Origin of the sequence: Gordonia sp. (in: high G+C Gram-positive bacteria), from assembly GCF_052106715.1 — a bacterium.
Classification (GTDB): Bacteria; Actinomycetota; Actinomycetes; order Mycobacteriales; family Mycobacteriaceae; genus Gordonia.
In genome coordinates this window covers 1-57002 of sequence record NZ_JBQEDL010000023.1, presented here as the reverse complement: position 1 = coordinate 57002, position 57002 = coordinate 1, and the positions used below count along the sequence as shown (strand labels likewise).

General features: G+C 66.0%; 54 protein-coding genes, 1 tRNA gene, 2 pseudogenes and 1 riboswitch. Of the genes and pseudogenes, 27 read left to right on the top strand and 30 right to left on the bottom strand.

The features are described from left to right. The first annotated feature begins 75 nt into the window (after positions 1-75). Positions 76-1140, top strand: coding sequence for a metallophosphoesterase (locus tag ACTIMF_RS12825; protein WP_442350679.1), 1065 nt, complete (start codon positions 76-78; stop codon positions 1138-1140). Here ACTIMF_RS12825 and ACTIMF_RS12820 read toward each other — a convergent pair whose 3' ends face one another. Further along, positions 1141-2091, bottom strand: a complete 951-nt coding sequence (locus ACTIMF_RS12820; RefSeq protein ID WP_442350689.1) for a LysR family transcriptional regulator ArgP — start codon at positions 2089-2091, stop codon at positions 1141-1143. It abuts the gene before it with no gap. Positions 2092-2170: 79 nt separating this feature from the next. Here ACTIMF_RS12820 and ACTIMF_RS12815 point away from each other — a divergent pair. Continuing rightward, positions 2171-2795, top strand: a pseudogene (locus ACTIMF_RS12815) (LysE/ArgO family amino acid transporter). Between the two features lie 47 nt (positions 2796-2842). Continuing rightward, positions 2843-3688, top strand: a complete 846-nt coding sequence (locus ACTIMF_RS12810) for an alpha/beta fold hydrolase (protein WP_442350678.1) — start codon at positions 2843-2845, stop codon at positions 3686-3688. Positions 3689-3697: 9 nt separating this feature from the next. On the opposite strand, the gene ACTIMF_RS12805 is transcribed toward ACTIMF_RS12810, so the two are convergent. After that, positions 3698-4870, bottom strand: a complete 1173-nt coding sequence (locus ACTIMF_RS12805; protein ID WP_442350677.1) for an ATP-grasp domain-containing protein — start codon at positions 4868-4870, stop codon at positions 3698-3700. Between the two features lie 76 nt (positions 4871-4946). On the opposite strand from ACTIMF_RS12805, the gene ACTIMF_RS12800 reads away from it, so the two are divergent. Continuing rightward, a complete protein-coding gene (locus ACTIMF_RS12800) occupies positions 4947-5915 on the top strand; it encodes an EamA/RhaT family transporter (protein ID WP_442350688.1) in 969 nt (322 codons plus the stop codon). Positions 5916-5924: 9 nt separating this feature from the next. Here the strand turns inward: ACTIMF_RS12800 and ACTIMF_RS12795 are convergent, their stop codons facing one another. From ACTIMF_RS12795 to ACTIMF_RS12785, 3 genes are all read right to left on the bottom strand, one after another. After that, positions 5925-6683 carry a thiazole synthase gene (locus tag ACTIMF_RS12795; protein WP_442350676.1) on the bottom strand — a complete coding sequence of 253 codons (759 nt, stop codon included), beginning with the start codon at positions 6681-6683 and terminating at the stop codon, positions 5925-5927. Continuing rightward, positions 6676-6873 (bottom strand): sulfur carrier protein ThiS, encoded by a 198-nt coding sequence (thiS, locus tag ACTIMF_RS12790; RefSeq protein WP_442350675.1) that lies wholly within the window; start codon positions 6871-6873, stop codon positions 6676-6678. The genes ACTIMF_RS12795 and thiS overlap by 8 nt, the downstream gene beginning before the upstream one ends. Positions 6874-6905: 32 nt before the next feature. Then, entirely contained in the window at positions 6906-7928 is a 1023-nt protein-coding gene (locus ACTIMF_RS12785; RefSeq protein ID WP_442350674.1) for an FAD-dependent oxidoreductase, read from the bottom strand. Next, positions 7921-8033: riboswitch (TPP riboswitch) on the bottom strand. It overlaps the preceding gene by 8 nt. 30 nt (positions 8034-8063) lie before the next feature. Here ACTIMF_RS12785 and thiE point away from each other — a divergent pair. After that, positions 8064-8708, top strand: coding sequence for a thiamine phosphate synthase (gene thiE / locus ACTIMF_RS12780; RefSeq protein ID WP_442350673.1), 645 nt, complete (start codon positions 8064-8066; stop codon positions 8706-8708). A 229-nt stretch (positions 8709-8937) separates the two neighbouring features. Beyond that, positions 8938-9306 (top strand): hypothetical protein, encoded by a 369-nt coding sequence (locus ACTIMF_RS12775; RefSeq protein ID WP_442350672.1) that lies wholly within the window; start codon positions 8938-8940, stop codon positions 9304-9306. Between the two features lie 5 nt (positions 9307-9311). Here ACTIMF_RS12775 and ACTIMF_RS12770 read toward each other — a convergent pair whose 3' ends face one another. Beyond that, positions 9312-9773, bottom strand: coding sequence for an NUDIX domain-containing protein (locus ACTIMF_RS12770; protein WP_442350671.1), 462 nt, complete (start codon positions 9771-9773; stop codon positions 9312-9314). Between the two features lie 142 nt (positions 9774-9915). Here ACTIMF_RS12770 and ACTIMF_RS12765 point away from each other — a divergent pair, with 142 nt between their 5' ends. Genes ACTIMF_RS12765 through ACTIMF_RS12755 form a run of 3 tightly spaced genes read left to right on the top strand, consistent with a single transcriptional unit; the run spans position 9916 to position 14758 of the window. Continuing rightward, a complete protein-coding gene (locus ACTIMF_RS12765; protein WP_442350670.1) occupies positions 9916-11367 on the top strand; it encodes a hypothetical protein in 1452 nt (483 codons plus the stop codon). Further along, positions 11364-12371: a glutamate ABC transporter substrate-binding protein gene (locus ACTIMF_RS12760; protein WP_442350669.1), complete on the top strand. Its 1008-nt coding sequence runs from the start codon at positions 11364-11366 to the stop codon at positions 12369-12371. Before ACTIMF_RS12765 ends, ACTIMF_RS12760 begins: the two co-directional genes overlap by 4 nt. A gap of 5 nt (positions 12372-12376) precedes the next feature. Further along, complete coding sequence (locus ACTIMF_RS12755; protein WP_442350668.1) at positions 12377-14758, top strand: tetratricopeptide repeat protein; 2382 nt, start codon at positions 12377-12379, stop codon at positions 14756-14758. A 138-nt stretch (positions 14759-14896) separates the two neighbouring features. Here ACTIMF_RS12755 and ACTIMF_RS12750 read toward each other — a convergent pair whose 3' ends face one another. Continuing rightward, positions 14897-15982, bottom strand: a complete 1086-nt coding sequence (locus ACTIMF_RS12750; protein ID WP_442350667.1) for an HtaA domain-containing protein — start codon at positions 15980-15982, stop codon at positions 14897-14899. Positions 15983-16088: 106 nt separating this feature from the next. Here ACTIMF_RS12750 and ACTIMF_RS12745 point away from each other — a divergent pair, with 106 nt between their 5' ends. Together ACTIMF_RS12745 and ACTIMF_RS12740 are read left to right on the top strand one after the other, a co-directional pair. Beyond that, complete coding sequence (locus tag ACTIMF_RS12745) at positions 16089-16481, top strand: VOC family protein (protein ID WP_442350666.1); 393 nt, start codon at positions 16089-16091, stop codon at positions 16479-16481. Next, positions 16454-17344 (top strand): helix-turn-helix domain-containing protein, encoded by an 891-nt coding sequence (locus ACTIMF_RS12740; RefSeq protein ID WP_442350665.1) that lies wholly within the window; start codon positions 16454-16456, stop codon positions 17342-17344. The genes ACTIMF_RS12745 and ACTIMF_RS12740 overlap by 28 nt, the downstream gene beginning before the upstream one ends. Before the next feature lie 4 nt (positions 17345-17348). Here the strand turns inward: ACTIMF_RS12740 and ACTIMF_RS12735 are convergent, their stop codons facing one another. Then, a complete protein-coding gene (locus ACTIMF_RS12735; protein WP_442350664.1) occupies positions 17349-18422 on the bottom strand; it encodes a DNA polymerase domain-containing protein in 1074 nt (357 codons plus the stop codon). Continuing rightward, positions 18422-19465: an ATP-dependent DNA ligase gene (locus ACTIMF_RS12730; RefSeq protein ID WP_442350663.1), complete on the bottom strand. Its 1044-nt coding sequence runs from the start codon at positions 19463-19465 to the stop codon at positions 18422-18424. Before ACTIMF_RS12730 ends, ACTIMF_RS12735 begins: the two co-directional genes overlap by 1 nt. Positions 19466-19614: 149 nt before the next feature. Here ACTIMF_RS12730 and ACTIMF_RS12725 point away from each other — a divergent pair, with 149 nt between their 5' ends. Further along, positions 19615-21552, top strand: a complete 1938-nt coding sequence (locus ACTIMF_RS12725) for an alkaline phosphatase family protein (protein ID WP_442350662.1) — start codon at positions 19615-19617, stop codon at positions 21550-21552. A 57-nt stretch (positions 21553-21609) separates the two neighbouring features. Then, positions 21610-22533, top strand: a complete 924-nt coding sequence (gene gluQRS, locus ACTIMF_RS12720) for a tRNA glutamyl-Q(34) synthetase GluQRS (protein ID WP_442350661.1) — start codon at positions 21610-21612, stop codon at positions 22531-22533. Positions 22534-22536: 3 nt separating this feature from the next. Here the strand turns inward: gluQRS and ACTIMF_RS12715 are convergent, their stop codons facing one another. Further along, positions 22537-23619: an alanine racemase gene (locus ACTIMF_RS12715; RefSeq protein ID WP_442350660.1), complete on the bottom strand. Its 1083-nt coding sequence runs from the start codon at positions 23617-23619 to the stop codon at positions 22537-22539. Next, positions 23612-24874 (bottom strand): tRNA guanosine(34) transglycosylase Tgt, encoded by a 1263-nt coding sequence (tgt, locus tag ACTIMF_RS12710; RefSeq protein WP_442350659.1) that lies wholly within the window; start codon positions 24872-24874, stop codon positions 23612-23614. Before tgt ends, ACTIMF_RS12715 begins: the two co-directional genes overlap by 8 nt. 94 nt (positions 24875-24968) lie before the next feature. Between tgt and ACTIMF_RS12705 the strand changes: the two genes are divergently transcribed. Further along, positions 24969-25421, top strand: a complete 453-nt coding sequence (locus ACTIMF_RS12705; protein WP_442350658.1) for a hypothetical protein — start codon at positions 24969-24971, stop codon at positions 25419-25421. 16 nt (positions 25422-25437) lie between these two features. On the opposite strand, the gene ACTIMF_RS12700 is transcribed toward ACTIMF_RS12705, so the two are convergent. Beyond that, positions 25438-26754, bottom strand: coding sequence for a UDP-N-acetylmuramoyl-tripeptide--D-alanyl-D-alanine ligase (locus tag ACTIMF_RS12700; RefSeq protein ID WP_442350657.1), 1317 nt, complete (start codon positions 26752-26754; stop codon positions 25438-25440). Positions 26755-26793: 39 nt separating this feature from the next. On the opposite strand from ACTIMF_RS12700, the gene ACTIMF_RS12695 reads away from it, so the two are divergent. Beyond that, positions 26794-27864: a D-alanine--D-alanine ligase family protein gene (locus ACTIMF_RS12695; RefSeq protein ID WP_442350656.1), complete on the top strand. Its 1071-nt coding sequence runs from the start codon at positions 26794-26796 to the stop codon at positions 27862-27864. Between the two features lie 72 nt (positions 27865-27936). Continuing rightward, a complete protein-coding gene (locus ACTIMF_RS12690) occupies positions 27937-28575 on the top strand; it encodes an FMN-dependent NADH-azoreductase (protein WP_442350655.1) in 639 nt (212 codons plus the stop codon). Positions 28576-28622: 47 nt separating this feature from the next. Here ACTIMF_RS12690 and ACTIMF_RS12685 read toward each other — a convergent pair. The 4 genes from ACTIMF_RS12685 to ACTIMF_RS12670 all read right to left on the bottom strand — a co-directional run bounded on the left by ACTIMF_RS12685 (position 28623) and on the right by ACTIMF_RS12670 (position 30119). Next, positions 28623-28710: transfer RNA gene (locus ACTIMF_RS12685), tRNA-Ser, on the bottom strand. A gap of 71 nt (positions 28711-28781) precedes the next feature. Further along, positions 28782-29069 (bottom strand): hypothetical protein, encoded by a 288-nt coding sequence (locus tag ACTIMF_RS12680; protein ID WP_442350654.1) that lies wholly within the window; start codon positions 29067-29069, stop codon positions 28782-28784. Between the two features lie 41 nt (positions 29070-29110). Next, positions 29111-29590, bottom strand: coding sequence for a nucleoside deaminase (locus ACTIMF_RS12675; RefSeq protein WP_442350653.1), 480 nt, complete (start codon positions 29588-29590; stop codon positions 29111-29113). A gap of 7 nt (positions 29591-29597) precedes the next feature. Then, entirely contained in the window at positions 29598-30119 is a 522-nt protein-coding gene (locus tag ACTIMF_RS12670) for a tRNA adenosine deaminase-associated protein (protein ID WP_442350652.1), read from the bottom strand. 175 nt (positions 30120-30294) lie between these two features. Between ACTIMF_RS12670 and ACTIMF_RS12665 the strand changes: the two genes are divergently transcribed. After that, a complete protein-coding gene (locus ACTIMF_RS12665; RefSeq protein WP_442350651.1) occupies positions 30295-31245 on the top strand; it encodes a prephenate dehydrogenase in 951 nt (316 codons plus the stop codon). A gap of 6 nt (positions 31246-31251) precedes the next feature. Here the strand turns inward: ACTIMF_RS12665 and ACTIMF_RS12660 are convergent, their stop codons facing one another. The 4 genes from ACTIMF_RS12660 to ACTIMF_RS12645 all read right to left on the bottom strand — a co-directional run bounded on the left by ACTIMF_RS12660 (position 31252) and on the right by ACTIMF_RS12645 (position 36131). After that, positions 31252-31842, bottom strand: coding sequence for a putative glycolipid-binding domain-containing protein (locus ACTIMF_RS12660; RefSeq protein ID WP_442350650.1), 591 nt, complete (start codon positions 31840-31842; stop codon positions 31252-31254). A 53-nt stretch (positions 31843-31895) separates the two neighbouring features. Then, a complete protein-coding gene (locus tag ACTIMF_RS12655; RefSeq protein WP_442350649.1) occupies positions 31896-32585 on the bottom strand; it encodes a hypothetical protein in 690 nt (229 codons plus the stop codon). Between the two features lie 105 nt (positions 32586-32690). Continuing rightward, positions 32691-34889 carry a 3-hydroxyacyl-CoA dehydrogenase NAD-binding domain-containing protein gene (locus tag ACTIMF_RS12650; RefSeq protein ID WP_442350648.1) on the bottom strand — a complete coding sequence of 733 codons (2199 nt, stop codon included), beginning with the start codon at positions 34887-34889 and terminating at the stop codon, positions 32691-32693. Positions 34890-34922: 33 nt separating this feature from the next. Next, positions 34923-36131, bottom strand: coding sequence for an acetyl-CoA C-acetyltransferase (locus ACTIMF_RS12645; protein ID WP_442350647.1), 1209 nt, complete (start codon positions 36129-36131; stop codon positions 34923-34925). A gap of 127 nt (positions 36132-36258) precedes the next feature. Between ACTIMF_RS12645 and ACTIMF_RS12640 the strand changes: the two genes are divergently transcribed. Next, a complete protein-coding gene (locus ACTIMF_RS12640) occupies positions 36259-37428 on the top strand; it encodes a TetR/AcrR family transcriptional regulator (protein ID WP_442350646.1) in 1170 nt (389 codons plus the stop codon). Positions 37429-37590: 162 nt separating this feature from the next. Continuing rightward, positions 37591-38493, top strand: coding sequence for an adenylate/guanylate cyclase domain-containing protein (locus ACTIMF_RS12635; RefSeq protein WP_442350645.1), 903 nt, complete (start codon positions 37591-37593; stop codon positions 38491-38493). Positions 38494-38892: 399 nt separating this feature from the next. Here the strand turns inward: ACTIMF_RS12635 and ACTIMF_RS12630 are convergent, their stop codons facing one another. From ACTIMF_RS12630 to ACTIMF_RS12595, 8 genes and pseudogenes are all read right to left on the bottom strand, one after another. Further along, positions 38893-40014 (bottom strand): ABC transporter substrate-binding protein, encoded by a 1122-nt coding sequence (locus ACTIMF_RS12630; protein ID WP_442350644.1) that lies wholly within the window; start codon positions 40012-40014, stop codon positions 38893-38895. A 107-nt stretch (positions 40015-40121) separates the two neighbouring features. Continuing rightward, positions 40122-40841: an ABC transporter ATP-binding protein gene (locus ACTIMF_RS12625; protein WP_442350643.1), complete on the bottom strand. Its 720-nt coding sequence runs from the start codon at positions 40839-40841 to the stop codon at positions 40122-40124. Further along, positions 40838-41629 (bottom strand): ABC transporter ATP-binding protein, encoded by a 792-nt coding sequence (locus ACTIMF_RS12620; protein WP_442350642.1) that lies wholly within the window; start codon positions 41627-41629, stop codon positions 40838-40840. Before ACTIMF_RS12620 ends, ACTIMF_RS12625 begins: the two co-directional genes overlap by 4 nt. Continuing rightward, positions 41616-43556 carry an ABC transporter permease gene (locus tag ACTIMF_RS12615; RefSeq protein WP_442350641.1) on the bottom strand — a complete coding sequence of 647 codons (1941 nt, stop codon included), beginning with the start codon at positions 43554-43556 and terminating at the stop codon, positions 41616-41618. Before ACTIMF_RS12615 ends, ACTIMF_RS12620 begins: the two co-directional genes overlap by 14 nt. Continuing rightward, complete coding sequence (locus ACTIMF_RS12610; protein WP_442350687.1) at positions 43553-44443, bottom strand: acyl-CoA dehydrogenase family protein; 891 nt, start codon at positions 44441-44443, stop codon at positions 43553-43555. The genes ACTIMF_RS12615 and ACTIMF_RS12610 overlap by 4 nt, the downstream gene beginning before the upstream one ends. A gap of 36 nt (positions 44444-44479) precedes the next feature. Beyond that, positions 44480-44749: pseudogene (locus ACTIMF_RS12605) on the bottom strand (acyl-CoA dehydrogenase family protein); the annotation flags it as partial. Positions 44750-44777: 28 nt separating this feature from the next. After that, positions 44778-46166: an NtaA/DmoA family FMN-dependent monooxygenase gene (locus ACTIMF_RS12600; protein ID WP_442350640.1), complete on the bottom strand. Its 1389-nt coding sequence runs from the start codon at positions 46164-46166 to the stop codon at positions 44778-44780. Between the two features lie 194 nt (positions 46167-46360). Continuing rightward, positions 46361-47242, bottom strand: a complete 882-nt coding sequence (locus ACTIMF_RS12595) for a helix-turn-helix domain-containing protein (RefSeq protein ID WP_442350639.1) — start codon at positions 47240-47242, stop codon at positions 46361-46363. 259 nt (positions 47243-47501) lie between these two features. On the opposite strand from ACTIMF_RS12595, the gene ACTIMF_RS12590 reads away from it, so the two are divergent. The 7 genes from ACTIMF_RS12590 to ACTIMF_RS12560 all read left to right on the top strand — a co-directional run bounded on the left by ACTIMF_RS12590 (position 47502) and on the right by ACTIMF_RS12560 (position 54142). After that, entirely contained in the window at positions 47502-48068 is a 567-nt protein-coding gene (locus ACTIMF_RS12590) for an OsmC family protein (RefSeq protein ID WP_442350638.1), read from the top strand. A gap of 462 nt (positions 48069-48530) precedes the next feature. Further along, complete coding sequence (locus ACTIMF_RS12585; protein ID WP_442350637.1) at positions 48531-49301, top strand: AraC family transcriptional regulator; 771 nt, start codon at positions 48531-48533, stop codon at positions 49299-49301. Between the two features lie 171 nt (positions 49302-49472). Further along, the gene (locus ACTIMF_RS12580) at positions 49473-50492 is read left to right on the top strand and encodes an iron-siderophore ABC transporter substrate-binding protein (RefSeq protein ID WP_442350636.1); all 1020 of its coding nucleotides are present in this window, start codon (positions 49473-49475) and stop codon (positions 50490-50492) included. Further along, positions 50489-51526, top strand: a complete 1038-nt coding sequence (locus tag ACTIMF_RS12575) for a FecCD family ABC transporter permease (RefSeq protein WP_442350635.1) — start codon at positions 50489-50491, stop codon at positions 51524-51526. The genes ACTIMF_RS12580 and ACTIMF_RS12575 overlap by 4 nt, the downstream gene beginning before the upstream one ends. After that, complete coding sequence (locus tag ACTIMF_RS12570) at positions 51523-52584, top strand: FecCD family ABC transporter permease (RefSeq protein ID WP_442350634.1); 1062 nt, start codon at positions 51523-51525, stop codon at positions 52582-52584. The genes ACTIMF_RS12575 and ACTIMF_RS12570 overlap by 4 nt, the downstream gene beginning before the upstream one ends. Further along, complete coding sequence (locus tag ACTIMF_RS12565; protein ID WP_442350633.1) at positions 52581-53441, top strand: ABC transporter ATP-binding protein; 861 nt, start codon at positions 52581-52583, stop codon at positions 53439-53441. Before ACTIMF_RS12570 ends, ACTIMF_RS12565 begins: the two co-directional genes overlap by 4 nt. A gap of 62 nt (positions 53442-53503) precedes the next feature. Then, positions 53504-54142 (top strand): O-methyltransferase, encoded by a 639-nt coding sequence (locus ACTIMF_RS12560; protein ID WP_442350632.1) that lies wholly within the window; start codon positions 53504-53506, stop codon positions 54140-54142. A 74-nt stretch (positions 54143-54216) separates the two neighbouring features. Here the strand turns inward: ACTIMF_RS12560 and ACTIMF_RS12555 are convergent, their stop codons facing one another. Next, the gene (locus ACTIMF_RS12555) at positions 54217-55662 is read right to left on the bottom strand and encodes an MFS transporter (protein WP_442350631.1); all 1446 of its coding nucleotides are present in this window, start codon (positions 55660-55662) and stop codon (positions 54217-54219) included. Positions 55663-55883: 221 nt separating this feature from the next. On the opposite strand from ACTIMF_RS12555, the gene ACTIMF_RS12550 reads away from it, so the two are divergent. After that, complete coding sequence (locus ACTIMF_RS12550; RefSeq protein ID WP_442350630.1) at positions 55884-56462, top strand: TetR/AcrR family transcriptional regulator; 579 nt, start codon at positions 55884-55886, stop codon at positions 56460-56462. Positions 56463-56471: 9 nt separating this feature from the next. Here the strand turns inward: ACTIMF_RS12550 and ACTIMF_RS12545 are convergent. Then, positions 56472-57002: ROK family protein (locus ACTIMF_RS12545; protein ID WP_442350629.1), on the bottom strand; the 531-nt coding region annotated here is incomplete at its 5' end.

The following is a 57002-nucleotide window of genomic DNA, read 5'->3' as shown; positions in this document are numbered from 1 at the left end:
AAGGCGAATGCGCGGGGCGAACCCGTCAACCTCGCCGCCACCTTCGATTCACACATTGCTGCCACGATCGATCACATGATCGAGAACAGCCCTGAATCGACGATGCCGAGCCGCCGCACATTCCTCGCAGGCACCGCCGTCGCCGGTGCCGCAGCCGCCGTCGGAGCGTCCGGCGCGTTGGCGCCCGACGCGGCGGCCGCTGAGCGTTTCCCGCTCGCGTTCCAGGCCGAGCACCTTCGCGTCTTGGTCACCGGCGACGCGGGCACCGGCGAGAAGCCGCAGTACGCGGTCACTGCCGCCGCACGTCGGCTGCACGCCGCCGACCCGTTCGACGTCGCAGTCGGCCTCGGCGACAACATCTACGAAGCGGGGCCGAACGGTCCTGACGACGCCCAGTTCCGAACCAAGTTCGAGAAGCCGAACGCCGGCCTCGACTTCCCGTGGTTGATGACGCTCGGCAACCACGACACCACCGCGATCTTCCCCGGCGACGGCGGGTGGCTCCTCCGCGGCAACGACGAAGTCCGGTACCACTCGCGATCACGGCGCTGGTACATGCCATCTCGCTACTACTCGGTGGAACTCGGCGTGGCCGACTTCTTCGTCTTGGACCTCAATCCGCTGGCCGCGTACATCCCGCCGTTCCTGTCGCCGGAGTGGGAGCCGGGCGGACACTACATGACCCGTCAGGCACAGTGGCTCGACAAGGCGCTCGCCGCGTCGAACGCGCCGTGGAAGTTCGTGTGCACTCACCACCCTTACGCGAACAACGGTCCGCACGGCCCGGCAGGTGATTACGACGGTCTGCCCGCACCGTTGAGCGGCGACGCCGCGAAGGCGTTCTTCGAACGGCATGTCGCGGGGCGCGCACAGTTCCTGCTGTCCGGCCACGACCACAGCCAGCAGGTCCTCGAGAACGTCGCAGGCCTGCGCGGTACCCGTCAGATCGTGTCCGGCGCTGCAGCGAAGACCGTGAACAAGCCCTCGACGAAACGCTTCCGGGCACGCTACGAGAATCTGCGCGACCGCGGTTTCATGGCTCTCGACATCACGTCGTCGACGGTCGGCCTCACCGTATACGAGGTGTCACCGGATCGCCCGCACGCACACAACGCGTTCGAGACGACCTACCGGCGATGATCACCGACTGCCCGACGGCACCGGCGGCGTGCTCCGACGCGGCGGCACAAGTTCGGCCCGCGCGTGCTCGACGACGATCTCGGTCAGCGCTGTGACCAACGGCGATCTGAGTCGCCAGTACTGCCAGTACAACGGGACGTCGATGGGCCTGCGCGACAGTGGAACGAGGTCGACCCCGGTGCGGGAGCCGTCCATATCCACTTCTGGCACCGCGCCCCACCCGATGCCGGCCTGGATCGCTCGACGATATTCGGCGGCCGCCGGAATGTAGGTGACCGGCGGCGAGATCGGTTCGGGCACCAGATGATTGAGCGCTTTCAATTGCAGGTGGTCGTTGTGGTCGAACATCACCATCGGCGCGTACCGCATGTCGCGTGCGCGCACACCGTGGGGCAGCCAGCGCTGAATGAACGACGACGTCGCGACCGGGAAATACCGAAGTGCCCCCAGCTGAACCGTCTCGCACCCACGGACGACCAGTGGTTCGGAGGTCACGGCTCCGACGACGTCGCCCGCGCGTAGCAGCGCGGTCGTGACGCTCTCATCGTCCCGGTGGAGATCGAGATTGACCGGGTGCGCACCGTGGAACTCGGCGATCACCGGCAGAAACCAGGTGGCGAGCGAGTCCGCGTTGCACGCGACGCGAAGACTCACGCGCGGCAGCCTTCGAGAGTCGGGGTCGGCCTCATGCACGATGCCGGTCAGTTCGCCTTGCGCTTCGGCGACGAGCAGCGACCACTGTTCGCCGAGCCGAGCGAGGATCTCTCCGTCCGGGGTCGCCGTCACCGGTTTGACTCGTCGAACCAGGATCCGCCCGACCGAATGCTCCAATGCTTTGATGCGTTGACTCACCGCGGACGGTGTGACGTGCAACGATGCGGCCGCCGCTTCGAAGGTGCCTTCGCGCAGCACTGCGGTCAGGGTCATCAGGCTCTCGGCGGACGCGTCCATGTCGGGATTCACAATTAGCAATTCTAATCTTTATACAGAATCGCTACCTGGATTAATCAATGGCGCGTTCGTAGCGTCGATTGACGTGACGACGACCCTCCTGCTCGCCGCGATCGCCGGCCTCCTGACCGGCACCGGCCTCATCATCGCCATCGGCCCCAGAACGTGTTCGTGCTCCGCCAAGGACTCAGCGGGCCCACGTGATACCGGTAGTCGCCGTCTGCGTCCTATCCGACATCGTCCTGATCAGTGCGGGCACCGTCGGCCTGGGCGCGGCGATCACCGCGCATCCGACGATCATTACCGCCGCCAGAGCCGTCGGCGGCGCCTACCTCGTAGCGCTGGGTGTCGCCGCGGCTCGACGCGCATGGCGGCCGCGGGCAGCGTCGGCGACCGACGACGGTGGGCGTAATCGCGGCATCTGGGCGGCACTCGGCACCGCGCTCGCCCTCACCTGGTTGAATCCGCACACCTATATCGACACCGTGCTCACGTTGGGCTCTATCGCGAACAGTCACGCAGATGCCAAGTGGGCGTTCACTGTCGGAGCATGTGTGGCGAGTCTCGTGTGGTTCCTCGCCCTCGGACTCGGTGCACACAAGGTGGCACCGGTGTTCTCGTCCGTCCGCGCGTGGCGAATCCTCGACGCAGTGATCGCGGTCGTCATGACTGCACTCGGCATCGGCCTCGTCGCCATGAGCTGATCGGGAAACGAAACACATTCGGGTTATGCTCCGGACATGGTGATCCGATGACCGGGGAGATGATCGACGTCGGCGACGACGTACAGATCTGGGCGTCGAGCCGAGGCAATGGGCCGACGGTCCTGTTGTCGGCGGGCCTCGGCATGCCCGCCCAGACGTGGACGTTCACCGGGCTCCCCGACGCCCTGGTCGACGCCGGATTCCGGGTGATCGAGTATTCGGCGCGCGGCGTAGTCCCGTCGTCGGCTCCACCTGCCCCGTACTCGGTGCACGATATCGCCGCGGACGCCGCCGAAGTCCTCGACCGCTACGGCGTCGACGATGCGATCATCGTCGGGTACTCGATGGGCTGCTATATCTCGCAGGCACTGCTGGACGTGTGGGGCGGCACGGTTCGCGGACTGGCGATGGTCGCCGGGCTCCGATCGTCGACCATCGGTGTGGTCGTCAACGAGATGGAACTCGAACTGATCGAACGGCTCGGCCACATTCCCGGCTCCGTGTCCCTGTTCGAGCAGTTGATGACGACCCCATCGGCTGCGGTCTTGCGCGACGACACCCAGGTCGCGAACTGGCGCGCGATGCTCGATGGGGCAAGCGGCGGCGACGTGTGGACGTCGATCGACGGACAGCTCGGCTGCACTCGAGCGTCGTACGACTGGATGCGATCTGGCGAGCCGACCGTCGAACGCCTGGAAGCCATCGGGTGCCCGACGTTGGTCGTCAGCTTCGGCGACGACATGTTCTTCCCCGCGCCGGGTTCACAGGAGGCCGCCTCGCACATCCCGAACGCGCAGTGGATGCTCGTGGACGGCGTCGGCCACGGCGGCCTCATCTTCGACCCCGAACACCGCGCCACCGCTGCCGTCACCGCTTTCTGTCGGAGTCTGTGACGCCGGTTGTTAGATCGGCCGACCGTCCCACTCGTGGTCGTGCATGAAGCCACCGTCGAGCCCGACGTGGTAGCGCCGGGCGTCGCGCAGGATGCCTGCGTACGCAACGGGCATCATGAACCCCGGCTTCGGGTCGGCCTTGGAGGCGATGACGTCGTCGGCCTTACGCATCTCGGCGAGGAACCGCCGGAACGTGTTGTTCGGGTAGGAACTCTTCTTCCATCCGTAGATCGCCATGCCGGCACCGATCATCGTGGTGCTGCCCGTCTGCGGCGTGATCAGTTCGGTGTTCTCGCCGAAGAACGCGCGGTCCACCCGGTCCTCGTCCTTGAACATCATGATCCCGCTGGTCGCACGCGGATTGCACTCGATCGTGACCAGCCCGCGGTCGGGGTGGTCGATGAAGTCGAGTCCCATTTGGCCGGTGAATCCGACTTCTTTGACCAGTCGGCGAGTCCATTCGACGATGGCCGGGTGGTCGACCTGCTCGAAGGTCAGGCACGACTGTCCGCCGATCGCATACCCGACTGGATAGGTGGCGTGGGCGTACACCTCGCCGTCCCGACAGACCGAATACGTGCAGTAGCGATCGCCCTCGAGCCACTCCTGCGCGATCCACGGGTTAGTGGGGTCGTACGTGAGATAATTGAGGTCATCGCCCGGGTACGCCTTATATACCTTCTGCGATCCGCGTGAGTACGCCTGCTTGATCGCGAACGGCGTCGTGAAGTCCTCCGATGCGGCGACCGCGTCTTCCGGCGAGGAGATCTCCCTGAACTTGAGCGCCTCGATCCCGCGGTCGACGAGCGCCTGCTGGTACGACAGCTTGTTGTGGAGCATGTCCTCGATCTCGAATGCGGAGAGAAACAGCTCGCATGTGTCGGGGAAGAGCCCGGCCATCATCGCGAGAATGTCGGTCTCCTCGTGGATCGGGATGACGATGTCGACCTTCTCGCGTTCGACGATGGCCGCCAGCTCGCGGCAGTACTCCTGCGGCTTGTACTTGGGCGGGCTGACCCGATGAAATCCGGAGACCGCGTTCGAGTACCTGCTGACGCCGACCGCCATACTGTCGACGACCGTAACTCGGTGCCCGGCAGCAGCCATCCGACGCGCCAGGTTGAGGGTCAGGAACGACCGCGCGAAAGTGATCAGGACATGTTTACGCTCACCGGATACCACGCATACAGAGTAGACATAGACCGGTAGCTGCCGTGTAGCCTGTTGCACCGAGTGACTTTTCTCTAGCTGAATAGGAATCGCTTTGTTCGCAATCGGCGTCATCGCTGCTGCCATGGCGGCTGTGGCGTACGGCGTTTCGACCGTGCTGCGCGCTCTCGGTGCTCGACGGGTCGCCGTCGAGATGCGAGAGAAGGCGGACCAACCAGGCGGCTCCGGTTCGGATGCGCTCGACCCTGCCGCTCCGTCCGTCACCTCGACGATGTCGACGATCGCCGACCCGGCGTTCATTCTCGGCACGCTCATGGTGATCGTCGGTTTCGGTGGCGGCGCGCTCGCCGCACGTTTCCTCCCGCTGTTCCTCGCGCAGTCGATCGTCGCGGCGAACCTCGTGGTCACCGCGCTTCTGGGCACGCTGCTACTCAACATCACCTTGCACACCCGCGACTGGGTGGCGATCTGGCTGGTGGTGTTGTCGCTGTTCCTGCTGGGCGTCTCGTCGTCGCAGCACGCGCAGGACTCGGTCGAGCGGCCGTTCCATTGGGGCCTGCTCGGTGCGACCATCCTGGTCTGCGCCATCGCGCTGATCGGCGTCTACACACTCGGCAAGTACGCGGCGATCGTAGGCGGCGCCGCGGCGGGTCTGTTGTTCGGCATCATCGCGATCGCCGTCCGAGTCCTGGACGGCATGTCGCCGTTCGATCTGGTCACGATCTTGTCTGATCCCGCAGCCTGGTCGATCGCAGTGGCAGGCGCCGTCGGTTTCTACGTCCAGACGGTGGCACTGCAGGTCGGAGCAGTGAACGGCGTGACCGCCCTGCTGGTGGTCTGCGAGACGGCCGGTCCGAGCCTCATCGGTGTCCTCTTCCTCGACGACGCCGCCCGCCCCGGACTCGCCTGGCTGGCCTTCGTCGGATTCATCGGCGCAGTGGTCGGCGCCGTCCTCGTCGCGTGGTACAGCACGGGCGACCCCGACCACTTCGGCGAAGCTCCCCCGGAGAAGGGTGGCTGGCGCCGCGGGCGCGAAGAGGTCAGCGAGGGCGATTAGGTCTGGGCGTCACTCGCGCGCCGGACTCGACGCCTGCGCCCAGAACCGCTTGGGAATCCGTCCCGCTCCGGCCGCGAGCCGGCCACCGATCACGGCGTGCCGCATGGCCGAGGCCATCGCCTCCGGATCGTTGGCCCGGGTCACCGCGCTAGCGAGAAGTACTGCGTCGCAACCGAGTTCCATGGCTAGCGCGGCATCGCTCGCGGTGCCGACACCGGCGTCGAGGACGACGGGTACGCCAGCGCGCGCAACGATCATCTCGATGTTATGCGGGTTGCAGATGCCCAGGCCGGTGCCGATCGGCGAACCGAGCGGCATCACTGCGGCGACACCGACGTCTTCCAGGCGGCGCGCGAGGACGGGATCGTCGTTCGTGTACGCCATGACGTCGAATCCGTCCGCGACCAGGGACTCGGCTGCGTCGACGAGTTCGAGGGGGTCGGGCAGCAGCGTGTGATCATCGGCGATCACTTCGAGCTTCACCAGGTTCGTCTCGACGGCTTCGCGTCCGAGTTGCGCACACAAGACGGCTTCGTCCTTCGTATGGCACCCCGCAGTGTTGGGCAGCACTGCGATGTCGAGACGGCGCAACAGCTCCAAGACTCCAGTCCCCGACGTCGCGTCGACGCGCCGCATCGCCACCGTCGTCAGTTCGGTACCGGATGCGAGGAGCGCACGCTCGAGGACCGCGAGGTTCGACGCGCCTCCCGTCCCCGTGATCAGGCGGGACGCGTACTCGCGGCCTGCGACGACGAACGGGTCAGCCACCCTGCACCGCCGTCAGGACGTCGATCTCGGCGTACTCGCCGATCTCCTCACTCCAGCGCGATTTCGGGCGCACCACTCCGTCGACGGCAATGGCGACGCCTTCGTCCGGGAAACCCATGTGCGCAAGGAGTCGTCGAACGTCGACTGGGCCGTCGATCTGCACGGCGTCGCCGTTGACCGTCAATTCCATGATCGTCTCTTCTCTCTCGGATGTGTCGATGCTCAGGCCAGCAGTCCCATGGCACGCGATGCGGTCCACGGCGCCAAGGCGATGCCGTTACGTCCGTGGCCGGTCGCGACGAGGACGCGATCGTCGATCCGCTGCACGACGGGCAGTCCGTCGGCCGAGCACGGCCGGATCCCGGCTGCGACTTCCACGAGCTCGTAGGAGCTGAGCCCCGGCATGACGGCGATCGCGTCGGTCAACAGGTCGGCGACGCCGACGGCTTGAGGTGCCCGGTCGTCGGGCCCTTGCGCCTCGTACTGAGTCGCCCCGACAACGACCCCGTCGGCGCGCGGCACAAGATATACGGGGCGGCCGTGACGGCGGCCGCGGATGACGTGACTCGGGGGCGGCACCGACCATCGGGTCCGACGCAGGCGGAGGATCTCGCCCTTCTCCCCGTGCACCGGGACGGGCGCTCCGGCGACGGCGGCCAATGCCGCGCTACCGAGCCCGGCGGCGATCAACACATGCTCGCCCGGCAGGGCAGTCGGATCATCGACGACGGCCTCCACGATCTGTGCGCCGCCCTCGCGGAGGGCTTCGGTGAGCGCCTCGATGAGCAGCCGATTGTCCACTGCGCCTTCGCCTTCGGCGAGATACCCGCCTACGAGTCCGCGCCCGAGAGCCGGTTCCGCCCGACGCAGCTCGGAGGCCGTCGACCTCGTCAGAGCGGCTGCGGGCAGTCGGTCTCGGACGAATGCGACCTGGTCGTCGAGATAGGCGAGATCGGTACTGGACGCGCCGATCAGGACGCTATCGGTGGCTGTGCGGACGGCCGGGTCGCCGAGGCGGGCGAGGAAGTCCGGCCAGAGGCTCGCCGACTGAGACGACACGTCGAGGAGGCGGTCTTCGCCGGGGTGTCCTTCACCGAGGCAGCCGAGCATACCGCCCGCGACGTCGGCGGCCCGCGTGCTCGGTCCGGCGTCGTACACAGTCACCGACCATCCGGCGTCCGTTGCGGCAAGCGCACACGCCAGTCCGACGACGCCGCCGCCCACGACCGAGAGTTCTCGTCCCACGATGATCAAATCCCTTCGCCGGCATTATCCGGATCAGGTCAGACGGTCAGCGACGGCTCGCGTCGCACTCTCAGCCCGGCGCCCCGGACTCCCGTGTGTTCTCGCCTCTTGCGCCACCAGCCTACCGTTGCAGTTATGCCAGTCGATCCTCGCACCGCGCTCTCGAACGCACGCCTGTACCTCTGCACCGATGCGCGTACCGAGCGCGGCGACCTGATGGATTTCGTCGCCGCCGCGGTGGCCGGCGGCGTCGACATCGTCCAACTGCGAGACAAGGAGATCGATGCGGCGACCGAGTTGGCGGCGCTCGCTCGGCTGCGTGAGGTCGTCCACGAAGGCGGCGCACAGTTAGCGGTGAACGACCGAGCGGACCTCGCGCACGCCGCCCGCGCCGACGTCCTACACCTCGGACAAGACGATCTTCCGCCGTCTGCGGCTCGCGCGATCGTCGGCCCCGACATGGTGATCGGCCGCTCGACACACGACAGCGAGCAGATGCACGCAGCCGTCGCCGACCGCGACGTCGACTACTTCTGCACCGGCCCGTTGTGGGCCACGCCGACCAAGCCGGGGCGCCCCGCGACCGGGCTCGATCTCGTCCGGGCGGCCGCGGCGGGCTCCGCGGGCAAACCCTGGTTCGCGATCGGCGGCATCGACCTGGAGCGGGTCCCCGAGGTCACGGCCGCTGGCGCCTCCCGGATCGTCGTCGTGCGGGCGATCACCGCCGCCGACGCGCCCTCTCGGGCCGCTTCCGCGCTCCGCGAAGCAGTGCTACGCTGACCGTCATCATGATGTGGAAGCTTCTCGTAACCTGCCGCAGCGGGGTCTGATTCGACCGACCCCCCGCTGCGGGTTCGTCGTTTGCTCCACAATTTCTCGTCGGTCACCGATTCTTCGATCGAAATGAACCGACGTGATGCACTCCATTCAGATTCAACCGACATCCTGGACCCGTGACGGGCGCGGCGACCGCCGCACACCCGCCTGGTTTCCCCGGGAGGCGGCCACCATGACCACTGCACACTTCGACACGACCTACGCTCCGACCGGTTCGATCTCGTTGGAAGCCTTCGCCTTCGAGCCGTGCCGCGCCGATCTGGTCCACTGCACCGCGAGCGTCCGAGTCCACCAGCGCACGGTCCGCCTCGAGGCGACGTCGTCCGGCATCATCGGCGCGATGACCGCCATGCTCTACGACATCGACGCGGGCGTCGAGATCGTCTCGATCTCGCAGCAGACCGACGACGAGGAAGTCACCACCTACTTGTTGTGCGACGCCGACGGCCGCCGCTGCTGGTCGTATGGGATCGGCAGCACGGCAGACGAATCCGCAGTCGCAGCCCTCATCTCGGGAGCCAATCAGCTGTCGAAGGGCTGAGCCACTCAGGTCAGCCGATCGACCAATGCGGGCCACGCCGCAGCCAGTCCTGGATGGAGCGGGAGTTCCGCGACGCGAACAGCAGGCACCCAACGCAGTTCCGTCGACTCTCCGTTCGGAGTCGTCGCAACCTGCGACGCTGCTCGCGCGAGCACCGTCGTGTACGTCCAGCCACTGGACGCTCGATGGGTGACGACCGCGTCCACCACGTCCACCTGATCGCTGGAGATGCCCGCCTCTTCGTGCGCTTCCCGGACTGCGGCCTGCTCGACGGTCTCGTGCGAGTCGCGGGCTCCGCCCGGCAGACCCCACGTACCACCCTGATGGGACCAGATCGCGCGGTGCTGGAGCAGAACCGCAACCCCGCTGTCGGTCGCCGCGGTTAACAGCAGTCCCGCGGCTCCATGCCGACCCCAGTACCGCTGGCCGTCGGCGTCGAAGACCCAGCCGTCGCCGTCTCCCTGCACGCTGCCTCCCACGCCGTCCGACGTCGATTCCGGTGTCGCCGACACCGATGACCGGCGACTCGCCCCTCACCGTACCGGGTGTTACCGGACGACCGCAGGCACGACGACTAGGCTGAAACCAACCCAAGTGAAGGGATTTGTCGTGACCGGCCAGGTTTCGGGAGTGCGTTCCGCGCTCACGCACGCCGGGCGAACTGTGATCCCGGAACGGAGCGGATCCGGGCCAACTCTCCGACAAGTCATCGCCGACCGGCGCGAGCTCGCCGCGATGACCCGGGAGCGAGTGAGTTCGCCCCTCGTCTCCTTCCGGTTCTACGCGACCACCACGCCAGGCAAGCTCGTCATCATCCTGCTGGCGATGATCCTCGCGTGCACCCTGACCGGTTGGTACTCGTCAGCTGCGTTGACCACCCGCAGCCAGACGCTCTCGTCGCTGATCGACCGGAGTGAGCCGCAGGCCGAGGCCGCCGAGACCCTGTACAGCTCGCTGTCGGTGGCCGACGCGTCCGCGAACTCGGCCTTCATCTCCGGTGGCCGCGAGTCGCCCGAACTCCGCGCCTCGTTCACCGATTCGATCGCGACCGCGTCGACCGCGCTGATCGCCGCGACCGACGGGTACCGGGACGACGCGTCGGCACACACGGACGACGAGGAGGGCGCCCGCGCCGACCTCAACACGCTCGCGGTCAAGCTGCCCGAGTACACCGGTCTCGTCGAGACGGCCCGGACCAACAACCGGCTCGGGTACCCCGTCGGGTCGGCCTACCTCACCGTCGCATCGACCCTCATGCAGGACACGATCCTGCCCGCAGCGCAGCGACTCTACGAGCAGCGCTCGGCGGCGATCTCCGAGCCACAACGCACCTTGACGGTGCCTCCGTGGGGCGTCTACGTCGCGTTGTTTCTGATCATCGGCATGCTCCTGGTGACCGGGCGATATCTGGCCAGACGGACGCGGCGCCACTTCAACGTCGGTCTGATCGCCGCGCTCACCGCACTCGGACTCGGCACTGTGTGGCTACTCGTCTCGGGTCTGACCTCGGTCGCCGCGGCCAACACCGCCAAAGAGTCCGGAGCGGACCCGCTGCACACCCTGACCAGCATGCGGATCCTCACCCAGCAGGCTCGGTCCGCCGAGACGCTGTCTTTAGTCCGCCGATCAGACCCGGGCGAGCTCGATCGACTGTTCGAGACGTCGATGGCCCAGATCGTCGATCGCGCCGACGGTCTCCAGAGCTCGGCCGAACTCGACGACGACGCCGGGATCACCGATCCGTTGGACGAGGTGAAATCGGCCGTCGAGCGCTGGCGTTCGGCACACGCCGAAGTCGGTCGGCTTCTGACCGCCGGGGACTTCACCAGCGCCCGGTCGCTCACCGTCGGCGACGGCACGATCAGTACGGCAACCGGTTACGACGAGGCCAACGCTGCACTAGTCGAGGCCATCGCCGAAGCACGGTCGACTTTCCGCAACAACATCAACACCGCGCAACGCGTCCTCGGGTTCACCGGCACCGGTATCGCCGTATTGTGCGGGGTCGCGGCGATCGCCGTATTCGGCGGGCTCTTCCCTCGAATCCGGGAGTACCGGTGACCAGACGCGCAGGAGCCAGGGCCAGACGGGGAGTCTCGGTCGCCGTTCTCGCCCTGGCCGTCACCGTCGGGCTGAGCGCCTGCGGAATGGCGACGAGCGAGAACGGCGAGCCGCCAACTACCACCGCCGAAGTCCCACTCCCGCCGAACGTCTCTTTCGACGACTCCGACCACAGCCCAGCGCCGTCCACCGAGTCGACCGACTGCGACACGTCGAGTCTGCGACCGCAGGGCGAACTGCCGACGCCCGGCCAGATGCCTGTGCGATCGATGATGGAGCAGATCCTCAAACGCGGCCGACTGGTCGTCGGCACCGACCTCGGGTCCAACCCACTGAGCTTCCGCGATCCACTGACCGGAGACGTCATGGGGTTCGACGTCGACATCGCGCACTGGATCTCCGACGCGATCTTCGGCGATCCGAACCGGATCGACTACCGAATGGTGTCCAGCGCCAACCGCATCGAAGCTCTGCAGAACGGCACTGTCGACATCGTCATCAAATCGATGTCGATCACCTGCGAACGACTGGCGGCCATCGACTTCTCGATCCCGTACTTCGAAGCCTCACAACGGATCCTCGCTTACCGGCACACCGGAATCGAGAGTGCCGCCGACCTCGACGGAAAACGAGTGTGTGTCTCGTTGTCGTCGACGTCGGCCAACCGGGTCAAGGAGTTGGCGCCGAAAGCCCGGTTCGCGACGACCGCCAGCTGGGCCGACTGCCTGGTCATGCTGCAGCAGGGACAGGTCGACGCCATCACCTCCGACACCCCGATCCTCGCGGGCATCGCCGCCCAGGACCCGTGGGCGCGGGTCGTCGGGGAGAGCCTCGGCGCCGAGGACTACGGGGTCGGCGTGGCCAAAGACCACCCCGACTTCGTCGAGTTCATCAACGCGATCCTCGAGAAACGACGTGCGGACGGCAGTTGGCAGAGTTCGTACAACCGGTGGCTCTCGGTCCTGGGCCCCGGATCGCCCCCGCCGTACACCTACCGTGATTGAAGACGATGAGCAACGACGACAAGACTGACGAGCACCAGACGCAGCCGGTCCAGACGATGCCGGCTGCGACTGACGACGGGCCGGTGACTCAGGCCGCTGTCCCGATGTCCACGGTCGGCACCACTCCCGTCCATCAGGGCACCCAGGGGACCCAGGTCCGACGACTGTTCGAGGACATAACCTCCTCGCGCCGCAAGATTCGCAAGACTCCGTCGCATATCCACGACCGTCGACTCGGAAGCGGCCTGGTGCAGCTTCCGGACGTCACCGACATCGACCCGGCCGATGCCGTCCTCGCCGACCCGATGATCGTCGAGTCCAAACGCACCTGCTGGAAATGCGGCGCCGAAGTCGGCCGGAGCTCCGGACCGGGGAAGGGCCCGGCCCAGGGCACCTGCCCGAACTGTGGGTCGCGCTACTCGTTCGTGCCAGGGCTCGCACGCGGAACGATGGTCGCCGACCAGTACGAGATCGCGGGCGCCATCGCCCACGGTGGCATGGGGTGGATCTATCTGGCGGTCGACCACAACGTGTCCGATCGCCCCGTCGTCCTCAAGGGACTGCTGAACTCGTCCGATTCGCAGGCGCAGGCCGTCGCCATCGCCGAGCGGCAGTTCCTCGCATCCGTGAACGATCCGGGCATCGTGAAGATCTTCAACTTCGTCGAGTGGGCCGACGACGACGGCCGACTGTTCGGGTACATCGTGATGGAGTACGTCGGCGGTCACACTCTGAAACACCTCACCACCGGCCCCACCGGCAAGACGAAGCCGATGCCGGTCGAGCAGGCGATGGCCTACATCCTGGAAGTTCTCTCGGCTGTCGGCTATCTGCACTCGGTCGGCCTCGTCTACAACGACGTGAAGCCCGACAACATCATGATCACCGCCGACGAGGTCAAGCTGATCGATCTCGGTGCGGTGTCGTCGATCAACGGGTACGGCCGCCTGTACGGCACTCCCGGTTTTCAAGCACCGGAGATCGCCGAGACCGGGCCGCAGGTCGCGACCGACATCTATTCGATCGGCCGGACGCTGGCCGTGCTCACCGTCGACATGCCGATGGAGGACGGTCGGTATCTGGACGGGCTCCCCGACCCGGAGACGACCCCGGTCTTCGTCGCCAATCCGTCCTTCTACTTTCTCCTGCAGCGCGCTACGTCGACGGATCCGACGGAGCGGTTCGAGTCTGCCGAGGAGATGACCACCCAGGTCCTCAACGTCCTGCGCGAGACCGTCGCCCTGCACACCGGTGTTCCGCGACCGTCGTTGTCGACGGTGTTCACCCCGCAGCGTTCGACATTCGGAACCGAACTGCTCCTGGCGCCGGTCGACGGCTTCTTCAATGCGAAGGACGCTGCCATCCATGATCCCGCGGACATCGCCCGCGCGCTCCCCATCCCGCTCGTCGACCCGACAGACCCCGCAGCGAACGTGCTGACGTCGGCCGCGCTCTCGTACCCGCGTCAAACGTTGGACACGATCAAGGCCGCACGGGCCGAAGGCTTCTCGTCGTTGATAGCACCGGACCAGGTGCCGTACCCCCGGCGGAGCGCGGAGCATCCGTCGTTGGAGATCGACCTCGCCGAGGCCCGCGCACACCTGGAGTTGGGCAACCTCGACACCGCGCTGCAACTGTTGCGAGAGGTCGCCGATAATCACGGCGACTCGTGGCGGCTGCACTGGTTTCTCGGGATCTGTGCCCTACTGAACGCCGAACCGGAACTCGCCTTCGACCGATTCCACGAAGTGCTTGAGGCTCTTCCGGGCGAGGTCGCCCCGAAGCTCGCCGTCGCCGGTACGGCCGAGCTCATCGGCTACTGGCTGTCGGCCGAGGGATTGTCGAGCAATGACCAAGCCGCGCAGGTCGAACGCTGGTACGACATCGCCCGCCAGGCCTACCACGACCTCTGGCTCACCGACCACGCCATCGTCACCGCGGCGTTCGGCTACGCGCGGATGCTCCTCGCCGAGGGCGAGATCGCGCAGGCGATCGAGCCGCTCGACGAGGTGCCGATCACGAGCCGACACTTCGGCACCGCCCAGATCAGCGCGATCCTGTCCCTCGTCCACGGCCGACCGCCGGGCGCGATCACGCCGGACGAGCTGTTCGAGGCGTCGACCCGCTTCAACCAGATCGGGTTCGACGATCCACGGCGCAGGCGACTGAAACTGATCGTCCTCGGCAGCGCTCTCGGCTGGATCGACGCGCATCCCGGATCGGGTGAGGGTGAGGACTTCCTCGGCTTCCCGTTCACCGAGCCCGGCCTGCGCGCCGGTACCGAGCGGTCCCTGCGCGAACTGGCCCGCGCGACGCGCGACAACCGCGCGCACCGCTTCCTTCTCGTCGACCTGGCGAACCTGGTCCGTCCCGCGACCCTGTTCTAGCGCGACCCGCCGCCGGCCGAGGCCCCCGCCGCTGGTCGAGCCCTACTTCCGCTGGTCGAGCGGAGTCTGTTGAGACAGCGAAGCTGGTCGAGCGGAGTCTGTTGAGACAGCGAAGCTGGTCGAGCGGAGTCGAGACCTCTAGAAACGCACGTCGACGGCATCTGCGCCGGACAGCGACAACGCGGCGAGAGAGGTCGGGGTGATGCCGCCGCGGAACGTGGCCTTCACGCCGGAGACGTTCTGACTCTTCGCCAGTCGCGCCGCCTCCGCGGCCGTGAGGTGCAGATCCGCGATGTCGGTTCGGCGGAGATGGTCGTCGCCGTTCATGTCGGTCGACGATGTCTTCATCGAGAGGACGGCGCGCGTCCCGTTCACTCGGATGATCGGGTCGGCGAGCGCGACCTCGAGCAGGTGAAAGCGCGTGTAGACGACGGCGGTACCCGTGTAGCGCAGTTCGCCGCGACCGTTGCGAATGGTGTTGTCGGCGAGTTCGAAGGTCATGCGGTCGCGAGAGTCGACGTCCGCGCCGTCTTTGCCGGAGAGGGCGCCCTCGGTCACGTCGATCGCATCGGAGAAGCTCGACGAGTAGCCCCACACCAGATTCTGAGCGGGGGGCGTCGGCGTGTTGGGGCCGGGCTCGGTCGAGTAGTTGAGCGGAACGAACTTCTCCTGCGCGGCGTTGACCGAGTTCGCTGCGCCGTAGGTGTAGACGCCCCACCGCTTGTTCGCCGGCGTCTTATCGGGCGTCGCCAGCGTCAGACGCGCCGTGAACCGGCCCTGCGCGTCCAGCGGGACCCACTGCTGTCGAATGGTGCGACGCAGGTCGAACGGCACCTCGGGGACCCGGTTGAGCGCCGAGCGCGAGAGCGCCCACTTGGTCTTGCCGCGGACCTCGGCGCGCGAGGACGCCGGAGCGTTCTTCGACGGCTGCCACACCGGCGCGAAACCGCCGAAGGTCACGAAGGTGCCGTGCGGAACGCCGGGCGGGACGGGTACCGGCAGGCCCGAGGTGTTCGCGGCGGGATCGAATCCGGTCCCGGTCACCACGACCTCGTCACCGGGGTGCAGCGGAGTGTCCCCGATAGGCGTCACTCCGTCGGCCGCAAACACAGTGATCGCCGGAGCGAACCGCTGCGCGTGCGCCGATCCGGTTCCGGTCACCGCGAAGGCGAGGGCGCAGGTCACGACAACGAACAGAACGACAAGACCACGTAAACGAGACATAGAGCCGAGCCTAACCTATTCACATTGTTATCCGATCGGGGCTTAAGTCCCTCATCGTGCCGATTTCTTCAAGACCGAGGCGGCGCGGGCGGGAAGAATTCCTGTCATGAACACACGCAAAGACATGAACATCTGGCCCGGAATCACCTGCAGCGATCCGCTCGCCGAACGCGACTGGCTCGGTCGGCTCGGGTTCGAGCCCGGAATCCTCGTCGAGGGCGACGGTCCGGGCGAGGTGATGCACTCGGAGATGCTGTGGCCCGACGGTGGTCGCGTCATGGTGAGTTCGGCAGGCAAAGCCGATTCGACGTTCACCACGCCGGTCGGCACCGCCAACGTGTACGTGGTCGTCGCCGATCCGGACGCCGTCTACGCGAACGCCGTCGATTTCGGTGCGAAGCTGGTGCGCGACATGGCCGACGAGGACTATGGATCCCGAGGGTTCTCGATCGCCGACCCGGAGGGCAACCTGTGGAGTTTCGGAACGTACGCGGGCTGAAGTCCGACCTACCGGAGTCCGCCGTCGCGGCAGCCGGCGTGCACATTGCGCCGTACGACATCCGAGGCGTCGCCCCCGGCACTCACCTCGGTCTCCCGTCACCGACGGTCACCCTGATCGTCGACCTGCGCGACGGCCTGGTCCTCACCGGACCCGGTCTGAATCGCCAGACGAGTTTCACATGCGGGATCGGCGAACTGCACGTCGAGGCGTACACGGTCCACCACGACGGGAACCAGGTCGGCGTACAGCTGGACCTCACGCCCGGGGCCGTTCGGCGGCTCTTCGGCGTCCCCGTCGGATCATTGTCGTCGATGCAAGAACTCGACCAGGTCGACGCCGCGCTCACGTCACGTCTGCGCGACACCCTCGGCGACCTCCCGCACGCTGTGCGGCGACAGGCAGCGTCGGCGATCATCGCCGACCAACTGATTGAGAGGGACGCCGCGCGCTCTGCCGACCCGGACGCCGTCCGGACGTGGCAAGCGATCCTCCGCTCGCGCGGTCGTGTGCGGGTGTCGAGCCTGGTCGAGGAATCGGGGTGGTCTGCCCGCAAGCTGACCGGGGTCTTCGCCGCCGAGTTCGGCATGGGCCCGAAGCAGGCGGCACGGCTCGTCCGCTTCGACGAGGCCCGGCGTCTCCTGGAGGCCGGTTGCGCCCCCGCCCACGTCGCCGCCGACCTGGGCTACGCCGACCAAGCGCACCTGTCTCGCGAGTTCGCGTCGTTCACCGGCCGTGCGCCGACGCGGTTCCTCGCGGACCGTCGTGCTGACGGTCTCACCGACGCCGCTCACCTCGACGACGCTCGCTCCCCTCGGGAGGGGAGCGAGCGCGTTCTAGGTGAGCGGATGTCGGCGAAGTGAGCGGCTACTTCTCGACCGGGTTGCCGTCGGCGTCCCAGTGCTCGGCGACCTTCTTGCTCGGCTGGACGCGGGGCGGCTCACCGGGCATCTTCGGGTACGACGGCGGGTACGGGAGGTCGCCGAGACCGTCGGCATCGTCGCGAGCGACCATCTCGAGGAGCGGCTCGAGTCCGACGGCGTGATCGGCGATGTCGGCCCACGGGTCGACGCGTCGTTCGACGAGTGCAGGCACGGTGGCGATCGTCAGGCCCTCCGGGTCGACGTTGGCGAGTTCGTCCCATGGCAGCGGGGTCGACACCCGCGCGGTCGCAGACTTACGCACCGAGTACGGTGCCGCCATCGACCGGTCGCGGGCGTTCTGGTTGTAGTCGATGAAGATCCGGTCGCCACGTTCCTCCTTCCACCACGACGTGGTGATGAGGTCCGGTGCGCGACGCTCCAATTCGCGTCCCAACGCGATCACCGCACGCCTCGTGGCGATGAAGTCCCACTCGGGTCGGATCGGAACGAACACGTGGATGCCGCGACTGCCCGACGTCTTGACGAAGCCCGTGTATCCGAGTTCGTCGAGAAGCGGTCGGACGTGATCGATCGCCACCGCGCGCACATCGTCGAAGTCGCGCGCCGCCGACGGGTCCAAGTCGATGCGCAACTGATCGGGATGGTCGTTGTCCGGGTCCAGCGTCGGCCACGTGTGAAGTGTCACGGTGCCGAGGTTCGCCGCCCACACCACATCGGCTGGGATCCGCGGACAGAACGCCTGGCCGGAACGCTTGGACGGGAAGACGATCCGCGTCGACTCGATGTGGTCGGGATGATATTTCGTCAGGTGCTTCTGGTAGATCTCCTCGCCCTCGACACCGTCGGGGAAGCGCTGCAGGAACGTCGGGCGACCACCGACTGCGTCGAGCAGCGGCCCGGCCAGTGCCATCGCGCGGTAGTACTCGACGAGGTCGGCCTTCCGCCCGCCGTCCTCACCGAGTTCTGGGAAGTAGATCTTGTCGGGATTGCTGAGCTTGACCTCGACACCATCGACGTCGAGCATGACCGGCTTGGGTTTCGAACTCTTGCTCGCCATCAGGAGCCCTCCAGCACGTCGTGGATGTCGTAGGTGAGCGGGACCTCGAGTTGGTCGTATCCGCAACTGGCCGGGTCGCGGTCCGGGCGCCACCGCAAGAACTTCACCGTGTGCCGGAACCGACCGTTCTCCATCTGGTCGTAGGCCACTTCGACGACGAGCTCCTGGCGGATGGGCAGCCACTCGCTACTGCCCGCGGTGCGCCACCTCGACACCTCGCCCTGCGCGACACCGTCCGGATCCAGGCGCATCGGCTCGAACATCTCCTGCAGTTCGATCCGCTTCGCGTCCGAGAACGCGCTCGACCCGCCGACCATCCGGAGTTCGCCGTCATCGCCGTACAGTCCCAGAAGCATCGATCCGAGACCAGTTCCGCTCTTGTGGACGCGATAACCGAGCACAACGCAGTCCGCGGTCCGCTTATGCTTGACCTTGACCATTTCGCGTTTGTTCGGCACGTACAGCCCGTCGAGGCGTTTCGCAACGACACCGTCGAGACCGGCGCCCTCAAAGGCGGTGAACCAGTCGCCCGCAACGACCGGGTCTTGTGTCACCCGGCTGACCTGGAGGGATCCGCCGTCTCCGATCGCGTGAAGCAGCGCGTCACGGCGGACCGTGAACACTTCCCCGGTCAGTTCGTCGTCGCCGAGCGCGAGCGCGTCGAACCCGATGAAGATCGCGGGCGTCTCGCGCGCGAGCTTCTCGATGCGCGAGGCCGCCGGGTGGATCCGTTGGCTCAGCGAGTCCCAATCGAGGCGCCGGACACCGTCGATCTCACGGACGACACCGACTTCGCCGTCGACGACGACCCGCTCGGGCAATGCGGCGCGAGCCGCCTCAACGAGTTCGGGGAAGTACCGCGCCAGGTCCTTGCCGCCGCGCGAGGACATGACGACCTCGTCGCCGTCGCGGAAGATCAACGCGCGGAATCCGTCCCACTTGGGCTCGTACGAGAACGCCGGACCGTCTGCCGGCTGGTCAGGGACGGACGTCACCGCTTTCGCGAGCATCGGCGCGACGGGCGGGTTGATCGGAAGGTCCACCCGTTCATCGTCCACGACAGCACCGACAGCGGCAACGGATTGGCCGGAACCGCCGACCGAGCCCCTCACCGTCACGCAGCCCGCTGGTCGCTCGCCCGACACTACGTCGACACCGCCGCGCCACCGGGCGACCCTAACGTCTGAATACGATGGCGATCACACCGAAGTCCGTCTCGGCTCATTCCCGCAGACATTTCCTCGGCTTGACGGCGGCTGCCGCCGGAACTGCTGCTACCGCAACGCTTCTGCCGCCTTCACTGCTCGACGCGGTGGCCCGCGGAAGACCGGCCGGGAGTCTGCGCGATGTGGAGCATGTCGTCGTCCTGATGCAGGAGAACCGTTCGTTCGACCACTACTTCGGGACGCTGCGCGGGGTGCGCGGGTTCGCCGACAACTCCGCGAAACCCGGTGTCTTCGACCAGGACGACGTGCACCCCTTCCTGGCTCGCGACGCCGCGAACCGCGGCGACCTGTCCGTCGAATATCTTGCGTCCCTACCGCACTCGTGGCCAGACGGGCAGCAGGCGCTCAATGAGGGACACTGCGACAGGTGGGTCCGCGCGAAGGGTACGGCGACCATGGCCGCCTACGATCGGCGCGATATCGCATTCCAGTTCGCACTGGCCGAGACGTTCACGGTGTGCGACGGCTACTTCTCGTCGTGTCCGACGTCGACGAGCCCGAACCGGAACTTCCTGTTCTCCGGAACCAGCGGCTTCGAGCCGTCGGGTCAGCGGGCAATCGGCAACGACGCCTACGACTCCACACACCCGGGCTACACGTGGAAGACGTATGCGGAGTCGCTGCACGAAGCAGGCGTCGACTGGCGCGTATACCAGGAATGGGACAACTACACCGACAACAACCTCGACTTCTTCGCGACGTTCCGCACTCTCGGACGCGCGGCAGTCGAAGTCGCGGGCGAGAGCGGCGGCGATCTGACCGGCTTCTACGAGGACTTGTTGCAGGAGTCCGACGTCGACGAACAGCGTGCGCGCGCCCAGAGCGTGCACGACGGCGCCGGCCGCATCGGCGGCGGGCTCACCGACCTGTACCGCCGGGGCCTGTATCGAAGCGAGCCCGGTTCGCTCGTCTCCCGGTTCCGCCGCGACGTGCAGTCCGATCAGTTGCCGACCGTGTCGTGGATCGTCGCGTCGGCGGCCGACTCCGAGCACCCGTCGGCATCGTCGCCGCTCCAGTCGTCCACGCTCACCTACCGCCTGCTCGATGCACTGGCGTCGAATCCCCGCGTGTGGGCGAAGACCGCGGTGCTGCTGACCTTCGACGAGTTCGACGGCTACTTTGACCACGTCGTGCCGCCGCTGCCGCCGCAGGACGAACCCGGCGAGTGGTGGGACGGCAAGCCGATGGGACTCGGTTTTCGTGTCCCGATGTCGATCATCTCGCCGTGGACTGTCGGCGGTCGCGTCTCGTCGGAGGTCTTCGACCACACGTCGGTCGTGCGCTTCCTCGAGCGTGTCACCGGCGTGGAGTGCCCGAATATCTCGAGGTGGCGCCGACGGGTGTGTGGCGACCTGGTGTCGGCCTTCGACTTCGCCCGCTCCGACGGCCTCCGACTGCCCGCGCACCCAGGACCGGTGCCGTCGTTCGAGGAACGATGGGAGGCCGAGCCGGGCGGCGGCCGCCCGGTGCAGGAGACCGATCCGGCGGTGGCCCTCCCGACCCCGTATCGATTGTCGGCCGTCGTCGAAGGCGGCGTCCTGCACTTGCGGAACGACGGGTCCCGGCCCGCCGTGTTCGGCGTGTTCTACGACGGCCGCGCCGAACACCACACGGTGCGCGGTAGGCGGCGCGTGCAGTTGGCCTCGATCACCGAACATGTCGTGGTGACCGGCCCCGACCGATTCCTCCGCGACCTATCGTTCCCGCGGAACGGCTCCTCCGCGGACGTCGTCCTCGACCATGCGGCCCGACGGGTTGAAGTGGACGGACACGACGTGACTGCGTCCGTGGTGACCGACGGCTGGTACGAGGTGACCCTCACCTCGCCGACAGGCAGGCAGTACTTCACCGGCCGCCTCGAGGGCGGGCAGCAGACGCCGACGTCCCCGCTGCGCGCCGACTGATCGTCAGGAGGTGGTCACCGTGCCTGCACCGACCGGTGGTGCCTTACCGTGTTGAGCGTGGCCAACGACTTCGCTCCCGCAAGCCGATCCGCCCCGGCAGGCCGTTTCGCACCCTCCCCGTCCGGCGACCTGCACATCGGAAACCTCCGGACCGCGGTGCTCGCATTCCTCTTCGCTCGATCGTCAAACCGTCGGTTTCTTATGCGGATTGAGGATCTCGACCGAGTGCGTCCCGGAGCGCAGGAGCGACAACTCGCCGACCTCGCGTCGATCGGGCTCACCTGGGACGGACCGCTGCTCCAGCAGAGCGACCGGTCCGACGCGTACTCGTCGGTGATCGGCGGCCTCGTCGCCGAGGGCGACACGTTCGAGTGCTTCTGCACGCGCCGCGAGATCTTGGACGCGCCGACGGCGCCGCACGCCCCACAGGGCGCATATCCGGGCACCTGCCGTGATCTGACCACCGAGGAACGCGACGAACGACGGCGAACCCGCCCCGCCGCGATCCGCCTCCGGTCGGAGGTCACTACTTTCACGGTCACCGACATCCTGCACAGTGAGTTCACCGGCGACGTCGACGATTTCGTTCTGCAACGCAACGACGGCACACCCGCCTACAACCTCGCGGTGGTCGTCGACGACGCAGCCTCCGGCGTGGACCAAGTGGTGCGCGGCGAGGACCTCCTGACCTCGGCGCCACGTCAGGCGTACCTCGCGACACGGCTCGGCTACTCACCGCCCGAGTACGCCCACGTCCCGATGGTCCTCAACGCCGACCACAAGCGTCTCGCCAAACGCGACGGCGCGGTGACCGTCGCCGACCTCGCCGAGCGCGGCGTCGACGCGCCGTCGATCCTGTCGATGATCGCAGTCTCCCTCGGCTTGGCCGAGGCAGGCGAGAAGGTCACGATGGACGACCTCGGCGAGCGATTCTCCCCCTCGGCGCTCCCCCGTGACCCCTGGATCTTCGAGGCCGGGTAATCCTCAGCTATTACGACCGCGAGCGGCCACCGGCCAGGTATCGACGACGAGGCCGCCTCTGGCGACGGCGACGGCGTCGACGAGGTTCAGGACGGTGCACACATGGTTGGGTACCACGCGGATACGCGAGCCGCGCACGGGAAGCGGTGCACCGTCCGGGAATTCGACGGTGGCGTGGTGCTCTGAGAGGGCCGTGATCCGCGCCTGCGGGTAGTCGAGGAGCCGCCCGAAACCCGAGACGTACCCGGGCCGATCCGCGCCGAGGATCTTGCTTCCCGAGTCGAGCACGATCCGGCGGCCGCCGGGGTCGTCGGACCGGCTGATCACGGTTGCGAGAACGGTCAACGCGATGTCGACAGGCTCGGTGCGCCCCAACTCCCATTGCTGCGCATCCCCGAACACGTACACGCCCGGCCGCGCCTCGGTGAGGACATCGCCGTCGGAGACCAGGGCACTCGGGGTGGACCCGCCGCTACGGATCCGCACCGGCACACCCGACTCGGCGAGCAGCCGCGTAGCCCGCCGCAACGCCTTCGCTTCGTCCCTGGCCGCCGGCTCGGCTTGATCGACGCCGTAACTGTGCCCGGGGAACGTGAACACTCCAGCGACCCGCAGTCCGGCGGCCACGGCAGCCTCCGCGACCTGCGCGGCTCCGTCCGGGTGCACTCCGCTGCGGCGATGACCGCTGTCGACCTCGATCAGGACCTCGAACCGCGGTGCCGCGTCGCCGAGTCGGGCGCCCGCGTTGCGCGCGCCGTCGACCGAGTCGACGCCGAACGCGACACGAGCGTGCTCAGCCACCTCGATCAACCGAGCCGCGCTCGACCGCGTGAGCCACAACGGGTATGCGATGAACAGATCGTCGACGACCTCGGCGAAGACCTCGGCCTCACCGATGGTCGCGACCGACAACCCACTCGCTCCCGCCGCCTTCTGTTTGCGTGCGATCTCGACGATCTTATGTGTCTTCACGTGCGGGCGCAGCGCGATCCCCTTCTTGCGCAACGCATCGGCCATCGTTGAGATGTTGCGGTCGAGCGTGTCGGCGTCGACTATCACCATCGGTGTACTGACCATGTCACCCATTGGACTGCTCCCGTGCTCGCTTGGTCCCCGCGTAGTAGCGGCCGAGGAACTCGTCCCGATACTCGTAGTAGTCGCCGTCCTCGATGGCCTTGCGCGCGCGATCGACGAGAGTGATCGTGAACGACAGGTTGTGCAGGGTGGCGAGCGTCGACGCCAAGCCCTCCTTCGCCTTGAACAGGTGGTGAAGGTAGGCGCGCGTGTACTGGGTCGAGTAATTGTCGAGTTCGGCGTCGAGCGGGCCGAAGTCGTCCCGATACCTGCGGTTGGTCACGTTGTAGCGGCCGTCGAACGAGTAGATGGCCCCGTTGCGGGCGACACGGGTCGGCGACACGCAGTCGAAGGTGTCGGCGCCGTTCTCGATCGCAGTGAAGACGTCGTCGGGTTCGCTGATCCCCAACAGGTGACGGGGAGCGTCGTCGGGGAGCTCGTCAGTGACCCATCCGACGATGGTTCCGAGGTTGTCCTTCTCCAGTGCACCCCCGATCCCGTACCCGCCGAACCCCTTGCCGCCGTTCTCACGGTCGATGCGGCTCAGTTCGACCAGGTCGCGCGTCGCCTTGCGCCGTAGGTCCTCGTACTGCGCACCCTGGACGACGCCCCACAGCGCCTGCTGCGGCCGATGCGACCGCTCGGTGGACAGGCGGTTGTGCTCGAGGAGACACCGGATCGCCCACTGTCGGGTGCGTTCGAGCGACGTCTCCTGGTATCCGCGGGTGTTCATCAGCGTCGTCAGCTCGTCGAACGCGAAAATGATGTCCGCACCCAATTGGTGCTGGATCTGCATCGACGCCTCGGGGGTGAACCTGTGCATCGAACCGTCGAGATGCGATTTGAACGTGACCCCGTCGTCGTCGACGGCAGCCAGCCGCTCCTTACCTTCGGCGACCCGCGAATCATCTTGCGGTCCGGTCGATTCCATCGAGATGACCTTCTTGAACCCCACGCCAAGCGACATCACCTGGAATCCACCGCTGTCCGTATAGGTCGGACCGGGCCAATTCATGAAGGCGCCGAGCCCGCCCGCCTGATCGAGGATGTCCGGCCCCGGCTGTAGGTACAGGTGGTAGGCGTTGGCGAGGACCGCTTGGGCACCGAGCGCCGCAACCGACTCCGGCACCACCGTCTTCACGGTGGCTTTGGTGCCGACCGGAACGAAGGCGGGCGTGTGGATCTCGCCGTGCGGGGTGGTGATGGTACCGGTACGGCCCGCCGTCCCGTCGAGGGTGGCGCGCCGGATAAACTCGCTGCTGCTCACAACGCAATAGTGCCCCACTCGCGGCGCACCGGATGGCGCGACCCGCGGTTCACTTACCACTCAGAGCCCCGTCGTCTGCATTACCGTGGAGATCATGACCCGCACGATGAAGCTCACTGCCACCGCAGTCCTCGGCCTGTCACTCGCCCTGTCCGCTGCCGCATGCGGCGACGAACAGGAGGCGCCGAGCGCCGAATCGTCGACCACCTCCGTGGCGGCCCCGCCCAGCGATCGCAGCGTACCGGTCGTCCCCGGCCCGAAACCGAAGTCGTCGACGGCGACTTCCACCAGCGCGGAGCGCGAGAGCACTCCGGACGACGCGGAGAGCTGCGGCGCCGCGAAGGGCCCCGACGGCGCGCTGCAGATCAGGCTCGTCGAGGGCGACATCACCTGCGATACCGCGAAGGGGATCGCCAAGGAGTACAGCCCGCTCATCGCGACCGGGCAGCCCCAGGACGTCAAGGGCTGGCAGTGCGGTCCGTCCACGACGGTCGGTGAGCTCGCCCGCTGCACCAAAGACTCGCAGGCGTTCGCGCTGGTCCCGTAGGGCCGAGCGCCCTCGCTCAGCCGAGCGCCTGCGCGACCCGCTCGAGTTCGGCCACCCGGCTGCCCTTGACCAGGACCGCGTCACCGGCGGCCAGCTCGCCGAGAGCAGCGACCGCTCCGTCGACCCCGGACACGTGTGCGACGGAGTCGCCGTATGCGGGCTCGGCGACGGCGATCACGGTGATTCCCAGGTCAGCGGCCTGCTCGGCGACGGCGCGATGGGCTGCCGGGCCGTCCGCACCGAGCTCGGCCATGGTGCCGACGACGGCGAAGCGACGCCGCGCGTCGAGCCTGGCCAGCGATGAGAGTCCGGCGGCCATCGACGTGGGGTTGGCGTTGTAGGCATCGTTGATGACGACGACTCCCGACTCGGTAGTCGTCATCTCCATTCGCAGCCCCGACAGCGCGGCGTCGCTCAAGCCTGCGGCCAGAGACTCGATCGGAACGCCGAGTCCACAGCCTGCGGCGGCCGCCGCGAGCGCGTTCGACACTTGATGCTCGCCGCGCGCCTGCAGCACGATCGGCGTCGACCCCCACGGGCTGTGCAGCGTGAACGATGCGCGCAGCTGATCGTCCAGGACGATGTCGGTGGCCCGGACGTCGGCGTCGTCGGCCACACCGTACGTCAGCACGCGTGCCTGCGTCCGGTCCCGCATACCGCGGACGATGCGGTGATCGGCGTTGAGAACGGCGATACCGTCAGACGGCAGAGCGTCGACAAGTTCGCCCTTGGCCTGTGCGATGTCGTCGAGCGTCCCGAACATCTCCAGGTGCACGGCCTCGACGCGGGTGATCACTCCGACAGTCGGCGACGCGATATCGCACAGCAGCGCAATGTGTCCGACGCCGCGCGCGCCCATCTCCAAGACGACGGCTTCGGTGTCGTCGTCGGCCGCGAGCAGTGTGAGTGGCAGGCCGAGTTCGTTGTTGAAGCTCTTCTCGCTCGCTGCGGTCGAATAGGTCGTCGCGAGAACTCCCGCCAGAAGGTCCTTCGTCGACGTCTTGCCGACCGATCCGGTGACGCCGACGACACGAGGCGGTAGGCCCGCGCGTACTGCTCGCCCGAGATCGGCGAGCGCCAAGGAGGTATCGGCCACCCGGACCGCTGTGGCCGAGACGGCCGGGTCGGGGGCACGATCGGTCAGGTAGACCGGCGCGCCCGCGTCGACCGCGCCCGCGATGAAGTCGTGCCCGTCGCGGTCCGCGACGATCGGGACGAACAGCTGACCACCGGCGATGGAGCGCGAGTCGATGCTCGCCGAGGAGACCTCGACGTCCGGCCCGTGGAGTGTCCCGCCCGTGGCGGCTGCGATCTGACTGGCGAGAAGGTGCACGGGAAGAAACGGTACAGGCGAGCACGTATCCTGGCAGCCATGAGTACCCCCCTCCTGCGGCTGGTCGTCCTCTATGGCGGAGTCTCCGCCGAACACGATGTGTCTTGTGTCAGCGCGGCGCACGTGCTGGCCGCCGCAGATCACGACAAGTACACGTTGATTCCCGTCGGCGTCGACAAGAATGGTGTCTGGCACCGCAACGACTCTGTGACTGCGGCGCTGGCGGCTGGCGAGGCGCTGCCCGACCGCCTCACCGTCGAAGGCCCCGAAGTGGATCCGCTGCAGGTGGTGCGCTCAGAAGGTGAGCTGACCGTCGTCCTCCCGCTGCTGCACGGCCCGCACGGCGAGGACGGAACCGTCCAGGGCATGCTCGAGCTGTTCAAGGTCCCCTACGTCGGCTGCGGTGTCCTCGGGTCGGCGCTGTGCATGGACAAGGCGATGGCCAAGGAAGTCACGGCCCGCGCAGGAATCCCGCAGTGCGCCTGGCTCACCTTCCGCGACGGCGTCGACGACGCGCGTGCCATCGTCGACCGCGCCATCGACGAACTCGGGCTCCCGATTTTCGTGAAGCCCGCGAACATGGGTTCGTCCGTTGGCGTCTCGCGGGTGAGTTCGGCCGACGAACTCGACACGGCGATAAACTTGGCGTTGCGGTACGACGACGTCGTCGTCCTCGAGGAGGCCGTCACCGCCCGCGAGATCGAGGTGGGCGTCCTCGGCAACACCGCACCCGACACCACCCTTCCGGGCGAGGTCAAGGTGGGCAGCGACTTCTACGACTACGAGGACAAGTACGTCACCGGGGCCGCCGAACTCATGATCCCGGCGCCACTCGACGGCGACGCGATCGCTCGCGTCCGTGATCTCGCCGCCGACGCGTTCACCGCATTGCGCTGTGCGGGCATGGCGCGCGTCGACTTCTTCTACGAGGAGGGCGGCCGCGGCTGGCTCCTCAACGAGGTCAACACCATCCCGGGGTTCACGCCCAGTTCGATGTACCCGAAGATGTGGGAGAACTCGGGCATCGCCTACCCCGACCTCATCGACCGTCTCGTGACGTTGGCACTCGAGGTGTACCGGCGACGCAGTTCGTTCTCGACCGAGCACTGACGGGTCGCACCCGTCCGAATCCCGCGGGGCCGAATCCCTGCGCACGGACACCGATCCTGCGAGAGTGGAGCGGTGCCTTATCTTCTCGCCGTCGACTCATCCATCACCGGCCCGGACTCGGTGTCTCGCCCGCTCATCGCTGAGTTCGCCGACACCTGGCGTGCTGCAGGTACCGATCGGAGCGTCGTCTCCCGGGATCTTGCCGCGAATCCGGTGCCGCATCTGACGACCGCCGGGCTGCACTACGCCGAAGCGATGCGCCGCCCGCACGAGAATGTCGATCCGGCCGCAGCCCAACGGCAGCGCCAACTGATCGACGAGGTCGCGGGTGCGGCGGCCGTCGTCATCGGGGCTCCGATGTACAACTGGTCGATTCCGTCGACGCTCAAAGCATGGCTCGACCATCTGCACGTGTTGGGCGCGACGACGTCGAGCGACGAGGCGCCCGGCCGACTGCACGGCACCCCCGTCGTCGTGGTGTCGCCGCGAGGACTGGCGTACGACAACGCCGATCCGGAACGGGCAGGCGACTACACGGTGCCGGCGATCGAGAAGATCCTGGCCGAATCGATGGGAATGGACGTGATGAGCGTGGCCGTCGACTTCACCCTCGCCGACCGACTACCGCCGCTCGCCGAGCATTCGGCGACGGCGTCCGCGTCGAAGGCCGAGGCACGCGAACGTCTGCGCAAGATCGCCCGGACCCTCTGACCTATGGAAAAGGCCCCCGACCTGGCATCCAGATCAGGGGCCTTCGGCGGTGGCGGGGGGATTTGAACCCCCGGTGCAGGGTCACTACACACGACATTTCGAGTGTCGCACCTTCGGCCGCTCGGACACGCCACCGCGAAGAACTATACGGTAGTCGTCAGTGAGTGTGAAATCAGCTGGTCAGCAGCAGTTTCCGGCGAGTTCTACTACTTACCGCCCGACGATCCATTGCCCGACAACTTGTCGGCGATCTCACCGAACTTCACCTTTGCAGTGTTCATCGCGCCCTGTACGTTCTCGTTCTTGGAGACCTCGTCGAGCTTCTCTCGCGCGGTCGACACCGCACCCTGGACCTGCTCGCTGTTGGCGACCTCGTCGAACTTCTCCTTGGCGGAATCGACTGCGCCCTTGACCTGCTCGCTCTCTGCGAACTCGTTGACCTTGCCGATCACCTGGCCGGCTAGCTTGGTGACCTTATCCATCGGATCCGACATGACTTCCCCTTCGATCGTCGTCCTTCAAGTGTGCCGCAGATTCAGCGGCGGCGGGTAGCGAAGAAGTCGGTGACCAGCACCGCGCATTGGTCGGCGAGGACTCCGCCGAGAACCTCGGGCCGATGGACCAGCCGCTGGTCGCGCAGTACGTCCCACAGCGATCCGACGGCGCCGGTCTTGGGCTCCCACGCTCCGAACACGACACGCGAGACGCGGGCCAGTCCGATCGCTCCGGCGCACATCGTGCACGGTTCGACTGTCACGGCCACCGTGCAGCCCTCCAGACGCCATCGGTCGCCGTACCGTCTCGAGGCCTCCCGCAGCGCGAGGACCTCGGCATGCGCGGTCGGGTCCCCGTCTGCCTCACGACGATTCGCTGCCCGCGCAAGCTCGGATCCGTCGGGACCGTAGACCACCGCCCCGATCGGCACGTCGTCGTCTCCAGCGGATCGGGCGGCGTCCAGAGCGGCCCGCATCATCGTCTCGGCGTCGCGGTGCACCGCTCCCCGATCGGCGATCATCGCCGCGTCAGTGACCGATCTTGTCGAGCACCGCGGACAGTTCGTCCGCGAACCCGAGACGCGCGGCGATCATGCCGATCTGCTCGTCGGCGTACAGATCGGTATCGCCGACGATCACGCTCATCACCGCGTCCGGGAGCCCCAGGTCGGCGAGGATGGCGAGGTCGCCCTCCTCCCACGGGTCGATATCGTCGATCTCGTCCGGATCCAGATCGGGCACTTCGACGTTCAACGCGTCGAGCACGTCGACTGCGATGTCGTAGTCGATGGCGGCAGTCGCATCGGAGACCAGCAGTCGCGCACCGGACGGGGATGGCCGCACCACCACGAAGAACTCGTCGTCGACGTCGAGAAGACCGAATACGGCGCCGGCCGCACGCAGTTCACGCAGCTGCAGCTCGGCGTCGTCAAGGCTGTCGAGCGCGGACGGCTTCAGCGGCGAAAGCCGCCAGATGCCCTCGTCACGGACGACTGCCACCGCGAAACCGTCGACATCGGGGTAATCGCTCTGAGCGACGGGCTTCGCCATGTCCGCCACGGTAGTCTGTTTCGCCAGCTCTCCCAAGTCCGAATCCTCGGCTCGGCAACTCGTTTGCGCCGCGAACAGCCCGATCACAACAGAACCGAACCCGCACGGCACGGGCAGTGCGGCGTTGACGCCCGTCTCTCTCCCCCTCGTCCCGGCGATGTGCCACGGTAGACTCATGCCTGCTGCGTCGTCTCGCTCCGTCTGCGTCCTCGGTCTCGGCCTCATCGGCGGATCGCTGCTTCGGCGACTCGCGGGAACCCGGGCGACGTTCGGTTACAACAGGTCGACCGCCACTGTCGACGCGGCCGCCGCCGACGGGTACGACGTCTCGAGCGATCTGATGCAAACCCTCGCACGCGCGCGCGAAGAGGACGCGGTCATCGTCCTGGCGACGCCTGCCACGGCACTCGGCGTGATGATCGACGCCGTCGCCGAGCATGCCCCGGCATGTCTGGTCACCGACGTGGTCAGCGTGAAAGAAGAGGTCGCCCGGATCGTCGCGGCCCGCCACCCGGACGCCCGTTACGTCGGCGGTCACCCGATGGCCGGCACCGCCCACTCCGGCTGGGATGCAACGGATCCGGACTTGTTCACAGACGCGATGTGGATGGTGACCACCCACGACGACACCGATGCCGACGACTGGCTGACCGTCGCCAGAATCGCCCGCGAGGCGGGCTCGTACGTGGTTCCCGCCGCGAACGACGCGCACGACCGCGCAGCAGCTGCCATCTCCCACAACCCGCACCTGACAGCGGCCGTCACGGCTGCGGTCGGCGCCGGCGAGAGCAGGTTGCCGCTGCGGCTGGCCGCCGGAAGCTTCCGCGACGGCACTCGAGTAGCGGGCACCGCACCGGACCTGCAGCGCGCCATGCTCGAAGCGAACTCGGTCGCCCTGCTCAACACGCTCAGCGAGACGATCGACCGTCTCGTCTCAGCACGCGACCGGCTCCGCGATCACGGCGACGTCGCCGCGATCGTCGAGGCCGGGCATCGGGCCCGGATGGCCTACGAAGAAGTCGCGTCAGGCGAGGTCGAGCCGATCGTCGGAGTCACGGTCGGGCACCCCGGATGGGCGCAAGAGCTGCGCAGGCAGGCTCACCAGGCACGCGTCTGGGTCGGCTGACGGTCCTCAGATGCGGGTCGCGACACCCGGATAGTCGAGGACCAGGCCGTCCTCGTCGAGATCCAGTTCGACGGTCCCGGACTCCGTGGTGATCGTGGCCTTCCCGTTGCCGATCGTGTACGACGCGGTGGCGGGCTCGACCTCGAACGTCGGCAGCCGCAGACTCACCAGCGGAACGTCGGTCAAGGCCCCCTTACCGAAGAACGTGTGGCGGAAGATCGGTAGAGCCGACAGGAACGGCGACATCGCGACGTCCACGCCTTCGGCTCCGCCGAAGTCGCTCTGCACGGTGCTGTACGGGGTCTGCGCCATCCATCGGCCGTCCCTGTCACGACTCAGGTCAAGCGGAGCGTCGCCGCCGGACTTGAGCAGGCGGAACGAGAGCCTGCGGGTGACGCCGATGTCGTTGGCGACCAGTTCGTACGACGACGAGTACGCCTCGAGGTCCGGCGTCTGCGCCGAAATGATCCGCCCGTAGGCGCGTAGGCGGCCGCCAACCGTGTTGAGTCGCACCTGCTCGAAGCGTCCACCGTCGACGGATCGCCACGTGTACATGGTCTTGGCTCCGGTGTCGGTTGTCCCGTCGGAAGAAGTCACACGTCTACGTTAGGGCATCGAGGCCGACCCCATCGGGGAGCACGCCTGGAAGATCAGCCGGCCGCCCGACAAGCGAGGACACCCGCCGATCCCTCGGGCGCCTCGTCGTGCGCGACGACCTGGCCCTCGACGGTGATCGTGCACGAGGCCGGAGCACCCGGCGCGACCACGACGCGGATCTGGAGGAGACCGGTGGACGCACGCACCGTCTGACGCCACTGCCGGGCCTGCATGTGCACGAGTTGGACGCCGTTCTCGTCGATGTACAGGACGGCGGAGCCCGGGGCCGCCTCGACTGCGAGGTCGGCTTCGAGTCCGGCGGGCGCGGGTTGCTTCGTCTCGCCCGGCACTTCGTCGGTCGGCTCGATCGACTTGGGCAGGTAGGGGTCGGTGGTGTTCTGCGAGACCGGTGTGTCATCCCGGACGGTCGCGGTGTCGGAGTCGTTTCCGCCGGACATCAGCTTCAGCCCACCCGCGACGAGCAGGACCAGGACGACGACCATGGTCACGCCGAGTGCCGTGCGTTGACGCGAGCCACCGGGTCCGGGAGGCGGTGGTGTCGCCGCGTACTGATACTGCTCGGGCTCGACCGGCTGAGTCTGCGCCGCGGGGTCGGGCTCGGGGCGATACGTGTAGCGCGGCGCGCCGTCCGGCCCGTAACCCAACGCCGGATACTGCTGACCGACAGCCAGCGGCGGCCGGTAGCCCGGCTGCTGCGCGTGTCCTGACCGTCCCGAATCCATCACTGTCAGAGTACGCGGAGCCCGGACATGCGAACGCCCCCGGTGAGTTCATCTCACGGGGGGCGTTCGCAGGTCTCGTCTCTGCTCGTGCGAGCAGGGAGTCGACTACTTGACGAGGTTCTCGTTCGTCAGCTTCTTCACGCCTGCGTCGGCCTTCTCGGCGAGCGAGGCGGGCGGGGTGAAGTTGTCGCCGTACTTGGCTGCGAGGTCCTTGGCGCGGGCGACGAAGCCTGCGACACCGCCTTCGTAACCGTTGATGTACTGGATGACGCCACCGGTCCACGCCGGGAACCCGATGCCGAAGATCGAACCGATGTTCGCGTCCTCGACGGAGGTCAGAACACCCTCGTCGAAGCACTTAACGGTCTCGAGGGACTCAGCGAAGAGCATGCGCTCTTTCATGTCCTCGAGCGGGATCTCCGTCGAACCCGACTTGAAATTCTCGCGGACGCCCGGCCAGATGAGACCGCGTTTGCCTTCTTCGTCATAGTCGTAGAAGCCCTTGCCGTCCTTCTTGGACGTGCGGCCCAACTCGACCATCTTGTCGACCACGGCGTACGAGCCGTGATCCGGGTAGTCGATGCCCGCGGCCTCGGCAGCGGTCTGGGTCTCCTTGCGGATCTTCTGCATCAGGGTCAGCGTCAGCTCGTCGGACAGCTGCAGTGGCGGCGCCGGGTATCCCGCCTGGCCGCCCGCCTGCTCGATGAAGGCCGGTTCGACGCCTTCACCGACGGCTGCCAGCGCCTCGTTGATGAAGGTGCCGATCACGCGGCTGGTGAAGAAGCCGCGGCTGTCGTTGACGACGATCGGCGTCTTGCGGATCTGCAGCGTGTAATCGATGACCTTGGCGAGTACCTCGTCCTTGGTCTTCTCACCGCAGATGATCTCGACCAGCGGCATCTTGTCGACCGGCGAGAAGAAGTGGATGCCGATGAAGTCCTCGGAACGCTTGACGCCCTCGGCGAGGCTCGTGATCGGCAGCGTCGAGGTGTTCGAGCCGAGAACGGCGTCCGAATCGACGATGTCCTCGATCTCCTGGAACACCTTGTGCTTGACCTCGACCGACTCGAACGCGGCCTCGATCACGAAGTCGACACCCTTGAAGTCGGCGGCATCGACGGTCGGGGTGATGCGGGCGAGCAGAGCGTCGCTCTTCTCCTGCGTGGTCTTGCCGCGCTTGAGTGCCTTCGCCTCGAGGTTCTCCGAGTATCCCTTACCGCGCTTGGCAGCGTCGATGTCGATGTCTTTGAGGACGACCTCGATACCGGCCTTCGCCGATACGTACGCGATCGCAGCACCCATCATGCCTGCGCCGATGACGCCGACCTTCTTGGCGGTGTACTTGTCGAAACCTTCGGGGCGCGAGCCGCCGCCGTTGATGTGCTGCAGGTCGAAGAAGAACGCCTTGATCATGTTCTGCGCGACCTGACCGGTCACCAGCGACACGAAGTATCGGGTCTCGACCATGTCGGCGGTCTCGATGTCGACGTAGGCGCCCTCGATGGCTGCGGCCATGATGGCGCGCGGTGCCGGCATGTTCGCGCCCTTGATCTGCTTGCGCAGCAGAGCCGGGAACGCGGGCAGGTTGGCTGCCATCGCGGGGTTGGTCGGTGCGCCGCCCGGGATCTTGTAGCCCTTGACGTCGAACGGCTGCTGAGCTTCCGGGTTCGCCTTGATCCACGCCTTGGCTGCGGGAACGAGCTCGTCGATGGAGCCGACGACCGCGTCGACCAGGCCGATCTCCTTGGCCTTGGTCGGGTTCAGGCGCGGACCCTGCAGCAGGACGCCCATGAGGGCCTGCTGGATACCCAGGAGCCGGACGGTACGGACCACGCCGCCGCCGCCCGGGAGCAGACCGAGGGTGACCTCGGGCAGACCGACCACAGCGCCCTTGACGTCGGCGACCACACGGTAGTGGCAGTGGAGGGCGATCTCGAGGCCGCCACCGAGCGCCGCGCCGTTGACAGCTGCGACGACCGGCTTGCCGAGAGTCTCAAGGCGGCGCAGGACCGCCTTCAACTCGTTGGTGCTCGCGTTGATCGACGCCGCCAGGTCTTCCTTGGTCTGGTCGGCGGGCGGATTGGTCATGTCTTTGAGGTCGCCGCCTGCGAAGAAGGTCTTCTTCGCGGAGGTCAGCACGACACCGGCGATGTCGTCCTTCTCAGCCTCGAGGCGATCGACGGTCGCAGCCATCGACTCCCGGTAGAGGTTGTTCATGGTGTTGGCGCCCTGGTTGGGGTCGTCCATGGTGAGGGTGACGACGCCGTCGGCGTCCTTCTCCCACGCGATCATGTTGTCAGTCATGGTGAAGTGTTTTTCCTTCTCGTTCCGGGGCGATCAGAGACGCTCGATGATGGTCGCGACGCCCATGCCGCCGCCGATGCACAGGGTGACCAGGCCGTAGCGGCCGCCGACGCGCTCGAGCTCGTCGAGGGTGCTGCCCATGATCATCGCGCCGGTGGCGCCGAGGGGGTGGCCCAGTGCGATCGCGCCACCGTTGATGTTGACCTTCTCGTGGGGGACGTTGAGGTCCTTCATCCACTTCATGACGACCGACGCGAACGCCTCGTTGAGTTCGAAGACATCGATGTCGTCGACCGTCAGGCCTGCCCGCTTGAGTGCGAGCTCGGTGGCCGGGGTGGGGCCGGTGAGCATGATGGACGGCTCCGAGCCGACCTCGCCGTAGGAGACGACGCGGGCGCGCGGGGTCAGACCGTTGCGCTTGCCTGCCTCTTCGCTGCCGACCAGGACCAGGCCCGAACCGTCGACGATGCCGGAGCTGTTGCCACCGGTGTGGACGTGGTTGACCTTCTCCACGTTCGGGTACTTCTGGCGGATGACGTCGTCGAAGCCCGCCATGTCGGCCAAGCCCTGGAATGCGGGCTTGAGCTTGCCGAGGCTCTCCGCGGTGGTGCCGGGGCGACGGTGCTCGTCGTTGTCGAGCAGGACGACACCGTTGATGTCCTTGACGGGGAGGATCGACTTCGCGAAGCGACCCTCGTCCCACGCCTGTGCGGCGCGACGCTGCGACTCGGCAGCGTAGGCGTCGACGTCTTCACGCGAGAAGCCCTCGATCGTGGCGATCGTGTCGGCCCCGATGCCCTGCGGGTTGATGTAGTGGTCGTACGCGGTGGCCGGGTCGGTGAAAAGTGCACCGCCGTCGCTGCCCATCGGGACGCGCGACATCGACTCGACGCCGCCGGCGAGAACCAGGTCGTCGTATTCGGACTTAACCTTCGCGGCAGCCAGGTTCACAGCTTCCAGGCCCGACGAGCAGAAGCGGTTGATCTGCGTGCCCGGGACGGTCTCACCGAGACCGGAGGTGATGGCGGCGGTGCGTGCGATGACCGCACCCTGCTCGCCGACCGGCGACACGACGCCGAGGATGAGGTCGTTGATCTGCTTCGGGTCGAGGTCGCCGTGACGAGCGAGGAGCCCGTCGATCAGGCCAGAGACGAGATCGATCGGCTTGACGCTGTGCAGCGAACCTCCACGCTGCTTGCCACGGGGCGTACGCACAGCCTCGTAGATGAATGCATCGGACACAGGTGTTCCTTTCACACGAACCGATTGTGGTTACGGAACCCAGGCTAACGCCTCATAACTTATTTGGCTATACCGGGTGGTCATCATGGCTCGACAATTCACCACAATGAGCTAAGGTCGGTTCACAATGACGGCCTCGAAACGGTCCGGCACCCCCCGCCCGGCCAACCGGAAACGGCAGCTGATCGATCACAGCGCTCAGCTGTTCCTTCAGCATGGGTACCCCCAAGTGTCCATGGCCGACATCGCTCGCGCAGCCGGAGTCACCGCACCTTCGCTGTACCGTCATTTCGCGGACAAGCAGTCGTTGCTCTACGCCGCCGTCCTCGCCGGTGTCGACGATCTGCAGGACTGCACCGACGCCTCGTTGACGGTTGCCGACGGAGACCCCCACACGTTTCTCGCCGCGATGTGCGGGTCGATGGCGCGCCGTCAGAATGCGTCGACTCTGTGGCGGTGGACGGGCACTTACCTGACTCCGGAGCAGAACCGCGAGGTGGTGCACGGCACTCGCCGCGTGCTGAGTCAGTGGGCCGAGTTGTTGTTCGTCGACCGCAATCTGGCCGACTGGGAGCAGCGGCAACTGGTGTGGACGTTACTGAGCGTCGTCGGCAGCCTGTCGGTTCACCGCGCGAGGCTCTCCTCGGCACGGTCGGTCCCCGAGCTCACCGCGGCGAGCGAGCGCCTCGTCGCTTTGACTCCCTCGTCGGCACCACCGCTCCGCGTGCCGCCGCATGTGGGTCTCCCCGACGACGACCGGCGGACCGAGATCCTCGACGCCGCGGCACGACTGTTCGCCGACCGCGGCTACGGTCCGGTCACCGTGGTCGAGATCGGCGCAGCCGTCGGTATCACCGGCCCCAGCGTGTACAAGCACTTTCCGTCCAAGGCCGCACTCCTCATCGAGATCGGCCGCCGCAGCGGAGCCCGTCTCGAAGTGGGTGTCGTGACGGCGTACGCCGCCGGGAAAGACGACGCCGACATCCTGACACTGATGGTCGATTCGTACGTCTCCACAATCACCTCGATTCCTGATCTGTCGGTCTCGTTCAACAATGCATCTGCTCTGGCCGGAGACCCCGGCGCTCGTGAACTCGTCGACGTACAACGCCGTTATGTGTCGCGGTGGACCGCGCTGGTGTCCTCACTCCACGGTGTGAGTGAAGCCCAAGCCGCCGTTGCCGTGCATGCCGCATTGTCGATCGTTAACGACGCGGTCCGGGTGCGCCGCGGGGTCGAACGCTCCGAGTTCGGATCCCAGATGGCATACCTCATGCGGGGCGTGCTGGGGCTGTGAGCGGTGTACCTCTGAAATCAGCCCGCTCATTACTTCGTTTGGACATATAGTCCACACCGGGTCGATGAGCGGACAGACTTCAGCAACAGCCGGCGGCGACCAACGTTCCGCGCGCCGCCGTAAAACCCGCCAAGAACGAGCCGACTCGCTAGCGTGAAGCCCATGACCGTGCCTAGCTCCGACGCCCGCTACTCACGCGACGAACTCGTCGCAGCCCTCGGCATCGATCCGAAATACGGCGAGAAGATCTGGACGGCTTTCGGTTTCGCTCGTCAGCACTCGGACGCGAAGCTGTTTTCCGAGGCCGATGTCGAAGCGTTCCGGCTGTTTGCTCGTGGCGCGGCCGGGGTCGACGAAGCGGCGCAGGTCGCGACCGCGCGAACCATCGGACAGTCGCTGGCCCGGCTCGCCGACTGGCAAGCCGACCAACTCATCGAGTTCGACGAGGACCCGGAGGTGAGTTGGTCCGTCGACGATATGGCGAAGGCGCTCAGCCGGATTCAGCGGCTTGTGTGGCGACTCCACCTGGGGATTGCGCTAGAGGGCAGCCGAGCACAGGACTCCGACAGCACCGGTTGGGACACCACGATCGGGTTCGTCGACATCGTCGGCTACACGAACCTCTCACGCCGCATCGATCACCACGAACTGAACGATCTGATCACGGCCTTCGAGGACCAGGTCTCCGCGGTGGTGACGACCTACGACGGCCACGTGATCAAGACGTTGGGCGACGGCATCCTGTTCGCCAACCCCGACACGACGCAGTCGGCTTTGACGGCCCTCGACATCGCCGACCTCAGCGAGCAGCCACCGATCCCCCGCCTGCGCATCGGCCTCGCTCACGGCGAAGTACTCCCGCGGCTGGGCGACGTCTTCGGCGAACCGGTCAACATTGCAGCCCGACTCTGCGGCTCCTCACGCCCGGGCAGGATCCTGATCGACGACAACCTGTCCGACGCGCTCGAAGACGACGCTCGCTTCCGCCTCCGTTCAATCGCGCCGCTGAGCGTACGCGGCTACCGCCGGCTTCGCGCGAGTGCGCTGACACGACCGAAGGCGTAGCGGCTGCCCACGAAGCGAGCGGTATCTGTCGTCTCAAGCACCGACCGCCACTGGTTGTCGCGGCAGCTCCTCCACGCCGTGCGCTCCGCATTCGTTTCGCCAGCCCCTATACAGTCTCGCCGAGCAGACGCCGTTTAGATAGCCAAGCTGTCCTGTCGCATGACGCCAATGGCAAGGCGACCTGACTCGCGGACGCGGACCTGCGAATCTGGGTTGGTACCGCACAATGAGCTGCGAGACCACGCGAACAATTCCGTCTCCGCCACCGAGCGGTCTCTGATTCGCCTGGCGAGTCGGATCGTATATGCGGTCATAGAGTTAATTCCTGGCCCGCTGCACGTCATCACCTCCTGCTCGGGGAGCAGTCTGGTGTCGGCGACGGCCACGCGCACAACCTCACTATTTTACCGGAGTCTTGAGGAACGCACTGTAAGGTTCTTTACCCTCGACGACGATCTTCCCGTCGGCGATATGTCCTGGAAAGGCCCATAGGTTAGCCTGACGCGGCGCGGTTAGCACCGGGCCGTCGGTAATCGTGAAGTCGAGGGGATGCAGGACATCGGTCTGAAAGTCAGTCAATCCGGTCGTGTGTTCACGAAACGTGTCGGCGTTGACGACGTCAAGCTTGCGCGCTTGCTGAGCGAAGGTCCAGACCGCGAGCCAATCGGTGGTCACCGATCCGTCGTGCGGAGTCTTGATCTGTCCCTGCGGGTCGTATTTCGCGAGCTGCTCCTCGTACTGCTTCCACGTGGGGAATTGTTCGGCGTCTTCCCCTTTCTCCAGCGCCACGGAGTTCGGGATTCCTGATCGCGAGACCAGATCGATGGTCGCGTCCTCCATCACGTTGTTGCTGAGTACCAACGGAATACGTAGATTCTGATCGATCGCGGCACGGATGAGCGAGGTCAACTTTTCGGGCGTGTAGATCATGCCACCCCAGACATCGGGTTTCTGCGCTTTGATCTGTGCGATGATTGGCGCGAAGTCTGTTGTTTCCGGCGGCACCTCCACGATGGCGACATCGTCGACACCCGCGTTGCGGTAACCCAGCTTCGCGTTCTCTATGTACGGAGTATTACCGGCGAAGGCTACGTAGACGGCTTTGCGCGGCTTGAATCGGGTACCGCCGAGGTAGGTGCCCTGTCCCGCGCCCGCACAGTTGAGCGCAGCGATCATGGACAGTTCATTGGTGACGTCGGCCGCGGCGCAACCCATCGGGAACCAGTTCACGACACCAGCCTTCTTGCCGATCTCGCCGAGGCCATCGTTGCTGTTCCCACCGATGAACGCAACGACCTTGTCCTCGTTCACGAGCTTGCGTGCACCGGCGACGACATTGGCCGGCTGGCCCTTGGTGTCGTACACAATGACGTTGAGCCTTTTGCCGTTGATACCGCCCTGATCGTTCACGGCCTTCTCTGCGACTTTGGCTGCTAGCGCCGGATCCTGGAAGGCCGATGGTGACGACGACAGCGGCGCGACGAAGCCGACATTGATCGTGTCGGAAGTGTCTTCTGACACGCACGCCGTTAGCAGGCCCGCGGCGACAACGAGAGTCGACACTGCGGCGGCAGGGAGTTTGAATCGGAACATGGTGGACAACTACTACTTTCTCGAATCAGAGTGCTTCAGGGATGCAGATAGGTGTTTTCGACAGCGCTGGTCTGCGCGGTGAGTTCGTCGGTGCTCAGGTCGAGCACGGTCCGACCCTCGGACATCACGAGCGTGCGGTCGGCGATCGCCAGCGCCGTCTCGATGTGTTGCTCGACGACCACCACGGCCAGCCGACGACGGCTTGCCTCCTCACGCACTACCCGGGCGATCAACGCGCGGACCGCGGGGCTCAGGCCGAACGTCAGTTCGTCGAGGAGAACCACCCGGACGTCACGGAGCAGGGCGCGGCCGACCGCCGCCAGTTGCTGCTGGCCGCCGCTAAGGCTGCCCGCCAGCACGTCCCGGCGGGATCGCAGCTGCGGGAACAGGCCGAAGAAGTCGTCAGAGTCGATCTTGGCAAGAGCCAGATTCTCGGCGAGTGTGAGACTCCCGAACAGCGATCGGCCCTTCACTACCAGCGACACGTGTTGCCGGCACCGCCGATACGGCGCGCCCGAAAGCTGCATACCGTCAATCTCGACTGTGCCCCGGCCGGGTCTCACGAACCCGGAGATGCCCAGCAGTGCGCTCGATTTTCCGGCTCCGTTGCGACCGATCACACAGACGACCTCACCGGGCTGCACACGCAGATCGAAGTCCCAGAGCCCCGCACCATTCCCATAGTCCACGGTCAGACCCAACACGGTCAGCCCATCGGCTCGGACCGATGTCGCCGCACCAACCGCGGCGGTCATACCTGGACTCCCGCGGTCTCGAGTTCGACGTCATCCGGTCGCTCGCCGAAGTAGATGGCGCGGACCTCACCGCTGTCGAGCACCTCGGATGTCGGACCGGACGCGACCACCTTTCCGTCCTCGAGAATGTAGACGAGGTCGCAGACGGCACTGATGACGTCCAGATTGTGTTCGACGAGAAGAATCGGCAGACCGTCGCGGTCGCGAAGCGTCGTGATCGTGTCGACAACCGCGTGCCGGGCATCAAGGCTCAGCGCTGCCGTCGGCTCATCGAGCAGCAAGACCGCCGGTCTCTGCGCCGCAGCGCGGGCCAGGTTGACCCGAGCGTGCCAGCCGAGGGACAACTGCTCGACGCGACTCGTCCGGTACCTCGCCAATCCGTGTGTCTGGATGACGCGTTCGACCGTCTGCAACGCGGCGGCTGACGGCCGACCGAAGCGGAACAGGTCGCGCGCAAGGATCTTTCGCACACCGACCTCCGCTGCGCACAACAGGTTCTCTTCGACGCTCAGATCCTCAAACAAGAGGTAGTCCTGAAAGGTGCGGGTGATCCCTTCCCGCGCTCGTCGAGCCGCACCGAAGCGGTCGACCGCACGGCCGTCGACCGAGATCCTGCCGGCGACCGTCTTCTGGTACCCGGTGATCGCATCGATCGTGGTGCTTTTGCCCGCCCCGTTCGCCCCGAGCAGTCCGACAACTGTTTGCGGCGGGACGGTCAGCGAGACATCGGAGAGTATGCGGTGCCCGCCGATCTCGACCGACAGGTCCCGGACTTCAAGCTGTGACATCGACTTTCCTGTCCTCTCGGCCCGACTCGCCGCCGGTGACTGTCGGATCGCGGTCGTCGACTCGAACTCGGTTACGCCGCAGTCGGTCCCGGATACGGAGATACTGACCGACCACCCCGTCCGGTTCGGTGGTGAGTATCCAGATCATGTTGGCTGCGAAGAACAACGACAGCCAGTCGTTTACCTCTGGTGTGAATGACAGCAGATTCGACAGCAGCCCACCCGGCGCGAACGCTCCCGCCAGGACTGCGCCGGTCAAATGACCTGCTCCGGCGAGAATGACGAACGCGATGAGGGCCAGGGATTCGGAGTAGCCGAACCCCTCCAGCCGGATGTCGCCCTTGGAGATGAACCCCCGCTGGATGGCGAACAGCACTCCGGCGAGCCCCCACAGCGTCGAGGAGACGCCTAGACCGATCAGCTTTGATCGAGCCGAGACGATTCCCAGCGCGGCCGGGAGCCGCTCGTCCTGGCGCACCGACAACAGGTAGCGGCCTGTGGCCGACGATCGGAGATTAGCGACAAGGACCAGCGCGATCAGCAGCACGATCCAAGTGACGACCGCGAAAGCATGTGGGTCGGTGATGTTGCTGATCTCGATGCCGAACAGAGACGTGTCACCGATCGTCCAGCCGGTCCGCCCGTTGAAGAACCAGTCGACGGAAAAGACGACCGTCTGCAGAATCGAGGCCACCGCCAGCGAACCGATCGTGACCTCGTACACCTTGGCGTTGACGAACAAGACGCTCAGTGCCAGGGCGACGACGATAGCCGTAGCTAGCGCAGCGAGGGCTGAGAGATACAGCGACGCACCGGTATGACTGACCGCCCCGAAGACGATCATCGTCACCCCGGCGACGCCGAGTGAAAGTGCGTTGACCTGGCCGGTGTATCCGGTGGAGACGACGATCCCGAGTGCGACGAGGCCGAAGATTGCAGTGAGGCTCAATGCGTCGACCACTGTTCCGGCGGCAGTGAAGATCGCCACCAAGACCACGACAGCCCCGGCCACCACCCACGGCCAGCGGATACGTCCGCGGCCGACATGGAACACCGCTTTGACCTCCCGGGTTCCCCTCGCCATGTCGGTCCGGGCGATCAGCAGCAGTACGACCAGAGTGACCACGAACGGGATGGCCCGCGCGACTTGTGCGTTGACGAGGCCGGTCACCAGACCCTCGAGGATCCCCGCACCTACCCCGACCAAGAGGGCGGCCAGGAAGCTCGTGAAACGTGCGGCGAGTGCCGCTCCCAGAGCGGGTACCAGAAGGGTCGTCAGCGATGCCGGAGACAGCTGGGTGATCGGCAACACCAGGATGGCGCTAGTTGCGGCAAGTACTCCGGCCAGCCCCCAGGCGACCGACCCCCACAGCCGGGGGTTAAGGCCGATCGACTGGGCACCGAGGTCGGTGTCCCGCAGTGCAGTGGTGATATGCCCGAACGAGGTTCGTGTGAAGAGCAGGTGCAGAGCGACCGTAGCGAGGATCGCGACCGCCACGAGCAGAAGGCTGATCGACTGAACTCGGACCCCGGCGACCTCGAGTCCGCCGCCGACGAGGAACGGTTCGACGGTCTCCTGGTGGTTGGTCCAGACGATCCGGACGATCGCCTCCAGGACGAGCATCAACCCGATAGTGATAAGGATCTTCGTGATGGCCGGTGCGTGTGCCAGGCGCCGGCCGATCAGTGCGAAGAAGGCGATCGCGATTGCCGCGCTCACCGCCAGACCGAGCACAATCGCCAAGCCGAGCGGAATCCCGGCGTCCTGGTAGCACTTCCAGAATACGTAGGCGCCGAACATGCCGAGCGCACCCTGGGCGAAGTTGATGACTCCGGTTCCCCGGTGGGCGGCGACCAGCCCGAGTGCCACCAGAGCGTAGGCGCCGCCCGTCGAGAGACCGAGGGAGGCGTAGGTCAGCAAGTTCATTCTCGGCCCCGCAGGTCGATGCCGCTGAGCCATGTCCGATAAGGCGAGGTACCGTTCAGGTCGTGGTCGCCGATGCTGACGAGGCGGTTCGGCGTGGGATTGTGACTCGCCAGGGTCCGGGCATTGCGCCAGTGGCGATCCCACCCATGGGCCCGACCGAGCGCCGATGCGCCGCCGACGTCGAAGACTCGGGTCGCTGCGGTTAGGACCGTGTCGACGACACTGACCTGACCACGGTAGACCTCGATCTCGGCCGCGTCATACTGTTCGTCAGTGACGGTACCCGCGATTATCGCCGCATCGAGATCAGCGAGGACGGCGGCGATCTGACGGATGATCGTGTCCGCGACGTAGCGGGCCGAACTGATCTCCCCGACCACGGACTGGACAACGGGGTCTTCGCGAGGCAACGCCCCACTCCCCTGACTGAAGTATCGCTTACGGTCGCGCACATAGTCGACGACATCGTTATGCAGGGCGCGGGCGATGCCGACCAGCGCGGCGATGTGCCAGAACTGAGCCAGCGACGTGCCATAACTGCCCGGCACGACCTCGGCGGGTAGCGTCGGGGATTCGGTGATGTCGACGTCGCGGAAACGGGTGGTACCGCTAGCGGTCAGTCGTTGACCGAACCCATCCCAATCGTCGATGAGCTCGAGACCGTCGGCCGCAGACGGCACGACGACCGTCTCGATACCCTCCTGGCCCTCACCCGTGGTGATGATCCAGTCGGCGTACAGCGACCCAGTGCTGTAGTACTTTTCGCCGTTGACTACACGGCGCCCGTGACTGTCGATCTCGACGCTCGTGGAGAAGTGGGTTTGGTTAGACGCCGTCCTTTCTGTGTATGCACCACCGAACAACTCACCGCTTCCGATGCGTCGCAACCATTCTGACCTCGACTGCGATGTCGGCGCATGGATCAGAGCCTCGGTGTAGAGGAAGTGCGCACGAAGAAGCTGGACGAAATTCGGGTCTGCGGTAGCCAGGTCAATGACGAGTTCCGCGAGCTCACCGATACTGATCTCGTCACCACCGAACTGACGGTGAACACGCAGCGCACCGAAGCCAGCATCGGCGAGTTCACGAACGAGATCATGTGGGATACGGCGGCCGGCATCACGTTCGGCTGCGCCGACGGAGATCCGTCGCAAGATCGCGTCGAAACGGCCGGCCAGCGGGCCACGGGCCACGGTGGTGCTCTCGGTGATGGTCACTGTCTCACACCCTCGCCGGCGTGAGACCGACCTGATGCACACGATGTCCGGAATCGATCCGGTCTCCGTTGCCGAAGATCTTGTCGCGCAGGGTTCCCGGCGCGTACTCGCGCTGTGCCAGACCGCGTTCCTGTAGAACCGGGACAACGTGGTCGACCCACTCGTCCCACCATCCGAGGGTGGTGATGGGCACAACATTGAAGCCGTCCGCACCTGCGGCGACCCACTCCGCCACGTGATCGGCGATTTGCTCCGGCGAGCCGGCGAACTTGCCTGGCAGCAGCCCGTTGGATAGCAGGTAGTCCCGCCACGAAACAGAGGACGCGTCGGCCGTCGAGTCGGCGGCCGCCCGGAAGATCGACTGCACGTGATCACCGAACTGAACGCGTCGGGCCAGTTCAGCGAGAGGGGTGTCGGGGTCGACCGCAGACAGGTCGATGCCGCTGCCACCACTCCAGAACGCCTGCAGCGCTTCGAAATCGATGTTCTGGCGGAAGTACTCCTGCTTGCGGCGCGCCTCCTCCTCAGTCGATCCGATGACGGTGGATAGCGCCACGATCTTCTTCAGCGCATCGGGCCTCCGACCCACCGAGCGGAGGTGCTCATCGAGGGTGGCGATGTCGTCGCGCGCGGTGGCCGGACTCATAGAAGGCAAGAACGTCACCTCGGCATTGAGCGCGGCAAATTCCCTTCCTGCAGGGGAGTTCCCGGCTTGGAACAACACCGGGGTCCGCTGCGGCGAGGGTTCGACGAGGTGAGGGCCCTGCACCTTGTACCTACGGCCCTCGTGATCGATCGTGTGGATGCGATCCGGATCGAAGAACCGGCCGGTATCGGCGTCATGGAGAACCGCGCCGTCCTCCCAGGAGTGCTCCCACAGCTTGTAGGCAACGTCGACATACTCCTGCGCCCAGGCGTACCGCTCGTCGTGACCGACGATCGTGTCGTACCCGTAGTTGCGAAAGCCGTTGCTCAAGTACGAAGTGACGATGTTCCACGCCACCCGGCCGTGCGTGAAGTGATCCAGCGAGGACAACCGGCGCGCGAACGAAAACGGATGGTCCTGAATAATGTTGCTGGTCACCGCAATTCCGAGATCACGAGTGACATGGCCGAGCGCCGAGACTATGGTGATCGGGTCATTCTCTGGAAACTGAGAGCCAGCGCGGATCGTCGTCGAGCCGTCGCCAAAGTCCAAGTCGTACACCCCCACGACGTCAGCGATGAACAATGTGTCGATGCGGCCACGCTCCAGAGTGCGAACCACGTCGATGTAGGGATCGAGATCCTTGTACCCGTACTGCACTCGACCCTCAGGGGTGCGCCAGAACCCGTGGCTGTGATGATTCGGAGTCAAGTGTAAGAACGCGTTGTAGATCGGTGGTCTAGACAAGAAGGGGCCCTTCTCTCACAAACATGGTCGAAGCAGAAAACGAGTGTGCACACGCCCTGGTGCCTACACATCGCTTCGACCAGTATTGAGCAGTAAAGGTGATACTTACAAGCTAGGTGCCTACATTTCCGCACTATTAATTATCGCTTTTTTAAAGTTGAGACGGCCTAGTTCTAGTGCTAGATGCAGTCAACTCATGAAGTGAAGAGGACAGCAGGGACGGTGTCTAGGTTCGTCACCGCGCAGCCGATCGCCCTATTTATCCGGACGATGTCGCCGGCACGGACCAGCGTTCGCTGCGGTGCCCGCTCTACCCGTAGAATCCCGCTACCCACCAGAAGCGTCAATCGGCCCGCTGTCGATACCGGCGGGATGAGCGTGCCGCCCGGGACGACAAGGTTACTCTGCACTGGCGGGCGAGGCACTGGATCCGCTGACGGCTCCCTGCGCATCGCAGACCTGTCGCCCGCGATGCCCGGACGCTCCTCAACGAGGATGCTGTCTGTACCTGGGCCGCGGAGCAGCTCGTCGAATGTGACCCCCAACCGGTCGGCTACTTCGATCGCCGTCTCGAGCGACAACCCGAGCCGTCCCCGCTCCATCTGCGAGATCGCACTCGCGCTTACGCCGACGCGCCGCCCCAACTCTGCTTGGCTCCAACCGAGTTCGACACGAGCGGCATGAACACTCCCGCCCAGGTTGCCGGCACGGATCGAAGACCGTCGGTTAGTCCCTCTACCCTCGCCGTGCCCGGTCTGGATCACCGAATCCGCCACCCGGCGTCCGTCGGCACGATGGACGATCACCTCCCCGATTTCCGCCGACAGCACACACTGGACCGACCAGAGCCAGTCAACGTTGTCGACCTGATCGCGGTCGAGCAGCCAGTGGCAGATCGTCGGCGACCCGAAGACGGCCCGGACCGACTCCTCAATCCGCGCCGAGGACCGAGCAAGAGCCGACGGTCCGACCTGCGTGAGGTCTACAACCCACACACTCGTCGTCTCGGCTGATGGAGCTGCGGGCAGTTCATCGAGACTGCCTAGGAGCACCGGCACCCCGGCGCCTGCCGTCACGAGGCCGATGACATCGGTACGACATCCAGGCAAGACGCCCCAGACGACATTCTCCCCTGGTACTAGCGGACCGAGGAGGCGGTCCAATTCGGTAATGCCACAACCTATCAGCTTCGGCTGTTCAGGGCCCGACCCCAGTTCCATCCAGTCCGCCATATCCCCGAGATCCTAATCTACGCCGATCCCCGTCCGCGGTCGCCGAAGATATCCCTCCGAACGACCATAGGCCGCAGTACCGTCGACCGTTAAGCTTAGTCCTGTGACCCGCGCGCAGGATTCCGACGACGGCTCGCTGAACGGAATCAGCGCGGCGCATCGTGATGAACTTTCCGCCCGGCTGAAAGACCGTGAGCGGGTATCGACTTTCAGTGGCCCCTGGGAGGTCGAGGCGACCTGGCGAGGCGGCTTTCGCGTCGGCGCGAAGGCCCGCAGTCACGCGATCGAGTTCGACGAACCTGCGGATCTCACTGCCCAGGACTCGTCACCTACGCCGCACGAGTACGTACTGTCGGCGGTCGCGGCCTGCATAACCGATGGCGTCATCCTCCACGCGACGACTCGCGGGATTCGCATCGATAACCTTGAGGTGCGAGTGACCGGTACGTTCGAGAACATCCTACTCTGGGCGGGCCTGGCGACCGATGGCAACCCGGGCTTCGGATCCCTCCAGGTGTCGGGACGCATCTCCGGTAACGCAGACACGTCTACACTGACCGAGCTGTGGAACCGTGCGATCTCGGGATCGCCAGTAGCTCAGACGATAAGTCGACCGACAACGATCACATCCCATCTGCGAGTTGACCCTCATTCACCTGTCGCGCACTGAGGTAGAGGATGACAATCATGCCGTTGCAGTTCCCCCGCCCCCACTAACGAACTTCAGCCTTTCACCGCGAGATACTTCAGCGGACGGCACACCTGTTCGCCACGCCCTCAGTACCGATGTTTCCGCACAGTCCGGGGCTAGACGCCAGTGAGGAAGTGTCCCCGCTTCGCCAACTTGCGTAGCGTTCGGTGCGGGTGCGCAGGCGACCGCGGACGTGGCCAGGTCGGCCAGTCGCAGGACATCATCGCAAGCAGGTTGAAGCCTCCCTCGACCCAGTGACGCCGGTTCCCGCAGTAAGACGGCCAGTGCTCGACTCGAACCGTGGCATAATTCTGGGACCGAGTCGAGAGTCAGGACCCGATCATTCGTACGTCGCAGTCGCGCCGACCCGCGCAGTGGCGTGCCGTCAGCGGTGCGCGTGAGTACCGCGCCCTGCCGAACTACCGCGCAGGCGAGATCGCCATGCCCGTCGCGATCCACAACCACCACGAGCACTCCGAACACGGGGTGTACTTCGGAACCCACTCGCATCCGACCCACGAGCTCGTATGGAAGGACCGCGGGGCCGGCGTGGTCGTCGGCGACGGCGAGCGCTGGACGACCACCCCGGGGCTCGGCCTGTGGATTCCCGCGGGCATGCCGCATTCGGGCTGGACGATGGCGTCCTCGACTTCGTATTCGACGCACTTCAATGTCGGCTCGCTCAAAACCCTGTCCACCAGGCCGATCGCGGTCGCGGTGACCCCGCTGCTGCGGTTGCTCCTCCTGCGTCTGAGCGAACCGGATCTCCCGAGCGATTCACGAGCCGTCGCCGAAGCGATGGTCTTCGACGTCATTCGCCCAGCAGAGCGCCAGCTCCGCGTCTGCGTACCGACCGATATGACACTGAGGCCGATCATCGACGCAGTTCTCGCCGACCCGTCGACGCAGACGACACTCGACGTCTGGGCCCGGCGACTCGACGTGAGCAGTCGTACCCTCCATCGTGGGTTCATCGAGCACACGGGCTGCGGATTCGCCGAATGGGTGCGTGGAGCGCGAATCCAGCACGCGATCCCACTCCTACTGGAGGGCGCGACACTCGACGAACTGTGCGAGCCGTGCGGGTACCACACGGCCACGTCCTTCAGCGTCGCATTCCGTAAAGTGACCGGCCTCACGCCAGGTCAGTTTCGGTCACGCCACATCACAAACGACCACGGAGACGCCAGCGCCGCGTCCGAAATGGACTAGACGGCGTCCATATTGATTGATTGCGGCCGATATTTCTGCAGCTTAGCCTAAGGAAACTTAGGTTGCACTCAGTCGATATCCGGCTGGGGCTTCCCTCACACCGCACACCTTCCTCGCCTGGCCTGCACGTCGGGTTCGGTCACGAGTGTGCGTTTACCGAGAGGAACTCTCATGCGAACGACACCGCGCGGTGCCATCGCCGCGTTCGCTGTCTTCATCGTCGCTCTGCTCGCCGTCGGATGCTCGTCGAACGACGACTCGAACGCCGATCAGGGGTGGCAGCCGATCACGATCGAACACGCCCTCGGCACGACGGTAATCGACCGCGCGCCGGAGCGGGTGGCGACGGTCGCCTGGGCGAACCATGAGGTCCCGCTCGCTCTGGGCGTAGTCCCAGTCGGCATGGCCCGCGCCAACTTCGGCGACGAGGACGGCGACGGCCTGCTCCCCTGGGTGAAGGACAAGTTGGACGAACTGGGCGGCGAGAAGCCGGTGCTGTTCGACGAAACCGACGGCATCGACTTCGAGGCCGTGGCCGACAGCCGACCGGATGTGATCCTCGCGGCGTACTCGGGCCTGACGAAGGACGATTACGACAAACTCTCGAAGATCGCTCCCACCGTCGCATACCCGGAGACCGCGTGGGGAACGCCGTGGCGCGAGATGATCAGATTCAACAGCAAGGCCATCGGCAAGAGCGACGAGGGTGAGCAGCTGATCGGGTCGATCGAACAGACCGTCGCCGAGAAGGCAGGTGAGCACCCGGCGATCAAAGACAAGTCGGTGATGTTCCTGACGCATGTCGACACAACGGATCTGAGCAAGGTGAGCTTCTACACCACCCACGACCCGCGTGCGATGTTCTTCAACGACCTCGGAATGAAGACGCCGCCGAGCATCGCCGCAGCGTCGGCCGAGACCGACAAGTTCTCGCTGACCAAGAGTTCCGAACAGATCGATGCTCTGGCCGACGTCGACGTCATCGTCACCTATGGGGCCGACGACGTGGTCACCGCGCTGCGCAAGGACTCGCTGCTGTCCCGCGTCCCCGCGATCGCGAACAACGCGGTGGTCAATCTCCCGGGTGACAGCGCACTCGGTACCGCCGCCAACCCGACGCCGTTGTCGATCACCTGGGTCCTGGACGACTACCTCAACGTTCTCGACAGAGCCGCGCAGGCCAAGGGATGACCGCGACCGACCGTCTCGTCGAGCAGGCGCTCGCCCCCGCACGACGAGCCGGTCGGTGGGGGTGGGCCGCAGCGGCCGCCCTGGTTCTGCTCGTAACGGCCGTCCTCTCAATCAGATTCGGATCGCGCGACATCTCGACGGATGAGGTCATCGCGACGTTGTTCGGCAGCCGGGACACCATGGCCCAGGCCGTCGTAGCTCGCCGGATTCCACGCACAGTCCTGGCGATGATGATCGGGGCAGCGCTCGCGGTGAGTGGCCTCGCGATGCAGGCCGTCACCCGCAATCCGCTCGCCGACCCGGGAATCCTGGGCGTCAACATGGGGGCGTCGCTCGCGGTGGTCGTCGGAATGGCGTTCTTCTCACTCACCACAGCTAGCTCGTACATCTGGACCGCGATAGCCGGGGCGGCCGTCACCGCGGCCTTCGTCTACGCGGTTGGCACGATGGGCCGCGGCGGCGCGACCCCTCTGAAGCTCGCGTTGTCCGGAGCCGCGATCTCCGCGGCACTGTCGTCACTGGTCATCGCCACCGTTCTACCGCGCAACGACATCGCCGGGAGTGTCCGCTCCTGGCAGATCGGCGGCATCGGTGGTGGAACCTGGGATTCGCTCCGACTCATCGCGCCGTTCTTGGCGGTCGGGTTCGTCGTGTGCTGGTTGACTGCCCGGTCGTTGAACTCTCTGGCGCTGGGCGACGACACCGCCTCCGGACTCGGTGAGCACGTGACCCGCACGCGGGTAGTCACGTCGTTCGGCGCGGTGGTGCTGTGCGGCGCGGCGACGGCGATCGCCGGTCCGATCGGATTCGTCGGGCTGGTCGTGCCGCACGTCTGCCGACTTCTACTCGGGGTGGACCACCGGTGGACCATGCCGATGGCCGCCGTCGTCGGCGCCGCACTGCTGACCGCATCCGACATCATCGGCCGGATCATCGCCGACGACACCGAGGTCGAGGTCGGCATCATCACCTCGTTGATCGGCGCTCCCGTATTCATCTACATCGTCCGACGTCAGAGGATCCGCAGTCTATGACCACCACTTCGCTGGCCCCGGGCCGGTCCGCCGCATTCACCGTCGTCCGTCAGGCCCGTCGGCGACGTCGCGCCCGCCGCGGGCTCGTCGTCGCAGGCCTGCTGCTCGCCGTCCTCGCCGCGATCGTCGTCTCCCTCACCTATGGACGGACCTACTATCCGCCGGCCGACGTCATAGATGTCATCGTGGGCAAGACCGTGCCGGGCGCCAGCTACACCGTCGGCACCCTTCGTCTGCCGCGTACGACCCTGGCCGTCGTCGCGGGAGCCTGCTTCGGACTCGGTGGCGCCGCCTTCCAGGTGATGCTCAGAAATCCGCTGGCCAGTCCCGACATCATCGGGATCAGTGCCGGAGCGAGCACGGCCGCGACGTTCGCGGTGGTCGTCCTCTCCCTGAGCGGCACCATGGTGTCCGTCTTCGCGATCGTCGCTGCACTCGTCGTCGCCCTCGTGGTGTACCTGCTCTCCTACCGTGGTGGCTCGGCGAGTGCACGACTCGTGCTCATCGGCATCGGCATCGCCGCGATGCTCTACAGCGCAACGTCGTACATACTGACCCTCGCCGCCGACTGGGACCTGCAGGCAGCGACCCGTTGGCTGTCGGGAAGCCTCAACAATGCGGCGTGGCCATCGGTCGTCCCGGTCGTGATCGCGCTCGCAGTCCTGGGTCCGGTACTGGTCGGGCTGGACCGGACGCTGCGCCTGCTCCAGATAGGCGACGAGATCGCCGCGTCGTTGGGAGTCCGCGTCGACCGGAGCCGCCTGCTGACCACAGTCGTCGCGGTGGTCCTCATCGCGTTCGCCACCTCGGCCGCCGGACCAATCGCGTTCGCCGCGTTCCTCGCTGGACCGATCGCGGTGCGCCTGCTCGGCCCGGCAGGCGGCGCGCCGCTGCTGCCCGCGGCACTCGTCGGCTCGCTGCTCGTCACAATCGCGGACTTCTGCGGCCAGTTCGCTTTCGACAACCGGTTCCCGGTCGGGGTCGTCACCGGCGTCCTCGGCGCCCCGTACCTCGTCTATCTCATCGTCCGGTCGAACCGGTCAGGAGGAGCATTGTGACCACCGACCACTCCCTGCGCACCGAATCGTTAACGGTCGGCTACGGCAAGCGGATCGTCATCGACGAACTCACACTTGGTTTCCCGGCCGGAGCGACGACGGCGATCATCGGCCCGAACGGGTGCGGGAAGTCGACGTTGTTGAAGTCGATGTCTCGGATTCTCCGGCCGAGCAGCGGTCGGGTGTTGATCGACGACAAACCGCTGCACCAGGTGAACGCGAAACGACTCGCCCGCATCGTCGGGCTGCTTCCGCAATCGCCGACGGCTCCAGAGGGCATCACTGTCGCCGAGTTGGTCGGGCAGGGCCGTCACCCCCACCAGAGCATCGTGTCGCGGTGGAGCGCGGTGGACGAGGCAGCCGTCGCCGACGCTCTCACCGACACCGGAACGACCGGGCTCGCCGATCGCGCTATCGACGAACTCTCCGGCGGCCAGCGGCAGAAGGTGTGGATCGCGATGATCCTGGCACAGCAGCCGAGCATCCTGCTGCTCGACGAGCCGACCACGTTTCTTGACGTCAGCCATCAGATCGAGGTGCTCGACCTGCTCACCGACCGCAACCGTCTCCACGGCACCACGGTGATCATGGTCCTGCACGACCTCAACCTCGCGGCGCGCTACGCGGATCACCTCGTGCTGATGTCCGACGGTGCATGCGAGGCAGCGGGGCCCCCGAGCCAGGTCTTCACTGCAAAAGCCATCACCCGAGTGTTCGGCCTACCCAATCAAGTCAGCCGGGACCCGATCTCCAAGAAGCCGATGATGATCCCCGTCGGACGCCACCACAGTCCTGGTGCCAGTCGGCAGGATCGCAGTGACGCCGGAAACGAACAACCGTCCACACGAAACGCCTGATTCCGACCCCAGAAGCCCTGATTCCCGCCCCTGAAGCATCGACAGAATGCGAGTGACCCATCATGCCAAGACCCGAGTTCAGCAGTGAACTGATAACGGACGAGCGAGTATTCACCGTTCTGCACGAGCTGTACGAGCAAGAGCGACATATCGAATGGGACGGCTACGAGTACGGCCTCGACCCCTACGCGCACCCGGAGACGGGGTTCTCGATGAGCCCGGAGCAAGGGGACCAGTTATACCTGCTGGCGCGTTATGGCAGGGCGACGAACGTCGTCGAGTTCGCGACATCACTCGGCTTCTCGACGATCTTCCTCGCGGCCGCACTCAAAGAGGCCGGCGCGGGAGTCGTGTACAGCGCTGAGTTGGTGCCGAGCAAGGTCGATCAAGCCAGAAAGAACATCGACCGCGCAGGTCTGTCCGAGCACGTCGAGATCCTCGAAGGCGACGCGCGCGAGACGCTCGCCCGCGTTCCAGACGGAATAGATCTGGCGGTCATCGACGGATGGATCCCGGCTGTCTCGCTCGAGGTGCTCAAGACCCTCGAGGGCAGGCTCCGCCCGGGGGCTCTCGTCTACAACGAGAACCTCGACGACGAACTGATCGAGTACGTCAAGGCGCACAGCGACAGATACCGGTCGATGAGGCTCCTCAGCGGCTCGGACTACAAACCGTCCGGCGAGATCATCCTGAAGAGGTAGTCCACTCCTCGCGCCCGAATCCGGTAACCGCGCTCGGCCGTCAGTTCACGTCCTGGTCGATGAACCGGTGACGGTCAACTCATCCGGGCCGGCTCGACACCGACGTCGTCTGCCTCTACCGGGGCGGAGCGCTTCGGAATGGTCATGGTGACCAGGAACGCGACCACCGCTGCGCCCGCCGCGATCAGCATGATCGTCGTGAAAGCGTCACCGGTCGGGACGTGGCTGCCGCCGAGGTCGATGAACATCTGCGAGGTGATCACGCCGGCAATGGCGCTGGCGAAGGAGGTGCCGAGTGAACGCATCAGGGTGTTGAAGCTGTTCGCCGCGCCGGTCTGCGACGGCGGAACGCCACCCATGATCAATGCGGGCATCGCCCCGTAGGCCAGGCCGGTGCCGATCCCGATGATGATGCCGATGACCACCAGTTGCCACTCCGAGTGCAGCACGAACGCGCCGATCAGGTAGCCGGCGGCGACAATGACGGCACCGGTCATGAGCGTGATCTTGGGGCCGAAATTGTTGGTGATGTACGACGACGCCGGCGCCGCGAACAGCAACATGATGCCCATCGGAGCCATCACCAGACCGGCCATCAGCATGGAGCCGCCCAGCCCTGACCCGGCCTGCTCGGGCAGCTGCACCACTTGCGGGAACACCATCGACGTCGCGAACATGGCGAAACCGAATACGACGGACGCGACGTTGGTGAGCAGTACCTGCGGCCGCGACGAGACTCGGAGGTCCACCAACGGAGCCTTAGTTCGCAGTTCCCACATCACCCACGCGGCGAACGCGGCCACGGCGAGGACGAAGCACACGATCGTGGCTGTCGACGTCCAACCCCAACTCGCCCCCTTCGAGACGCCGAGCAACAGCGCGACGAGACCGACGGACAGCGTCAGCGCCCCGGCGAAGTCGAATCCTCCGCCCGCGCGTTCGGGCGACTCCGGCACGATCATCGTGACGGCGACGAAGCTGATCGCACCCAGGACCGCCGACACCCAGAAGAGCATGTGCCACGAGCCATATTCGGCGATCACCGCGGCGATCGGCAGACCGAGCGCACCGCCCACACCGAGCGAGGCGCTCATCATCGCGACCGCTCCGGCAAGCTTCTCCTTCGGCAGGACGTCGCGCATCACACTGATGCCCAGCGGGATCACACCAGCGGCGAGACCCTGCAAGGTGCGGCCGACGATCATCGGGAGGACCGATGTCGCGAACGCGCCGATCACCGAGCCGACGGTCATCAGCACGATGCTCACCAGTAGCATCCGACGCTTGCCGAACATGTCGCCCAGGCGCCCCATCGTCGGAGTCGCGACGGCCGCTGCCAGCAGCGTCGCTGTGATCACCCATGCGGTGTCGTCGGCTCCGGCATTCAGGTACTCGGGCAGACGCGGGATGATCGGGATCACCAGCGTCTGCATCAACGACACGACGATGCCTGCCATCGCCAGCACGGCGACGACCGCTCCGGTCCGCGGCAGTGTCGCGCTCTCTGAATTCACTGCCATCACAGTCACTCTCCAACTACCAGGTGTCTCACGACGTACATCGCGGCGAAACGTCTGTCAGCCTCCTAAGTACCGGAGGCGGCTCCGGATATTCACAATAAGCGGAGGCAGCTCCGTTCACAAGAGTGAGTGCACCACTTCACGCGGTAGGGTGTCAGCGTCACGCGAACTGTTCTATGAGACCGAGAGTGGGAGATCGAGATGAGGAGGTCGGCACGTCTGTGAGCACCGAACCCTCTGCGGCGCCGGCTAATTCACGGGCCGACGCACGATCCAATCACGCACGGATACTGGCGGCTGCCACGCGCGTCCTCGACCGGGACGGCCACTCGTCGACACTGAGCTCGATCGCCGAGGAAGCGGGCGTCGGCATCGGCACCCTCTACCGACACTTCCCGAATCGCGGACGACTCGTCGAGGCCGTCTACCGGAGCCGAGTGAACCAGCTGTGTGAGGCGGCCGAGGATCTATTGGCGAGCGAACGGTCGGCGCGAAGCGCGATGCGCGTCTGGGCCAACAGGTTCGCTGCCATGCTCGTCGACAATCGTGATGTCCCCGAGGCACTGAAACCTTCGTTAGCGTCAGGCAGCGAGTTCCGCGAGCAGACCGGCGGACTCCTCTGTACCACCGTGCAGCGGTTCCTCGACATCGGACGCTCACGCGGCGAGTTCCGCGACGACGTCGCGCCGGTCGACATCCTGCGCACCATGACCGGGATCGCCTACGTGGCACAGAACCACGACGACGTGCACAAACCGCTGGACATCATGCTCGACGGCCTACGCCCGATCACGGGGTGACCGGCGGCCTCACGCCGTGTGCGAGAGCGCCTCGAGCGGGTCTGCGTAGATGGCGTCCAGCGCGACGGCCCCCGCCGCCTTCTGCTGGACAGTGATCGCCGACCGAGCCACCCGCACATCGCGCTGGGTGGCGACCGACGTCGCGCGCAATGCCTTGCTGACCGACGGGAGCGCCTCCGGGTAGTCGGTGAAAGCCTGTCCACCGAGGATCACGTGGTCCGGATTGAAGATGTCCGAGATCAACGCGACAGTCCGCCCGAGCACTTCGGCACGCTCCACCAGGATGTCGTGCGCGACAGCGTCTCCGGTGCGGGCCGCGGCGCGCAGTTCGTCGATCGACGAGACGTCCAGTCCTGCCGCAGCAGCGGCCTCCAGGACGCCGGAGTCACTGACGGTCTCTTCGAGTCGGCCGGTGCCCTCCGGATCGAGGAGTCGGGTGGCGCCGGTCGGGAAATGGCCGATCGTCGGCGGACCCGCGGCAGGGGTGTGCACGGTGCCGTCCACACTGAAGGCGATGCCTGCCGTCTCCCGCGCATAGAA

Excerpts from the sequence above, each read along its gene's own strand:
- ACTIMF_RS12825 (WP_442350679.1), top strand. The coding sequence starts at position 76 with ATGATCGAGAACAGCCCTGAATCGACGATGCCGAGCCGCCGCACATTC.
- ACTIMF_RS12820 (WP_442350689.1), bottom strand. The coding sequence starts at position 2,091 with ATGGACGCGTCCGCCGAGAGCCTGATGACCCTGACCGCAGTGCTGCGC.
- ACTIMF_RS12810 (WP_442350678.1), top strand. The coding sequence starts at position 2,843 with ATGACCGGGGAGATGATCGACGTCGGCGACGACGTACAGATCTGGGCG.
- thiS (WP_442350675.1), bottom strand. The coding sequence starts at position 6,873 with ATGGAATTGACGGTCAACGGCGACGCCGTGCAGATCGACGGCCCAGTC.
- thiE (WP_442350673.1), top strand. The coding sequence starts at position 8,064 with ATGCCAGTCGATCCTCGCACCGCGCTCTCGAACGCACGCCTGTACCTC.
- ACTIMF_RS12775 (WP_442350672.1), top strand. The coding sequence starts at position 8,938 with ATGACCACTGCACACTTCGACACGACCTACGCTCCGACCGGTTCGATC.
- ACTIMF_RS12755 (WP_442350668.1), top strand. The coding sequence starts at position 12,377 with ATGAGCAACGACGACAAGACTGACGAGCACCAGACGCAGCCGGTCCAG.
- ACTIMF_RS12750 (WP_442350667.1), bottom strand. The coding sequence starts at position 15,982 with ATGTCTCGTTTACGTGGTCTTGTCGTTCTGTTCGTTGTCGTGACCTGC.
- ACTIMF_RS12745 (WP_442350666.1), top strand. The coding sequence starts at position 16,089 with ATGAACACACGCAAAGACATGAACATCTGGCCCGGAATCACCTGCAGC.
- ACTIMF_RS12735 (WP_442350664.1), bottom strand. The coding sequence starts at position 18,422 with ATGGCGAGCAAGAGTTCGAAACCCAAGCCGGTCATGCTCGACGTCGAT.
- ACTIMF_RS12725 (WP_442350662.1), top strand. The coding sequence starts at position 19,615 with ATGGCGATCACACCGAAGTCCGTCTCGGCTCATTCCCGCAGACATTTC.
- ACTIMF_RS12715 (WP_442350660.1), bottom strand. The coding sequence starts at position 23,619 with ATGGGTGACATGGTCAGTACACCGATGGTGATAGTCGACGCCGACACG.
- ACTIMF_RS12705 (WP_442350658.1), top strand. The coding sequence starts at position 24,969 with ATGACCCGCACGATGAAGCTCACTGCCACCGCAGTCCTCGGCCTGTCA.
- ACTIMF_RS12695 (WP_442350656.1), top strand. The coding sequence starts at position 26,794 with ATGAGTACCCCCCTCCTGCGGCTGGTCGTCCTCTATGGCGGAGTCTCC.
- ACTIMF_RS12680 (WP_442350654.1), bottom strand. The coding sequence starts at position 29,069 with ATGTCGGATCCGATGGATAAGGTCACCAAGCTAGCCGGCCAGGTGATC.
- ACTIMF_RS12675 (WP_442350653.1), bottom strand. The coding sequence starts at position 29,590 with ATGATCGCCGATCGGGGAGCGGTGCACCGCGACGCCGAGACGATGATG.
- ACTIMF_RS12670 (WP_442350652.1), bottom strand. The coding sequence starts at position 30,119 with ATGGCGAAGCCCGTCGCTCAGAGCGATTACCCCGATGTCGACGGTTTC.
- ACTIMF_RS12665 (WP_442350651.1), top strand. The coding sequence starts at position 30,295 with ATGCCTGCTGCGTCGTCTCGCTCCGTCTGCGTCCTCGGTCTCGGCCTC.
- ACTIMF_RS12655 (WP_442350649.1), bottom strand. The coding sequence starts at position 32,585 with ATGGATTCGGGACGGTCAGGACACGCGCAGCAGCCGGGCTACCGGCCG.
- ACTIMF_RS12650 (WP_442350648.1), bottom strand. The coding sequence starts at position 34,889 with ATGACTGACAACATGATCGCGTGGGAGAAGGACGCCGACGGCGTCGTC.
- ACTIMF_RS12640 (WP_442350646.1), top strand. The coding sequence starts at position 36,259 with ATGACGGCCTCGAAACGGTCCGGCACCCCCCGCCCGGCCAACCGGAAA.
- ACTIMF_RS12635 (WP_442350645.1), top strand. The coding sequence starts at position 37,591 with ATGACCGTGCCTAGCTCCGACGCCCGCTACTCACGCGACGAACTCGTC.
- ACTIMF_RS12625 (WP_442350643.1), bottom strand. The coding sequence starts at position 40,841 with ATGACCGCCGCGGTTGGTGCGGCGACATCGGTCCGAGCCGATGGGCTG.
- ACTIMF_RS12620 (WP_442350642.1), bottom strand. The coding sequence starts at position 41,629 with ATGTCACAGCTTGAAGTCCGGGACCTGTCGGTCGAGATCGGCGGGCAC.
- ACTIMF_RS12615 (WP_442350641.1), bottom strand. The coding sequence starts at position 43,556 with ATGAACTTGCTGACCTACGCCTCCCTCGGTCTCTCGACGGGCGGCGCC.
- ACTIMF_RS12585 (WP_442350637.1), top strand. The coding sequence starts at position 48,531 with ATGCCCGTCGCGATCCACAACCACCACGAGCACTCCGAACACGGGGTG.
- ACTIMF_RS12580 (WP_442350636.1), top strand. The coding sequence starts at position 49,473 with ATGCGAACGACACCGCGCGGTGCCATCGCCGCGTTCGCTGTCTTCATC.
- ACTIMF_RS12575 (WP_442350635.1), top strand. The coding sequence starts at position 50,489 with ATGACCGCGACCGACCGTCTCGTCGAGCAGGCGCTCGCCCCCGCACGA.
- ACTIMF_RS12570 (WP_442350634.1), top strand. The coding sequence starts at position 51,523 with ATGACCACCACTTCGCTGGCCCCGGGCCGGTCCGCCGCATTCACCGTC.
- ACTIMF_RS12560 (WP_442350632.1), top strand. The coding sequence starts at position 53,504 with ATGCCAAGACCCGAGTTCAGCAGTGAACTGATAACGGACGAGCGAGTA.
- ACTIMF_RS12555 (WP_442350631.1), bottom strand. The coding sequence starts at position 55,662 with ATGGCAGTGAATTCAGAGAGCGCGACACTGCCGCGGACCGGAGCGGTC.